This is a genomic window from Campylobacter concisus (assembly GCF_002913865.1).
Classification (GTDB): Bacteria; Campylobacterota; Campylobacteria; order Campylobacterales; family Campylobacteraceae; genus Campylobacter_A; species Campylobacter_A concisus_AM.
In genome coordinates this window covers 1-57,501 of record NZ_POYX01000051.1, presented here as the reverse complement: position 1 = coordinate 57,501, position 57,501 = coordinate 1, and the positions used below count along the sequence as shown (strand labels likewise).

Genomic DNA, 57,501 nt, shown 5'->3' with positions numbered 1-57,501 from the left:
AATTTACCTGAATTTACACAAAATTTTAAAGAGATAGCACTTGTGCCGATCGTCTCGAGTGCAAAAGCTCTAAAGATAATCTGTAAGCGCTGGCTTCAAAGATATGAGCGCTTGCCAGACGCTGTCGTGCTTGAAGGACCGCTAAGTGGCGGTCACCAGGGCTTTACATATGAGCAGTGCCTTGATCCTGAGTTTTCACTATTTAACCTTATCCCACAGGTAAAAGCTGAGATCAAAGAGTGGGGTGACTTTCCGCTCATCGCAGCTGGTGGAATTTGGGATAAAAACGACATCGAAAAGGCGATATCGCTAGGCGCAGACGGCGTTCAGATGGGCACACGCTTTATCGGCACTCACGAGTGTGACGCAGATATTGGCTTTAAAGAGGTTTTGCTAGCGGCTAAAGAGAAAGACATCGAGCTTATAAAGAGCCCAGTTGGCTACCCAGCTCGCGGGATAAGAACAAATTTGATAAATTTAGTCGATAAAAGAATGGGTCCAAAGATCCAGTGCATAAGCAACTGTGTGAGCCCTTGCCAAAGAGGCAAAGAGGCAAAGCAGGTGGGATACTGCATCGCAGATAGGCTATTTGACGCATATAGCGGCAAAAAAGAGAGCGGGCTATTTTTCACAGGGGCAAATGGCTACAAACTAAAAGAGCTAATAAGCGTAAAAGAGCTAATGCATAAGCTGGTACATGGTGAATGAAACGGGTTTTAATATCTCTTTTCCTAGCATTTAGTTTTCTTTTTGCGACGACAAATTCGGAGACTTTTGCCAAATTTGATAGAAATTTTATGGCTCTAAACAGAAGCGCGAAGATCAAGCTTCACAACGATATAAAAAATATCTATGTCGATGCGATCATTAAAAACGATAAAAACACGAAAAAACAAGCGCTATCAAGGCTAATAACAAGCTCAAAGGCGCTTGGTTTTGACTCAAGCGCATATATAAGAGATCTAAATTCGATAAATGGCGTAAAAGGTGCTAGTATGCCAGCAGCTTCGCCAGCTCTAACGCTACTAAGCGCGACAAAGGTAAATGACACCTTGGTGCTTAAATTTAACACAAAGCTAGATACCGCAAGGCTAAAAACATCATTTGCCAAACAGCAAAACGCCTACAAAAACATCATGGATATTGATGGCAGGCTAAATGGCAACCCACTAACTTATAAAAATTTCATCTCAGACTACATCCACATCTCGCAGTATGATAAAAACACCGTTAGGATCATTTTTTCTGACAAGGTGCAAAAGACGATAAAGGCAAATGCAACTGGGGACTTGCTAATAATAAGCGCTCAAAATTTCATCTCAAACGAAAACGTAAGAGCGCCACTTCATAAGCTTAAAAATAAAAATGAAAAGCCAGCACAAAGCGAGGTAGAGCCAAATTTAAAGTCTGAGCCAGCACAAAGCGAGCCAGTAGAAGAGCCTTTGCCTCCAGTTGCGGCGGGTAAATTTTCACGCAACAAAACGATCGTCATCGACCCAGGTCATGGTGGCACAGACCCAGGCGCGGTAGATGGCAAACTGCAAGAAAAAACAGCCGTTTTAGGTGTAGCCAAAAAGCTTGGTGAGATACTAAAATCTCGTGGTTACAAGGTCTATTTCACCAGATCAACTGACGTTTTTATAAATTTAAGATCAAGAACAAAATTTGCAAACGACAAGATGGCTGACCTCTTTGTCTCCATCCACGCAAACGCCGCTCCAAACGCTACAAAAGCAAAGAGTATGCACGGCATCGAGACATTTTTCTTATCGCCTGCAAGAAGCGAGCGCAGTAAAAACGCAGCCGCACTTGAAAATAAATCAGACATCGAAGAGATGAACTACTTTTCTCAGCAAACGTTTCTAAACGTGCTAAACCGCGAGAAGATCATCGCTTCAAACAAGCTTGGTATCGACATCCAAAAGGACATTTTAGCAAGCGCTAGAAAGGTCTATGCAGCCAGCGACGGCAGCGTGAGAGAGGCGCCATTTTGGGTACTCGTGGGTGCTCTTATGCCAGCGGTTCTTGTCGAGATCGGCTACATCACACATCCAGTCGAGGGCGAAAAACTCTTTAACGAGGCCTATCAAAAAGCCCTTGCAAACGGCATCGCAAACGGCATAGATGGATATTTCGCAAAAAATAGATGAAAAATGCAAATTTAAGTTTTAAAGGGCAAATTCCATTTAACGAAGAGTTTGGCGACATCTACTTTAATACCGAAAAACCCTGGCTTGAGAGCGAATTTGTCTTTGCGAGTGCACTTGATGAAATTTGGCAGAGCAAAGATAGTTTTATAGTCGCCGAGACTGGCTTTGGTGCTGGGCTAAATTTCTTCACACTTTGTAAGAAATTTAAAAATAGCCCCAAAAAACTTCACTTTGTTAGTATCGAAAAAAGTCCTATCAAAAAAGAAGATCTTTTAAAAATTTATGAAAATTTAGGCATTTTTAAAGCTTATGCTAAAAAGCTAGTTTCGCTCTATCCACCGCTAATCTCAGGCATACACCGCATAAATTTTGCTCCAAATATCACCTTTGATCTTTGCTACGGCGAGGCAGATCAAATTTTGCCTGAGCTTGAATTTAGCGCTGATATCTGGTTTTTAGACGGCTTTGCCCCAAGTAAAAATGGCTCGATCTGGAGCGAGGATGTCTTTAAGCAGATCGCAAGGCTAAGCAGGGTTGGTACTATAGTTAGAACTTATTCGTGCGCAAAAATGGTAAAAGAGGGGCTAAAAAATGCTGGCTTTTTGCTGAGCCTAAAAGAGGGTTATGCTAGAAAACGCCAGATGAGTAGTGCCGTGCTAGAGAAAAAGGATGAAAATTTAAAGGACGCTTGGTTTGCGAGGTGCGAGCCAGTCGCCAGCGTAAAAGGCAAAACAGCGCTTGTTATAGGAGCAGGAGTGGCTGGGCTTGCCACCGCTGGAGAGCTAGTCAAAAATGGCTTTAAAGTGGTGATCGCCGAGGCAAAGAGTGAAGTCGCGACAAATGGCTCAGGTAATCACTGCGGCGCCTTGATGCCACTAGTTACGAAGCCTGGGGTAAATTTAGGCCGCATGCACATAAATGCGTTTTTGCAAGCAGTGAGATTTTACAAGGCAAATTTGCCAAAAAGTCTCATCAAATTTAATGGCTGCATCGACTATGCATTTGATGATGAGCTTGTCAAGCGATACGCCTCGTGGCAGGATCAAAGCGCGGAGGATGTTTTTAAATTTGATGAGAGTTTAAAGCCGTATCCTGGGATATTTATAAAAGATGCGGCTTATGCTAGACCAAAAGAAATTTGCAAATTTCTCTCAAGCAAATTTGAAATTTTATTTAACCACGAATATGAGAGCAGGGCGCACCTGAAAAATGGCAAGATAAGCGTTAAATTTAAAAATAAAAAAAGCTTGGAGGCTGATATTTTGATCTTTTGCACAGGCAGCAAGAGCAGTGAAATTTTTAAAGGCTACGACATGCAAATAAGTAGCGTCCGCGGCCAAGTCACGCACCTAAAGCCAGTTTTAAAAAATACAATGCCGCTAAGTGCAAAAGGCTACATCTGCCCAGCTGTAAAAGGGATGCAAGTCATCGGTGCAACCTACGCTAGAAATGAAATTTGCGACACGCCAAAAGACGAAGATAATTCTAAAAATTTAAGCGACGTGAGCGAGTTTTTTGACGCCACAAAAGACACCATTATCGGCTCACGTGTGGGATATAGAAGTTATAGCGGAGATAGGTTTCCGATAATCGGCACCTTGCATGACGAGCAGTTTTACAAGCAAAACTATAAGGGGCTATTTTGGAGTAAAAATAAAGATAATAATCCAAAAGCAAGCTACGAAAAAAATGTCTTTGTAAATTTTGCTCACGGCTCGCGCGGCCTTGGTACAGCGATACTTGGAGCAAATTTGATAATGGATCTTGTGCTTGCTCGCCCACTTTGCATAGAAAGATCGCTATTTTTTGAGCTTCATCCTGCTAGATTTTTGATAAGAAAGTTAAAAAAAGGACTAAAATAGTCAAATTCCTTAACATATGTTAAGAACTATTATCAAAACTTGCATTATAATCCTTCGCAAAAGAGGATAAAAAATGAGTCAAATTTATAATCTCGATAAAGATACAAAGATAGTTGAAAAAAGCGTTGTTAGCAAAAGGCTCTTTCAAAACAAAAACGCAAGCGTCGATATATATGCATTTGACGAGGGCGAGGAGCTTGATCACGAGATGCTTTTTATAGACAGCCTTGCCTTCGTCATTGACGGCGAAGCGCAGCTTGAGTATGGCGAAAAGCAAATGAGGCTTGGACGCGACGAAGCCTGCCTTATCGAGGCAAAAACTTGGCGAAAGCTCAAATTTACAAAGAAAACAAAATATTTACTAATAGATTTTAAGGAGAATGTTATGATAGATCATTTAGACAAAGCGAGTGTTTTTAGCCTCGCAGATGCCGTTAGCTACGAGAGTGGCAAGATAGTTAGCAAGACGCTTGTCAAAAACGAAAATGGCTCGATGTCGCTGCTTAGTTTTGACAAAGACCAAGAGCTCTCGACCCACGCAGCACCAGGCGACGCACTACTTATCGCGCTTGATGGCGAGCTTGATTTAAAGATAGCTGATGAGAGCTTTCATCTAGTAAAGGGCGATAGCATCGTGCTTCCAGGCAAGATCCCACACGGCCTAAAAGTGAAAGACAAATTCAAAATGCTTCTAATCGTCACAAAAGACAAAATGTAAAATAAGCCCTATTTTAGGGCTTCTTATCATATCAAAAACTACAAATTTAACTTTAAATTTACCTTTAATAATCAAAAAAGCAAAGCCATAATATAATCGTTTTTTAAAAAAGAAGAGCGATGAGAAAAGAAAATTCCAAACTATTTTTACTGATATTTTTAGGCGTACTTTCAGCCTTTGGACCATTTGTCACAGACCTTTACTTGCCAGCACTTCCAGCCATAACCGAGTGGTTTAGCACAAGCGTTTCAGCCACGCAGCTAACTATAACTACTTCGATGGCAGGCCTTGCGATCGGTCAGCTAATAATTGGCCCAATCAGCGATAAATTTGGCCGAAAAACGCCACTTACCATCTCGCTCATCGTCTATACGGTAAGCACGATTTTTATATTTTTTGCGCAAAATATCCAGTTTTTTATCTTCATGCGCATCATCCAAGGGCTTGCAAGTGCTGGCAGTCTCGTCATCTCAAGAGCCGTTGTGAGCGACCTTTATAAGGGTCACGAGATGACAAAGTTTTTTAGCCTTATGATGGTTGTAAATGGCCTTGCTCCGATACTTTCGCCAATAGGTGGCAGTTTGCTACTTAAATTTACCGACTGGCGCGGCATCTTTATGGCACTAACTATCATTGGCATTGTGCTATTTATCGCAAATTTTTACTTCAAAGAGAGCCTAAACCAGAGAGATCGCCTAAAAGTGCCTTTGCTTCAGACTTACGGCGTCTTTGGCAAAATTTTAAGAAAAAAGAAATTTATGCTCTTTATCGCGATCCAGACATTTACTATGGGCGCGATGTTTGCCTATATCGCGGCATCTTCTTTTATATTTCAGGATTTTTACTCGCTAAGTCCATTAAGCTACGGCTTTTGCTTTGGGGCAAATGGTCTAGCCATCGTCATAGGTGCTAGGCTTGCAAGTCTAATAAATGAACGCAAAGCGCTAAAAACTGGGCTTTTTGGCACCTTGTTTGCTAGCATTTTTGTTGCGTTTATGCTTTGCTCTAAATTTGAAGTGATCGGCGTTATCATCGCATTTTTCTTGCTTTTGCTCTTTACTGGCTTTATCTTACCAACGGCCTCTTCTCTAGCGATGAACGAGGGCAGGGAGTACGCTGGCTCAGCCTCGGCAGTGCTTGGATTTTGCCCATTTTTCTTAGGCGGCGTCATCTCTCCACTAGTTGGTCTTGGTGACATTTTTTACTCGACATCAATAGCTATTTTAGCTTGCAGCGTGCTTGCTTTTATCTCATTTTTAGGACTAAAAAGAGTTGCGTAAAATTTATCTTGTCTCAAACACAAAAACGACTGATGAGAGCATTATAAATTTAAGCGTTAGTAAGATCGAGTTTTTGAAATTTGAGATAAATTTAAGCGAATATGACGCGCTTGTAGCAACCTCAAAAAATGCCTTTAAAGCTTTAAAATTTAATGGCATTTCATGTGTAAATTTACCAGTTTTTGCTATCGCAAATAGTTGTGCAGCAGCTGCAAGAGAGTTTGGCTTTAGTGAAATTTACACTGGGCAAAATGCTCATGGAGATGACTTTGCGAGAGAAATTTTGCCACTTTTAAAAGGCAAAAAGGTGCTTTATCTAAAGGGCAAAGATAGCGCTTCAAATTTCTTAGAAATTTTACAAGATAACGGCGTAAATATAAAAGCGGTCATTGCCTATGAAAATGTCTTAAACCATTGCAAAATGGAGCTAAAACCGCCAAAAGATAGCATTTTGATATTCGCATCTCCGATAAACGTGAGAAATTTTCTTACTAATTTTGGCTGGGACGAGAGCTATCAGACGATAAGTATCGGAAAGGTCACTGCAAAAGAGCTAAAATTTAGCACGCCAATAGTGAGCCAAAATCAAGATATAAACGCTTGTATCGCACTTGCCAAAACGTTACTTTAAGCAAAGAATTTATATAATTTTATTGCCTGAGTGAAGCGAGTCAGCATTTTACGGGGTCCAACACTTTTTTGTTAGCGAAAAGGTATGGGTGCCTTGCGATGTGGCTTCGTTTGAGCCTTAAACAGCGAGAAGTTGCAACCTTTTGGTATCCATCTATTTGCAAGATTGGCTTTGTTTATGGGCCACTCTTTTATGCGACGCCCACTTGGGTTTTTAAATTTACGGAGATAATATGAACATTCTCATAATAGGAAGTGGCGGCCGCGAATACGCCATCGCTCTTAAGCTAAAAAGTGAAAAAAACGATATAAATTTATACTTTGCGCCTGGAAATGGTGCGACCTCACGCCTTGGCGAGAATTTAAACATAAAAGACTTTCATGAACTAGCAGATTTTGCCAAAAAAAATAGTATCGAACTAACTATCGTGGGACCTGAAGCGCCTCTTAGCGAAGGCGTGGTGGATATCTTTAAAGAAGAGGGCTTGCTCATCTTTGGACCAAGCAAAGCAGCAGCCAGACTTGAAGCTAGCAAGGCCTATATGAAGGACTTTTTAGCTAGAAATAATATAAAAACTGCAAAATATTTAAATACAAACGATAAAGAAAAAGCATTTAAATTTATTGATACCCTAAGTGCTCCGATGGTCGTAAAGGCTGATGGACTTTGCGCTGGAAAAGGCGTGATCATCGCAAATTCTAAAGAGGAGGCCAAAGAGGCAGTTAGCGATATGCTAAGTGGGGCTAGCTTTGGTGATGCTGGTAAATTTGTGGTGGTTGAGGAGTTCTTAGACGGCTTTGAGCTTAGTTTTTTTGCCATTTGTGACGGCGAAAATTTCGTAAGCTTGCCAGTGGCGCAAGACCATAAACGCCTACTTGATAACGACGAGGGTCCAAATACTGGCGGTATGGGCGCTTATGCTCCAAGTCCGCTTGCTTCAAGTGAGCTAGTAAAAAGGGTCGAAGAAGAGGTGGTAAAACCTACGTTAAAAGGGATGAAAAACGAGGGCAGTCCGTTTTGTGGAGTGCTTTTTGTGGGGCTGATGATCGTGAAAAATGAGCCTTATGTGCTTGAGTTTAACGTGAGATTTGGCGATCCTGAGTGCGAGGTATTGATGCCTTTGATAGATGGAAATTTGAGTGAAATTTTACTAAATGCTGCAAAGGGCGAGCTAAAGCCTATTAGTTTAAAAGATGAATTTGCTGTTGGTGTCGTAATGTCTAGCAAAAACTATCCTTATAAAAGTAGCCCAAAGGCTAAAATTTCAGTTCTAAAAGATGTAAAAGATGCCCATATAGCTTACGCAGGCGTGAGCAAAGAGGGTGATGAAATTTACGCAGATGGAGGCAGAGTGCTAGTCTGCGTGGCGACTGCAAAGAGCATAAAAGAGGCACGTGATAAGGCCTATGAGCTTTGCGAAAATGTCAAATTTGACGGAGCGCACTTTAGAAAAGATATCGCGTGGCAGGCTCTAAAATGAGTATGCAGATAGAAGAGAAGCTTCAAAACGAAGAAATTTCACTTGCCCCTTTTGCTAAAAGGATCATGGCGTTTTCTATCGATGAGATCATAGTTGTATTTCTTTTTATGATCATCTACTGGGAGCCACTTTCTACTAGCACTAACTTTGACGATGCTAGAAATTTAGTATTAAATCTTTTTTGGCAGATCAACCTACTAAAAGTCATCTATCACACATTTTTTGTTTGGTATTACGGCGCAAGCCCCGGGCAGATGATAACAAAGACGATGTGTATAAATGTAGAAATTTTAGATAAGCCAAATTTAACTCAAAGTCTTGTTAGGGCGATCTTTAGGATAGTTAGTGAAGCTTGTTTTTATCTTGGCTTTGCGTGGGCACTTTCAAACCCTGCAAGGCAGACGTGGCAAGACAAAATAGCAAAAACAGTGGTGATAAATGCGTAAAATTTTATTTTTAATTCCGGTTTGTGTTTTTAGTTTAAGTGCAGCAGTGCAAGATGTGCAGCTATTAGCTGATGACGTGAAGCAAGATAAGGGCATCGTAACGGCAAACAAAAACGTCGTTGTATATTCGCAAGAGTATCTTGTGACGGCTGATTGTGCTGTCTATGATCAAAATAGCTCCGTCATCGAGCTCTTTGGCAATGTCAATATGATGAAGGGTAAAGATGAGGTCTCTCGCTCAAACTACGCCAAGCTAAATTTGAAAAACAACAACGCTGCCTTTGAGTCGCTCTTTATGATGAACAAAGACATGGAAGTGTGGATGAGAAGCGACGAGAGCAGCTCTGATAGCGAGTATTACAGAGTAAGAAAGGCTATGGTTTCAAGCTGTAATGTCCAAGATCCTGACTGGAGCATCACTTCAAGCTCAGCCATGCTAAACAAACAGAGTAAATTTTTGCACCTTTTTAACCCAGTCTTTCGCATAGCAAATGTGCCAGTCTTTTACTTGCCATACTTTGGCTTCTCAACTGATACCACAAGAAGGACAGGTCTTTTGCCACCAGAGCTTGGATACGGCAAGTCAGAGGGCTTTTACTACAAACAACCAGTCTATTTTGCGCCTTATAACCAGTGGGATCTAGAGTTTGATCCGCAGATAAGAACAAACAGAGGCGCTGGAATTTACGGTGCTTTTAGATTTACTGATTCGCCTGATTCAAGAGGTGAGATTAGCTTTGGTTCATTTACTGATAAAAATAGCTACCGAGCCAAGCAAAAAGGCGAGACTTCAAACAGAGCTGAGCTAAAAAACAAAACTCACAAAGGTGTCGGGCTAAAATATGAAAGAGATAAACTCATAAAATACCTTAGCGAGGCTGATCTGCAAGAGGGCATGTGGATAGATGCAACCAAGCTAAATGATATAGACTATCTAAATTTAAAGGGCAGGGACGACGACTACGACTCGCTTGTGACCTCTAAATTTAACTACTTTATCGCAAGTGACGATCACTACTTTGGCGCCTATGCGAAATACTACATAGACACCGAAAAGATCGGCTCAAAGAACGAAAACAAAGATACGCTTCAAGAGCTTCCATCGCTTCAGTATCATAAATTTACAGATGACATAGTCTTGCCAAATATCTTATATTCAATCGATCTTCAATCACACAGATATGATAGAAAGATAGGCGTTAGGGCAACTCAGTATGAATTTACACTCCCAGCTTCAGTGCATGTGCCACTGTTTGATGATAGCTTAACATTTTCATTTTACGAGTATCTTTACGCTTCAAGGATAAACTACGAAAACAAGATAAATTCATTTGATGACAAAAGAGAAGATAAACACGCAAATTTTGTAAATAACTACCATAAATTTGCCCTTCACACAGACCTTGCAAAGGCGTATGAGAGCTTTTATCACACTTTAAATTTTGGTGCTGAGTACTTGCTGCCAGGATATAGAAAAGGAAATTTAGACGACGAGTTTATTTACGATAAAGATCTAAATGAGTATGAAAATTTCTTAGCTCAAGATCAGAGCAAAGAAGAGGTTTCTGGCTATTTGACGCAGTATTTCTTTAACGGCAGCGGTAGAAAGGTTGTCAAACACAGCATCTCGCAAGGTTACTACACAAAAGATGATGAGTATTCAAATTTAAAAAATGCCATCTATCTATATCCGTTTGAGAATTTTAGCCTTTATAATAAGCTAGAGTATTCACACAAAGATAGAGAGCTTAAAAAGGTTCAAAATGGACTTTACTATACGCACGATCTATTTTGGATAAATATGCTCCATACGATGAAAAAGAGCGATAGCCTTGCTAAAAATAGTGCAACAAAAGATAGCTACTTTACAAGCAGTGCAGGCGTGAAGCTCCCTCATCAATATAGCCTAATTGGCGGCTGGCAATACGACGTTGAGAGAAGCTACACAAAGAGCTGGAGAGTTGGCGTGCTTCATCAAAGAAAATGCTGGAACTACGGGCTAATTTATCAACACGATGTCGAGCCGACAACAACGACAAATGGCTCAGCCTCAACTAAGAAAAGTGGCATCTACTTTACTATAAATTTCTATCCGATGGGCGGCTTGCACTATGACTTTTCACAAAGCAGCACCGCTTCATCAAGTAGCAAATAAGATGGCTAGATAATGGCAAGCGTTAAATTTAAAGATCAACTAGATGCAGCCAATAAGCTCATCGAGATCTTGCCAAAAAAAGAGCTAAATGACGCTAAGACGATAGTTCTTTGCATGTCGCTTGAGTCAGTTATCCTGACTGATGTGGTTTGCAGGGGGCTAAATTTAAGCTATGAGATGCTCTTTAGCGAGCCAATCCCTGCGCCAAACAACAGTGAATGTGACGTAGCGATAGTTAGCGAAACTGAGGATATCGTGCTAAACGATCCTCTCATAAAAGTTTTTAACATAAGCTATGACTACATCTACGGCGAGGCGCATAGAAAATATGAAGAGAAAATTTTAAAAAATGTCTATAAATATAGAAAAGGAAATTTGATAGGAGAGCTAAAGGGCAAGAATATTTTACTGATCGATGAGGGGTGTGAGACTGGCATGACGGCACTCATCTGCATAAAGACGCTGCTTGATGTGAAGGTAAAATCCATCTCATACGCGACGCCGATGATAGCAACTGATGTCTTTGCAAATTTAAATGATATGGTCGATGAAATTTACACGATAAACAAGATCGTTGATTTTATCGATGTGGATTCGTATTACGAGAAAAAGATCGAGGCTACGAGCGAGCGCATCATGTCGATATTAGAAGAGAGCCCTCACTATTTACCGTTACAAAAACAACAAGGAGATAAAAATAATGCAATATAGTATAGAAGTCAATAATCAGGTCGAAATTTTTGACCTTAATAAAGTAGCTAAACAAGCTAGCGGGGCAGTGCTTTTAAGAGTGAAAAACACCGTAGTTTTAGCAACTGTGGCAAGAGAAGATGTGCAAGTTGAAGAGGACTTTTTGCCTCTAACGGTGCAATACATCGAAAAAGCTTACGCTGCTGGTAAAATTCCAGGTGGTTACGTCAAGCGTGAGACCAAGCCAGGCGACTTTGAGACACTAACAGCTCGCATCATAGATAGATCACTTCGCCCACTTTTCCCAAAGGGCTACGCATATCCAACACAGATCGTTGTCATGGTGCTTTCGGCTGATCCTGAGGTTGATTTGCAAGTTGTGAGCCTAAATGCGGCTTCAGTTGCACTGTATCTTAGCGATATCCCAGTAAATCGCCCAGTTTGTGGCGTGAGAGTTGGATATATAGATGATAAATTTGTCATAAACCCAAGCAACTCTGAGCTAAAACAAAGTGCGATCGATCTTTATGTAGCTGGCACAAAAGATGAGCTTTTGATGATCGAGATGAGAAGCTTGCCTCAGCAAACTACGCAGCTCATACCGATGGTAGCGATAGAGCCGATGATAGATCCAAGCCTAAGCGATAGCATGGCGCAAAAGCAAGTGATGAATGAATTTAGCGAAGATAAGATGGTTGAGGCGATCGACTTTGCTGGCAAAGCCATACTAAGAGCTAGTAGCGCTTATGAAGAGGCGTTTAAAGAGCATAAAAAAGAGGACGCCGCGCTTGAACTAAAACCTGAGATAGAAAATGAAAATATCGCTATTTACATCGATAAATTTTATAAAGCAGAGGTTAAAAACGCGATCAACCAAATGGCAAAGAGCGAGCGTGCAAGCGAGCTTGGCAAGATCGCTAAGCAAATTTCAAGTGATGAGGTAGCTCAAAAAGAGGGCTGGGACGAGGCTGTTATCTCAAATGTCCTTGGTAAATATAAAAAGAAAATAGTAAGAGAGCAGATCATAAACGAGGGCGTTAGAGCCGATGGACGCGGACTTGAAGAGGTTAGGCCTATTAGCATCGAGACAAACGTGCTTCCGAACGCTCACGGCTCTTGTTTATTTACCAGAGGGCAAACTCAAGCGCTAGTTGTCGCTACACTTGGCACAGATAGCGACGCTCAAATGTATGACATCCTTACTGAAAAAGCTCCTTTGATTGAGAAATTTATGTTTAACTACAATTTCCCAGGCTTTAGCGTAGGCGAAGCAAGCCCACTTAAAGCTCCAGGCAGACGCGAGCTCGGACATGGAAATTTAGCCAAACGTGCCCTTGCACCAAGCATCGATCTAGCATCTCCATATACGATAAGGGTCGTTTCAGAAATTTTAGAGAGCAACGGCTCAAGCTCTATGGCTAGTGTTTGCGGTGGTTCGCTCGCACTTAGAGCTGCTGGGGTCAATACACAAAAACTAGTTGCAGGTGTTGCGATGGGTCTTATATTTGAAGGCGATAAGCACGCAGTTTTAACTGATATCATGGGACTTGAAGATCACGACGGCGATATGGACTTTAAGGTTGCTGGCACAAGTGATGGCATCACAGCGCTTCAGATGGACATCAAGCTTGGAGGCATCAGCTTAGAGGTGCTAAAAGAGGCACTTTATCAAGCAAAACGCGGCAGAGAGCATATCCTTGCTCTAATGACACAGGCTGATAAAAATATAGAGATAAACGAAGATGTGCTTCCAAAACTTGAGCTATTTAGCGTTGATCCAAGCAAGATAGTAGATATCATCGGTCAAGCTGGCAAGACCATAAAAGAGATCATCGAGAAATTTGAAGTTTCGATCGACCTTGATAGAGAAAAAGGCGAGGTTAAAATCGCAGGCGGCGCTAAGAAAAACGTCGATGCGGCAAAAGACTACATCATCTCGATCACTTCAAAAGAGAACTCTCGCTCATTTGGCAAAAAGCCATTTAAACACGACAAAGACCGCGTAAAACCGACATTTAATATCGGAGATGAGTTTGTTGGAAGCGTAAAAAGCGTGGTTGATTTTGGAGTATTTATCGAGCTAAAAGATGGAGTTGATGGTCTGCTTCATATCTCAAAGATAAAGAGCCCATTAAACGTAGGCGATCAGGTAAAAGTGTGTGTGAGCGAGCAAAAAGGAAATAAAATTTCGCTCTCTTTGGTTGAATAAATTTTTAAAGGATAGATGATGAAATACAAAAAGTTGCTTTTTCCAATAGGAGCAGGGGACGATATCGAGCCAAGAATTTACGGTGCTTTAAAGGTTGCACAATGGTTTAAAGCTCACATGGAGATCCTCACTTGCCAACTAGATCCAAGCGTGGTTTATAATATGAAAATGACGCTTCGTGGTGGAGTGCTTTTTGAGGAATTCTTAAAATCAGCCAAGTCAGAGCTTGCGGTTGAGCACGAAGAGAACGAAAAGCTTTTTAATAAAATTTGCGCAGAGTTAGGCATAAAGGTGAGCGACGAGGTCATCGAAGATGTCTGCACTGCAAATTTCACGATCCATAATGGAAAAAGAAGCGCCATAGTTGAGCAAGAGAGTAAATTTTGCGATCTAGTCGTAGCTGCAGTGCCACTTGATGGCAAGATCACTGGCACATTTGAGTCAGCTGTTTTAAAAAGCGGCAAAAATGCGATCGTTATCCCTAGAAAGATGCGTGATTTTAAAGCTGATAACATCCTTGTAAGCTGGACGGGAACAACCCAAAGCTCAAGAGCCCTAACTGGCGCGATCGATCTTTTAAAGAGCGCTAAAAAAGTTCAGTGCATCACTTCAAAAGCAAGCCTTGGCGATAATGCCGAGCTAAATCTTAAAAAACTTGAAGAGTACTTTAAGGTTCATAATATCAGTGCTAGTTTTGAAGTTATAGCAACTACAACGATACCTGGCGAGGCACTTTTAAAAGCTGCAAATGATAGAAACGCAGACCTTATCGTAGCTAGCAGATACGGCGAAAACGGACTAATGGAGATGGTCCTTGGCGGAACATCAAGATTTTTCTTAGAACATACAAATATCCCAGTTTATCTATAATGGATTGCGGCTTGGCCCGCGATCTAATATTGATTTTTAAATTTCTATTTTATCTCATACCTTTTTGAAACTACGTGGTAGTAAAAGGCTCCAATGAAAAAGAGGCTTCCCATAAAGGTTGCGATCATCTCCACGCTTAGTCCAAGCTCGTATAAAAAGCCGATCGCAAATGAGATAAGCGCGCTAAATCCAAGAAAAACCATATCATTATACGCGATCACTCTGCCGTAAAACTCTTTTTGGCAGTTTTGCTGAAGTAGCGTGTAAGTGTAGCTCCAAAGGCTTGACGTGCAAAATCCAGCAAAGATGATGCCAATTAGCGAGAGATAAAAATTTTGCAAAGAGAGCGCCCAAATGATGATGCCAACTCCTTGACCGATGTAGATGTAGATGAGCGTTTTTTTATTCATAAATTTACTAAGCAAGGCTGGCGCAAACATAAGCGAAATCGATCTTGAGGCGTTTAATAGCCCAATAACTAGCGAGGTTGAGAGTAAATTTGCGTATTTATAGTCGGCCAAAAGCGCGATCAGTGCGTCATAAGCTGTGATACCAACAAAGGCGTGCAAAAATATAAGATGCACGATGAGCCTATTTTCTTTTAGATATTTAAGCCCATTTTTTAGCATTTTTAGAGGTTTTTCTATAAATTCTGGCTTTAGCTCGTCTAGCTTTAAAAGATATAAAAAGCCAAAACTGCAAAGATAAAGAGCTCCATCAAGCAAAAAGGCGCTTTTGATGCCAAAAAAGTGTATATAAACGCCAGCAAGTCCCATGCCAGCGGTATATGAGACCGCCCAGATGATCGAGTGGATCTCATTTGCAAGCTTTAGGCTCTCTTTGCTTAAAATTTTTGGTAGCACGCTCATTTCTACTTGAAAATACATCCCGCCAACGCCGTTTCTAACAAAAATGATAAGCAAAAGTAGCCATAAAAAATCAAGTGAGTTTATAAAAAGCAGCATAAAAACGCTTATGGTTTCAACCGCCATCATGATAACAAGCATAGGTTTTGGGCTAAATTTATCCACCAAAATGCCACTAAATGGAGCGATGACAACACCTGGGATAAATGCCATCGCCGCACTTAGCGTGAGCGCCCACACAGGAGCGTCAAGCGAGATAAGTAGCGTAAAGATGCCAGTGTGCGAGAACCACACACCAAAGTAGCACATGAGCTGGACGGTGCTTAAAAGGCGGAAATTTCTCTCATCCCTTAAAAGCTTAAGATACTCTTTCAAACTACTGGTTCCACATCAGAGTTATCTGCTCTATTTGCGCCTCGTCTGGTATCTGACTTAAATTTGTTATCTCTTGTGCGAGCGGATTTTTAAGCTTTATAAGCATGTCGTGACTATCTATTTTTAGATAGATATTGTTTGCGTCGCTTTGAAATTTAGAGATAACAAGGGCGTTTTTTATATCTTTAAAATTTGACTTTAGGCTGATGTTTTCTGGAGTTTTAAACTCATTTGAGTAAATTTCTATGCTTGTAATGATGCCATTTAGCAAGGTGTATTCAAAAATTCTCTCGTTTTTACTCGTGACGATGTAGCTATTTTCTTTTTTAGTATTGTCTCTTTTTATGTTTTTTGCGCCATAAAATTTCATTACATCGGCATTTGCTGACTCGTTTGTAAGTTTTGCAAAAAAGCCCTTGCCAAAGAGGCTAGACCTGCCTTTTTCTCTTTTGTAGTGTCCGCTTATGTGAGCGTTTTTGCAAATTTTATCGTTTGCGATTACGAAGATGTCGTTAGCAGTTTTATGCACGCTTAAAGCCACGCCTTTTTCATCCAAAAGGTAAAAAATGCCCTTGTCGTAAAGCAGCTCTGAGTTAAATTTACAAAGTGGCGAGCCATCTTTTAGCGATGAGTAAAAACTTATCTTTGCGCCATTTTTGCTAGGCACAAGCACAAGCTCTAAAAAGCCATTTTTGTCTTTAAATTTAGAAAATCTAGCAAAAAAACTATCTTTATAAGCCTTATTTACTGGCTCGTAGTTATAAATTTGAGCTAGCACGCCAACTCTCTTATTTTTCTTATCATCAAGCTGAAGAAGTGAATTTTTGTTTGGCACAAAGTAGCTAAGTGCGCCACTTTCATCTTTTAGCACGATAGCGCTCTCATCGACATCGAAAGTGCCGCCTTTTTCTACCAAGGTGGCAGCCTTATCCATCGTAAGCATAGTTTTTGTGTAGGTTTTGTCTTTATTTAGAGTTAAGATAGTCTTTACACCCTCGCAGTTTGAGCATGGCAAGGTGGTGTAGTAGCTCGTGTAGATAGAGTTTGAAAGTATTAGTTTTTCTGGTTTTTTGGGTTTTTCGTCTCTAAGAAGTGGTTTTTCTTCTTTTGATTTTTGTGTTTGCTCTTGATTTTGTGGCTTTAAATTTTCATTTTTCGCGCAGCCGATGATGAAAAATGAGATAAGTATGGCAAAAAGATATTTCATTTGCAACTCCTTAAAAATTGCAAAATTATATCATTTTGCCTTTAAAATTTATTTTACGCGTTTGAAGATGTATTTGTCTTTTAGCTCGCCAGTGACCTCTTTTTGGTCCATATCAAGCATCTTTAGGCTCTCTCCCTCGATCTTATAAAAACTCTTCTCTTTATACTCATCAACGGTTGTGATAATGCCGTTTTTAACTGAGTATTTGCCTTTGCTAACGGCTTTGTAGTTGTCTTTTGACTTGTAGTTCATCACACTTTCAAATGTGCCGTCCTTTTTTAGTGTGAGGGTTGAGTCTATGCCCATGCAGCTAGCGCAAGGTAAAAACGCCTTGTAAGTGCCCTCGATGCTGCTTACTGGGGCCATGCAGCTACCTTTTACTTCACATTTGCCTTGTGGGACGCTCGCGCTTTGGTTTGACGTAGCGCAACCTGCTAAAAGTAGAGCCGCACTTAGTGCAAAGATAAAATTTTTCATGCTAATCCTTTTTAAAAGATAAAATTTAAAAATGTATTATAATACTTAAGAAAATAACAAATTATAAATTAAAGGAGAGAATATGCAAGTTGAGACATTTGGCGTCTTAGTCGTTGTTTTGGTTATTTTTGCATTTTTGTTTTTAAAAGCTGGCATTAAGATCGTTTCGCAAGCAGATAACTTGCTGATCGAGCGACTTGGTAAATTTCACAAGGTGCTTGACGGGGGATTTCACATCATCATCCCATTTGTCGATCAGATAAGAGCGATCATAACTATAAAAGAGCAGCTTGTTGATATCACAAAACAGCAAGTCATCACAAAAGATAATGTTAATATTAGTGTCGATGGCATCGTCTTTTTAAAGGTATTTGACGCAAAAATGGCGGTTTATAACGTAGATAACTACAAGCGCGCCATTGCAAATTTAGCCATGACAACGCTTCGTGGCGAGATAGGTGCGATGAACCTTGATGATACGCTAAGCTCACGTGACCGCCTAAATGCCGCACTTCAAGTGGCTCTTGGCGATGCTGCTGGCAACTGGGGTGTAAAGATCATGCGTGTGGAAATTTCTGAAATTTCTGTCCCACTTGGCATCGAAGAGGCGATGAATATGCAGATGAAAGCTGAGCGTGAAAAACGTGCGATCGAGCTAAAAGCCTTGGCTGAAAAAGAGGCACTAATCCGCAACGCAGAGGCGCTAAAACAAGAAAAAGTGCTTCAAGCAGAGGCGATCGAGCGTATGGCTGATGCGAAAAAATACGAGCAAATCGCCATTGCAACGGCTCAAAAAGAGGCTATGGATATGATAAATGATAGCATGAGCAAAAACGCAAATGCGGCTGAATTTTTGCTTGCGCGTGACAGGGTCGGGGCATTTAGCGAGCTAGCTAAAAACAGCTCAAAAGATAAAATTTTAGTCCCTTACGAGGCGACTGAGCTAATTGGCTCGCTTAGCGTTTTAAAAAATTTCTTAGCTAAGGATAAGGCGTGATAAGTCCATTTATAATGATAGCTATCGGCGCGCTCTTGTGCGTGGCTGAGCTTATGCTATTTTCATTTTATCTGCTCTTTTTTGGCGTCGCTTTTATCATCGTTGGAGCGGTAAATTTTGGCTTTGGTTTTGAGTGGAGCTTTCAAATTTTAGCTGTCTTAGCGCTTGCCTTTATCTTGCTTGCACTCTTAAAGGCGCCTTTAAAGAGTAAATTTATGGCTAAAAAAGAGAGCTTTAACGAGGAGTTTTTAGATGAGCCAGGAGTTGGCGAGATCAGAGAAAATATGGTCTATTTTAAAGGCACTCTTTGGAAGTATGACGGAGCGCTAAAAAACGGCGAGAAAGTGCAGGTTTTAGGCACTAAAGGCGACAAGGTTATATTAAAATAAAGTGCCATTTGGCACTTTATCTATTTTGCGTAGGCTGGGCAGTAGGCTGGCATTTGCTCATGCATCGCACCTTGCATGCCATGATGTGGGCAGCTTGGCATATTTTCTTGCATCATTTTTTGATGATGAGCACATCCACAACTTGCACCTTGAGGCCCAGCTGGCTTTGGCTCGTTTTTGGCACAACCAACTAAAAATAGACCGCAGATAACGGCAAATATCATCTTTTTCATAACTCGCTCCTTTAAAGAATTTCTCACATTTTAGCCTTTAAAAATTAATTTTTCATAACGCCTGATTTATCATATTTAAAAGCATTTTTGGCTAAACTCTCGCCCAAAAATAAGCAAAATAAAAGGTTAAATTTGAAAAGACTTAGTGTAAATGAAGCCATCGATCTTATAGAAAATGCACCGCTTCACGAGCTTGGCAAGATGGCGCTAGCTAGAAAAAAAGAGCTTCATCCAGAAGGCATTACGACCTTCATCGTAGATCGCAACATCAACTATACAAATGTCTGCTGGGTGGATTGTAAATTTTGCGCATTTTACCGCCACGCAAAAGAAGAGGACGCTTATGTGCTAAGTTTTGAGGAGATCGGCAAGAAGATCGAGGAGCTTATCGCCATTGGTGGCACGCAAATTTTATTTCAAGGTGGCGTTCATCCAAAGCTAAAGATCGAGTGGTACGAGGAGCTTGTCGGCTACATCAGCAAGCACTATCCAAGCATCACGATACATGGCTTTTCTGCCGTTGAGATCGACTACATCGCAAGAGTTTCAAAAATTTCTACAAAAGAGGTCTTAAGACGCCTAAACGAAAAGGGCTTATACTCGATGCCAGGGGCTGGAGCGGAGATATTAAGCGACCGCGTGCGTGACATCATCGCCCCTAAAAAATGCGACACTGCAGACTGGCTTCGCATACATAAAGAGGCGCACGAGCTTGGCATGAAGACGACTGCGACGATGATGTTTGGCACGGTTGAGAGCACTCGCGAGATCGTGGAGCACTGGGAGCACATCAGAAATTTACAAGATGAGACGGCTGGATTTAGAGCGTTTATACTTTGGAGCTTTCAAGGGCTAAATACAAAGCTCATGCAAGAGTTTCCAGAGATCAAAAAGCAAAGCTCAAACGTCTATCTAAGGCTTCTTGCAGTCTCAAGGCTCTTTTTGGATAACTTTAAAAATATCCAAAGCAGCTGGGTCACGCAGGGCAGCTACGTAGGCCAGCTAGCGCTTCTTTTTGGCGCAAATGACCTTGGTAGCACGATGATGGAAGAAAACGTCGTAAAGGCCGCAGGGGCTAGCTTTAGGATGAATCAAGACCAGATGATCGAGCTTATAAAAGATGTCGGAGAAATTCCAGCTAAGCGCAACACAAACTACGATATTTTGGAGAAATTTTAGATGAAAATTTTAGATATCAATGTAAAAAATATAAAAATTCCAGTCGTTTTTGAAAGCTCAAAAGCGATGCCAGTAGTGAGCCTAAAACTAGTTTTCAAAGCAGCTGGTAGCTCGCAAAATGGCAAGCTTGCAGGCCTAGCAAGGCTAAGTGCAAATTTACTAAACGAGGGCGATATGAAGCTAGGCTCGGCTAAATTTGCCAAAGAGCTTGAGGTGCGGGCGATTAGCCTAAATGCAAGCTGCGGCTTTGAGACATTTTGCATAGATATAAACTGCCTAAAAGAGCACTTTGCCTTTGCGTGCGTCAAGCTAAAAGAGCTACTACTCGCTCCAAATTTAACAGATGAGATCCTAAACAGGTGCAAGACCGTCACTCTTGGCGAGATCGCAGCAAATGAAAACGACTTTGACTACGTGGCAAGGCAGGGACTTTTTGAGCTTTTGTATCCAAAAAGCGTGCTTGCACAGCCTAGTATCGGCACGAAAAAGAGCGTAAAAGCGATCACGCTTGAAGATGTGAGGAAATTTTTAAATGAGCATTTAGACCTTTCAAACCTGCTCTGCGTGCTTGGTGGCGACATCGACGAGAAGCAGACAAAAGAGCTAGCTAGCGTTTTAGAAATTTTAAAACCTGGCAAGGTGCGAAAGCTAGAGCGCTTTAATCCAAGCAACAAGTGCGAAAGCAGCGAGATTATCAGGCAAAGCGAGCAAGCCTACATCTACTTTGGTGCGCCGTTTAATGTAAAACCTGAGGAGAAATACAAGGCCGCAGTGGCAACATTTATCTTAGGCGAGGGTGGCTTTGGCTCGAGGCTCATGGAGGAGATCCGCGTGAAAAGAGGCCTTGCATACAGCGCCTACGCTAGAAATTTGCTAAATCTCTCTTACAGCCAGCTTTACGGCTACATGCAGACAAAAAATGAGAAAAAAGACGAAGCGATCGCCGTTATAAAAGAGGAAATTTTAAAATTTAGTAAAAAAGGCGTTAGCAAGGCCGAGCTTGAGCAGGCGAAGAAATTTCTACTTGGTTCGTTGCCACTTAGGCTTGAGACGCTATTTAAGCGACTTGACATCGCGCAAGGCGAGTTTTATGAGCATGGCGAGCTTGGGGCATTTTTAAAGGACCTTGATAAAATTTCAGCTCTTTCGCTAAACGAGCTAAATAGCTTCATAAAAGCCCACGCAGAGATAAACGAGCTAAGTTTTTGCGTCCTAAAAAATGAAATTTGAAGCAAGCGACAGAGTAAAACTTCTAAAAATAGGCGTGCTTAGCCTGCTTGACCTTGCTCTAGTGTTGCCAAAGGGCTTTGAGGATACGACGATCGCTAAGAGCCCAAGAGAAGGGCAGGTCTGCATAAATGTAAAGATCACTTCGCTCGCCTCACGCCATGGTATGCTAACAGCACTTGCCTTTTGCGAGCAGTGGCAAAGTAGCGTAAAGATCGTCATTTTTAACGCAAAGTCTTGGCACTACGGCGCTTTTAAGACGGGCAAAGAGATGGCGATATATGGGCTTTGCTCCTACGCCTTTGGCTCGTGGCAGATAGTAAATCCAAAAATCACCACAAAAATAGGCCAGATCGTGCCTAAATTTAAGACCGAGCTAAAAGACGAAGAGCTAAAAAAACTCATCTTAAAATATCTAAATTTGCAAAATTTAATGTCCGAGGGCTTAAATGAAAAAGAGGCTAAATTTCTAGCTGATTTGCAGCGGCTAGATGAGCAAAGCGTGCAAATTTTATACCGCCTAAAAAATGGTGGTGAGGGAGTGGAAATCTTAAAATTTGTAGAAATTTTTAACTACATAAAAAAGCTAAGTGCGAAAAAAACCTACTTTAAAAGCCCTAAAATAAAGCTTTTTGATATAAGTTCTTGGCTTAAGGGTTTGCCATTTACACCGACAAATGATCAGCTAAACGCGGTAAATGACATCAGAGACGACCTTGCTGCCACGCAGGCAAAAAGGCGCGTCATAATGGGCGACGTGGGAAGCGGCAAGACGCTTGTTATCCTAGCAGCTGCTCTTAGCGTCTATCCGCAAAGTGCCATTTTGATGGCGCCAACAAGTATCTTAAGCGAGCAAATTTATAATGAAGCAAAGAGGCTACTGCCGCCTTTTATGAATGTGATGCTGGTGCGAAGCGGGGAGAAAAAGATAGACTTTAGCGGAACAAATTTGATCGTTGGAACGCATGCGCTGCTCTTTCACGAGCTGCCAAATTCGCCACTTGTCATGGTCGATGAGCAGCATCGCTTTGGCTCAAATCAGCGCAAAAAGATAGAAGAGCTTGCCTCAAACGAGGACGAGCGAGCAAATTTCGTGCAGTTTTCAGCTACGCCAATACCAAGGACGCTAAGTTTAATTCAGTCTGAGATCGTAAATTTTAGCTTTTTAAAGCAGATGCCGTTTAAGAAAAATATAATGAGCCAAATTTTAGGCGCTAGCGAGTTTGGCTACCTGCTCGCTCACATCAAAAAGCAGCTTGAGAGCGGCTTTCAAGTAGCTATCATCTACCCGCTCGTTGAGAGCAGCGAGAGCTCAAACTACCAAAGTCTAAGCGAGGCGCAGGGCTTTTGGCTAAAGAATTTCAAAAATGTTTTCGTCACGCACGGCAAAGATAAGGAAAAAGAGGAAATTTTAAGGCGGTTTAGAGAAGAGGGCGAAATTTTGCTCTCAACCACCGTTGTTGAGGTCGGTATCTCGCTGCCAAGGCTAAATACGATAGTGATCGTGGGTGTTGAGAGGCTGGGGCTTGCCACGCTTCATCAGCTGCGAGGCAGGGTGGGGCGAAACGGCGGCGATGGATACTGCTTTTTATTTACTAAACTAAAAGAGGCGCCAGCAAGACTAAAGGAATTTTGCGCAACAAATGACGGCTTTAAGGTGGCTGAGCTTGATCTGAAAAACCGCCAAAGCGGCGATATACTAAATGGCTTTTTTCAGCACGGAGCGACCTTTAACTTCTACGACTACGAGGATGATATAACGCAGGCTGCAAAGGCGAGAGTGGCTGAATTTAAAAATAACGTTTAGTGGCTATTTTAGTCTAAAATTTTGATTTTCTTCTGCTAACTCTTTTAACTCATTTAAATTTTTCTCACTTTGCTTTAAAAGTTCATCAAATTTAAAACCAAGCATGATCAGACGATAAAGCTCTGGCTTATTTTTTCTCCAATTATAAAGAGTTTTTGTATCAATTTTTAAAATTCCTGCAATATCTCTTTTTGATAGATTATTTCCCATTTTTTGCCTTTTTATGGGAATTCTTTTTAAAATGTACTTACTTATCAACTAAGTAATTATTACTTGTATTAACTATTATTTAAGAAATAATTACCTAAATTTAAATTTTATTAAGGTTTATTTATATAGTATTTTGAATTATCTTTAAAGGAGTAAAAATGGCTTACAAATTTGATTCAGATTTGGAGTTTTTAAGGCAGCTTGATAGCAACGAACTAAATGATCTCGTTGATATTATAAAAGGCAAGGAGGGTGATGAAAGGATTACGCAAGATCTTACAAGCAATGACTTGTATAAAAGATTTTATCCAAATCATAAAGAGTACATAGAACTTATTATGAGTGAGCTTCAATGCTTTGGTGGCAACAGCTTTGCAAATGTATTTAGAGGCGGTGGCGTACAATACAAAGAAATTTTATGTGATGTTTGCGATAAGCTTAAAGTTAATTACTCTAAGGCTCAAAACACACAAATGATAGAGCAAAATATGTTTATGAAAATTCTATCTGATAGCTTGGAGAAAATGAATGAAGAGGAGCTGAAACAAGTAGCAAATGAATTTGGCTTAAATACTACCGATTTTAAACCGCAGGCGATAACGGCTGCTATGCAGGCAAGCATTTTGGTGAGTGGCTTTGCTATGTATAAAATTGCTCTCATTATTGCAAATACTATTGCTAAAATGTTATTAGGCAGAGGTCTTAGTCTTGCAGTAAATGCGTCCCTTGTAAGAACAATAGGAGCTTTTGCTGGTCCAATAGGTTGGGTTATAACAGGTCTTTGGACGTTAGTTGATGTGGCAGGTCCTGCTTATAGGGTTACTATACCAGCAGTAATTCAAGTAGCTTTCTTGAGACAATACTTAATAAACAAACAAAATAATTCAGAAAATAACTAATCAAAAAGCTCTCAAAAGAATTTCCCTTTTGAGAGCTTAAATTTATAGTGGATAAGTGAGGCAGCAGTTTCTTTTTACTTCGTCGATGTAGCTCACGTTTAAATTTAGTCCGTAAAGCTGGCTTAAATTCTCGCTTCTAATTATCTCATCAACCGTGCCAAATCCAACCTCGCCATCACCTTTCACAAGAGCGACATATCCGCCAAGAAGCACGGCAAAGTCAGGGTTGTGAGTGGTTAGCACGACCGAGTAGCCAAGCTCTTTTAGCCATTTGACGGTGCGTAGGAATTTATACTGGTTGCCAAAGTCAAGCGCGCTCGTTGGCTCGTCAAATATGATCATCTTTGGCTGCGCAGCCATCGCACGAGCGATCATACACATCTGCTTTTGACCGCCACTCATCTGCGTGATGAAGCGATCTTCAAGATACTCGATCTCAAGCTTTTTGGTGTAAATTCTAGCGATCTCTTCGTCTTCTTGGCTAGGTCTTGCAAAGATACCAAGGTGCGCCGCACGACCCATCGTGATAAACTCAAGCCCTGTGTAGTCGTACTCGGTAACCTCGCTTTGCGCCACGTATGCCATGATCTTAGCGCGCTCTTTGTTGCTTAGGCTATCTACGTTTTTGCCATCAAGAAAGATCTCGCCTGAAACTGGCTTTAGCGAGCCGCTTATTAAGCCTAAAGTTGTTGATTTGCCAGCTCCGTTTCGACCAAGTATGGTTAAAATTTCCCCAGCGCCTATCTTTAAATTTACATTTTCTAGTTTGCCAGCCCCATTTGGGTAGCTAAAGTTTAAATTTCTAACTTCAAGCATCATGCAGCCTTTTTATTTCGCCATAAAACCCAGACGAAAAATACCGTGCCGATAAAGCCAGTAAGTACGCCAAGAGGCACTTCGCTCACGCTTATGCTGCGCGCCAAGGTATCAACAAAAAGCAAAAATATCGCACCCATAAATATGCTTGCAGGCATGCTTTTTATGTTATTTGCGCCAACTAGCATGCGAGCTAAGTGAGGCATGAGAAGTCCCACCCAAGCGACTATACCGCTTATGCAGACGCTGCACGCTGTAAGAAGCGTAGCGCAGATGATGATGACAGCGCGCTCAAAAGCCACATTTACGCCTAGTCTTGCCGCACTCTCGTCGCCAAGAGAGAGCAAATTTATACGCCAGCTCATGGCTATTAGCAAAATGGCGCAGATGATCATCACTGGGGCGATGTATATTAAGTTATCGCTATCAAGCTTTGCAAGGCTACCAAGCTGCCAATAAACGATGTCAGGTAGCTTTGTCTCAGGGTCTGCGACATATTTTAAAAAGCCGATTATTGAGCCCATAAGGCCACTTACGATGATACCAGAAAGAACCAGCATAAGCGTGCTCGTGCGCCCCATCATCTTAGGTATGGCTAGAGTGATAGCAACGGCTGCTAGGCCAAAGCCAAATGCAAAAATTTGTATCCAAATTAGTGATAGATCAAAGATAATGGCAGTGGCAGCTCCCACGCAAGCGCCTGCTGATACGCCTAGAAGGTCAGGGCTTACAAGCTGGTTTTTAAAGACGCCTTGATAGGCCGCACCACTCACGCTAAGAGCAGCTCCAACAAGGATGGCTGCGATGATACGTGGGATGCGTAAATTTTCTATCACGTTTGTGATGTTGCTAGCTGCGCCATCTCCAAAACCAAAGCTGTGAGCTAGCACGCTAAAGACATCGCTAAAAGGTATGTAAAACCTACCAACGCCAAGTGCGACAAAGGCGCAAACAAGCGTTAGTAGAGCTAAAAATATAGCAACTATTGAAAAATTTGCGTTTTTCATATCTTACTTGCTGCTACCGTCTGGATTTAGGCCTTTTAAGATATAGCCATACTCTTTGTCACTAAGATCGTGATTTAAAAACTCTTTATAAAACTCTTTTGTTTTTACTTTCATATCGACATCTTTAAATAGATCTGGTTGGATAGTTTTTGCTGCCCATAAAATTTGAAGTACGTTTTCAGCACCATATCTATCCCAGCTAAATACACCTTTTGGGTTGCCGTAAATTTTGCCGTTTTTAACAGCGTTTGAGCCAGAGAATGCAGGGTGCTCTTTTATCTTTTTGATCTGTGCGTCTGTGTCATTGCCGCCAACGATGATGATATCAGGATTTGCATTGATGATCTCTTCAGCGCTAACTTCGATCATTGAACCCTCAGTATTGATAGCATTTACACCGCCACCTAGCTTGATCCAAGTGTTTTGGATGGTGTTTGTACCATCAACTTTTAGCAAATTTGCACCACCAAGAAGGTGAAGTACTTTTGGGCGTTTAGCATCAGGGATGCTTTTTGTTCTTGCTGTTACAAACTCAGAGTTATCGTGGATTTTATTAGCAAGTTTTTCAGCTTTTTTTCTAGCGTCATCAGTGCCTATAACTTCAGCTGTTGCGTAGATACTTTTTTCCATATCTGGGTAGTCTCTAAAGATCAAATTTACCGCGCTAAAGCCGTTTTTGATAAGCTCGTCTTGGTAGTTTTTGTTAGAAACTATGATAACATCAGGGGCAAGCTTAACAAGCTCTTCGATTTGAAGGTCTTTGCCGTTTAGTGCAGCTGGTAAATTTTTAAGTTTTGGATAGATGTGCTCAAACCACTTGTTGGTTTTGATCAGATCAGTTGTGGCTACAACCTTATCCATACCGCCAAGTGCTAGGATGATCTCGTTGTTTGCATTCCACAGTGCTGCGATCTTCTCAACCTTTTCTGGGACGCTTACTTTTACGCCTTGCATATCGGTTATGCTTCTAGCAGAGTCAGCAGCGCTTAGACTAAGAGCTGTAAAAAGTGAAGCAACAAGGCCTATTTTAGCCACTTTGTGCATGAAATTCATTTGCATATTTTTTCCTTTTTTCGTGTGAAATAGTTTAGTTGATATATTACTGCTATTTACATTAATATTATGTAAAATTTGCATATACATTGTGAAAAATTGCATATTATTGTAAATTTCTATAAAACTAAAAGGATAAATATTCTCCTTTTATTGATATATGTCATTAGTCACTATTTTGAAATGAGATAAACTTTCTCCTAAATTTTAAAAAAGGAGAATCAATGCGTGAATACAAAAGATACTGGCTCGCACTTGTTGCTGTGCTGGTAGTTTGCTTTAGTATTTTAGGCTACTATGGCGTTGAGGTTTATAGAAATTCGCCTCCAGTTGTAAATTTCACTGACGAAAATGGCAAGGTCGTGATCGATAAAGAGAGTATCTATAAAGGTCAAGAAGCTTGGCAAAGCATAGGCGGTATGCAGGTTGGCTCTGTTTGGGGACACGGGGCATATCAAGCGCCTGATTGGAGTGCGGACTGGCTTCACAAAGAGCTAGTTGCCTTTTTAGAGATCAAAGCTGATGAAATTTATCATCTAAAATACGCTGATCTAAACGCCGAGCAAAAAGCAAATTTAAAGGTTTTGCTCAAAAAAGAGTATAGAGAAAATAGCGTAAAGGACGATAAATTTGTGCTAAGTGCTGATAGGCTAAAGGCTGTAAGTCAAGTAGCTAGCGAATATGCTGCGCTTTTTGGTAATGACCCTAAATTTAAGCCTTTAAGAGAAGCTTATGCAATGAAAGAAAACACGCTTCCAAATGCTAGCGACAGAGCTGATCTAAACAACTTCTTCTTCTGGTCAGCCTGGGCGACAGCCACAAACAGACCTGGTAGCGAGGCAACCTATACAAACAACTGGCCGCACGAACCACTAATCGATAACGTGCCAACAAGTGAGAATGTCTTTTGGTCGATTGCAAGCCTCGTGATACTTCTAGCTGGCGTTGGCTTGCTTGTTTGGTTTAGCTCATTTTATGGCAAAAAAGACGATGAAAAGCTTGAGCCTATCAGCGAAGATCCGCTTAAAAAGCTAAATTTAACACCATCACAAAAGGCGCTTAAAAAGTATCTTTTTGTCACGCTAGCGCTATTTGCGTTTCAAATTTTAATAGGCGGCTTTACGGCTCACTACACAGTCGAAGGACAAGAATTTTATGGCATAAATTTATCAGCCTACATTCCTTATTCGCTTGCTAGAACGTGGCATATACAAGCTAGTATCTTCTGGATAGCGACCGGATTTTTAGCAGCTGGATTATTTTTAGCCCCTATTATAAATGGCGGCAAGGATCCAAAATTTCAAAAGCTTGGTGTTGATCTGCTCTTTTACGCGCTACTTTTCCTTGTAGTTGGCAGTTTTGTGGGCGAATATTTAGCTATCGCAAACATCATGCCTATAAATTTAAGCTTCTGGCTTGGACATCAAGGATATGAATACATAGATCTTGGACGTGTTTGGCAGATCATTTTGTTTGTCGGTCTTGTCATCTGGATGTTGCTTTTACTTCGTGGATTTGCAGGCGGCTTTAAAAACAAAGGCGATAAAAATTTACTTGCTATCTTTGCTATGTCAGCGGTTGCGGTTGGCTTATTTTACGGAGCAGGACTATTTTATGGACAAAGAAGTCCATTACCAGTGATGGAGTATTGGCGCTGGTGGGTCGTGCATCTTTGGGTTGAGGGCTTTTTTGAGGTATTTGCGACAGCTTCGCTCGCCTTTGTCTTTGTCTCACTGGGTCTTGTCTCAAAAAGATTTGCAACATTTTCAACGCTTGCAAGTGCGTCACTCTTTATGATAGGCGGCATCCCAGGCACATTTCACCACTTATATTTTGCAGGCACCACAACACCTATAATGGCAGTTGGTGCAAGCTTTTCAGCGCTTGAGGTCGTGCCTTTAGTTTTACTTGGTGCTGAGGCGTATGAGCACTACAAACTTCAGTTTGCTCAAAGCTGGGCTAAAACGCTTAAATGGCCGCTTTACTGCTTCATCGCAGTTGCCTTTTGGAATATGCTAGGCGCTGGTGTATTTGGATTTTTGATAAATCCTCCAATTTCACTATTTTACATCCAAGGACTAAATACAACGCCAGTTCACGGACATGCAGCGCTATTTGGTGTTTATGGATTTTTGGCACTTGGCTTTGTCTGGCTCGTGGCTACTTATCTATTTAAAGGGCAAGAATTTGATGAAAATTTGATGAAAGTTGGCTTTTGGGGCTTAAATGCAGGACTTATGCTAATGATCGTGCTTTCACTTCTTCCAATAGGCATCTATCAAGCATTTGCAAGCCTAGATCAAGGTATGTGGTATGCTAGAAGTGCTGAGCTTTTACAGCAGTCACACTTGCAAAATTTAAGATGGCTAAGGATGCTTGGCGATACGATCTTGATAATCGGCGGCATCTGCTTCTTTGCTCAGCTTTTAAAATTTATGCTTAATAAAAAGGCTTAAATTTATGGGGGCGCTTTGCCCCTTTATTTAAGCTATCTTTTCATAAAATAGCGCAAATTTAAAGGATAGAAATGATGACATTTTTAAAGAGAATTTGCGTTACGTTTGTCGTGCTTTTGCACCTATTTTTGGCGTTTTTGGTTGATTTTTCATTTCCGCACTACGCAAGCGTGCAGATAACTGGCGGCGACGTAAAACGCATGGACAAAGATGGCATAATAGACGCCAAAAACCCAGCCGACGGCCCTGTAAGAGATGTCTATTTTATCTACACAAAAGATGCGAAAAACGCTGAAAAAGTTATGGCTTATAGAAACGAAGATACGGCGTGGGGCTTTCCATTTTATTTTAAATTTAACTCAGCCGACATCCAAGCCAAGGCTCAAGGCTTTACAAATAGTGATAAAAACGTCACTATCAAATACTATGGATATAGAATTTCTATGCTAAACGAGTTTAGAAACGCGATCTCGATAAAAGATAGCGGCACAAACACCAGCTGGCCTATCGCTAGCTACGTGCTTTACTTCATCTTATTTATCTCGCTTGTTATCTGGATAAGAAAGATAAACAAGGCTTTTGCGCCAAAAGTTGAAAATTTAGAGACAAAAAAAGAGGCTCTTTAATGTAGGGGCTTTATCAGCCCTTTTTGTTTATAAGATCAATGAGCCTAACGTCCTCGCTTCTTACGATTAGGCTCTTTGGCAAGTTAAATTTAGCTATCACTTCGCACTCTTTTTCTCTCATCTGCCCATCATCTTTTTCGTGATCGAAGCCCAAGATATGCAGCAAGCCATGTGTGAAAAGTAGCGCAGTTTCGGCATCTTCACTGTGATTTAGCTCGGCTGCTTTTTCTTTTACCATATCTTTGTTTATGACTATTGAACCAAGTGGGGCGTGGACGATGAGCTCAAGGGGAAAGCTTAAGACGTCGGTGGTTTTGTCTATACCACGCTCAGATCTGTTTAGCTCTCTCATCTCATCTTTATTGATAAAAACTAACTCAACTTCACCAGGCGTTAGATGTGAGCAAATTTGATCTAAAATTTCAGGATAACTCTCTTCGCAAAGTATCATTTTTGGCTTGTCCTTAGTAAATTTTTGTATAATTTTAGCAAATTTAAAGGGCAAAATATGAAAAAAGCAGTTTGTATAATGAGTGGCGGCATGGATAGCACGCTTTGCGCTGTGATGGCAAAAAGGGCTGGATATGATGTAGTCGCACTTCATTTTGACTATGGCCAAAGGACGATGAGGCGAGAAAAGCGCGCGTTTGATGAGATATGTGAGCGACTGGGTGTGGTTAAAAAAATAAACCTTGATGTTAGCTTCATCGCTCAAATAGGCGGAAATTCGCTAACCGATAAGAGCATGCAGATAAGAAAAGATGGCGTTAGTAAGGACGTGCCAAACACCTACGTGCCGTTTAGAAATGGCGTATTTATCTCTATCGCTGCTGCGCTTGCCGAAAAAGAGGGGGCGCAGGCGATCTACATAGGCGTGGTCGAGGAGGATAGCTCTGGGTATCCTGACTGCAAAGAGAGCTTTATAAAAAGCATAAATGAGGCGATAAATTTAGGCACATCGGCTGATTTTTCTTGCGAGATCATCACGCCACTTGTAAATTTAAGCAAGGCTGATATAGTAGCAAAGTCGCTTGAGCTTAATTCACCAATAGAGCTAACATGGAGCTGCTACGAGAGCGAGGATGAGGCGTGCGGGCTTTGTGATAGCTGTAGGCTAAGGCTAAATGGCTTTAAAAAAGCAAATGCTGTTGATAAAATTCCTTATAAAAAGTGAAATTTGCCTTGAAATTTAAAAGCTAGCCACTATAAATTTAGTAGCTAGCCTAAATTTCTACTCTAAATTTAGCTCGCTTATCTGTTTTGCAAGCTTCTCTTTGTACTCAGCCAAAGAGCTTTTGATGATATTTGCATAATCATTTTGATTTATTAAGAGATACTCCTCTTTGCGTTTTACGACCGTGCTTAGCTCTTTGTTATTTACGCTTAAAATGGTGCTTATATCAGCGTTTAGACCAACTTTTACCGCACCAAGCGTCATATAAGTCCAAAGTTTTTCTATCCTTGCATTGACGCTTATCGTATCCTTGTCTATCTCATTTTCATTTTTTATGACCTGGTAGCCGTTGCTTCTAAAGGCATCCTCTATGCGTGCCCTTACTATGCTAGTTGTTCTTTGTTTATTTTCTAAAATGACGTTCCACAGCCCTCTGCCATAGCTATTTCTCATTCTGCCGATGTATTTTTGCTTCTCCTTTGCGCTAACTTCATTTACATTGTGCTTATATAAAGATGGAGTGCTGGCTTGTTTTGGGTTGTTTTCAAAAGTCCTCACGTCCTTGACACTTTCGATGTAAATTTTGGTCTTTTTGCTAACATTTGAAGGTGCTTGTTCATCTGGCAAGGTCACAAATATCCCCTTTGGAGCGCAGCCACAAAGCATAAAAGCGGCAAATACCACTAGTAATAAATTTTTCATTTTCATTCCTTTAAATAAAATTTAAATGTAAATCGTTTTTTTGTAAAATTTATTAACTCTTTGTGCTAGATTTCAAATTTATATTTTGATATCCATAATCATAAAATCTTAAATTTAACAACTAAAATTTAAATTTAACTTTTCTTGACTGCTATCAACCAAAATGGCTAGCCACCTAGGATAAAATCCGCTTAAATTTTTGAAATTCACAAGGAGAGACGATGAAAGATATGAAGATGTTTTGCCATCAGTGCGAGATGAGTGCTGAGGATGGATGCGGTGCAAAGGGTCAGCCTATGGGCACCTGTGGCAAGAGTGACACGCTAGCACTTTTGCAAGATACGATGGTTTTTGGCTTAAAAGGCCTTAGCGCATACCGCCACCACGCACACGAGCTTGGCGCTGATACTAGCAACGTTGATCGCGTTATGGCTGATACGCTTTATTTCACGCTTACAAACTCAAATTTCAACTTCGATGAGCACATTAAGCAGCTTCTTGAAGTAGGCGGTGCTGGCGTTGAGGTGATGAACCTACTAAGCGAGGCTCACACGGCTAAATTTGGCATCCCAACACCAGTTAGAGTGAGCCAAAACAAGGTCGAGGGCAAGGCGATCTTAGTAAGCGGCCACAACTTGCACGCGCTAAAAGCGCTACTTGAGGCGACAAAAGATAAGGGCATCAACATCTACACTCACTCAGAGATGCTCCCAGCTCACGGATACCCAGAACTACGCAAGTACAGCCACCTAAAAGGCAACGTCGGCAAGGCGTGGTTTGACCAAACTAAGCTATTTAACGAATTTAAGGGCGCGATACTAATGACAACAAACTGCATCGTGCCACTACGCTCAAACTGCACATACGCTGACAGACTATTTGGCTACTCGATCGCAGGCACAAACGGCGTAAAACACATCGAAAACGACGACTTCACACCACTTATCGAGTGCGCACTAGCCTGTGGCGACGTTAGCGGCTTTGATAGCGACGAGAGCCTAGTAACTGGCGGCCACTACAAGACTATCCTAACTTTAGCCCCACAAATTTTAGATGCGATAAACACTGGCAAGATCCGCAGATTTTTCGTGATCGCTGGCTGTGATGCACCTGGCAAGGGACGTGAGTACTATAGAGAGCTAGCTGCTAGCCTTCCAAAAGACTGCGTCATACTTACTTCAAGCTGTGGTAAATTTAGATTTAACGACATCGACTTTGGCAACGTCCCAGGCACCGAGCTACCACGCTACATCGACCTTGGCCAGTGCAACGACAGCAACGGTGCAGTTAAGATCGCTCTTGCACTTAGCGAGGCAACAGGCATCGCAGTAAATGACCTGCCAGTTTCTATCGTGCTAATGTGGATGGAGCAAAAAGCGGTCATCATCTTGCTAGCGCTATTTAGCCTTGGTATCAAAAACATCAACGTAGGACCTAGCTTACCTAAATTTTTCAATGAAGAGATCATAAATTTCTTAGTGGATAAATTTAACGTTAGACCAATTAGCGGCGACGCTCAAGCTGATCTAAAATACTTCTTAGGTGAGTAAAAAAACTGCCAGGGCTTAGGCTCTGGCTCTAAATTTAAAAGAGTCCGCTTTGCTCTTTGCTTTGACTTAAGCTATCAAGCAGATCCTCTTTTTTGCAAAGCACAAGGGCATAGACGAAATTTTGCAGCTCTTTTATCTCGTCTAAATTTTCATAAAGAATGGCGTTTTCAACCTTTAGCGTACTATCTTTTGGCAGGCAAAATTTAAGCTCGCTTTCGCTGAAATTTCGCCTTAGAAATATGCTTTCAGTCAAAAACAGCTCTTCGTCATTTTCAGCTATCACCGCTCTAAAACTACTACCAAAGCCAACTGGCTTAAAGTCTTTGTCGATAAAGACTGGGTCAAAGTGCGATGAAATCCTGCTCTCTGTCACTTTAAAGCCGATATTATTTTTCTTAAGATAGCCAAGAAGTCCGCAAAACATCCCAGCAAAAACCCTTGGAATGCTTAAATTTTGATAGTATTTGTCATCGTAAATGAGCGTTGTAAAAAAGATCGAGCTTGGATTTAGCACGCTTATGTTTGTGTCAGTCCATGCTGTCTCGTAAAGCAGCGAGAGCCTTTGAAGTATCCTCGTATCGTCACTAAAAAATGTGTCAAACAAATTTGCATGGAAAATTTTATAAAAAAGCTCGGTTAAATTTTCAGGTATGACGTGGGCGTTTTTTTCAAGGTGTGACTTCTCTAAAAGCGCTTTTATGAAGGGATTGACCGCGCAAAATTTGATATTTTTGTGGATCGCTTCAAAGCGCATGAGCTTGATGATAGCCGTTTGCAAGCTTGCCACCTTGATGAAGGCTATCTCATCGTCGCTTGGCGTGATATCCTCTTCGCTAATGATGGCGTAGGCACCTTGCTTTATCGCAGGTGCGATCTGATCGATTTGCGTGGCGATGAGAGCGTAGCCTCGTTTTATATTTTTAGCCTCAAACGCGAAGCTAGTCACGCTTGAGATGCTTGGGTTGTTTAAAATTTGCCCATTTATTATGTGGGTTAAATTTTCTATCGTCATTTAGCCAACGATCGCGCCGTTTTTGACCTTGCTCTGCGTGCCAAGAAGCGTTAGCGAGCCGTCTGATGCGCTTAGGATCATGCCTTGTGAGACATATTTTTTCATCATCGTTCGCTCTTTTAAATTTGCTAAAACGCAAACTTGCTTGCCTACAAGTGAGCTAGGCTCGTAGTATTTGGCGATGCCAGATAAAATTTGACGTGGCTGCTCCTCGCCAAGATCTATCTTAAATTTAAGCAGTTTCTCGCTACCCTCAACCCTCTCGCACTCAAGCACTTCGCCTACTTTTATCACAATTTTGGCAAAGTCATCGATGCTAATGATCTCCTCTTTTGGCTCAGCTTTTACCTCTACTTTTGGCTCTTCTTTTAGGTCTCTTGCCTCGCCCATTAGCTCTTTTTCTATCCTTGGGAAAAGTGGCTCAGTAGCTTTTGCCATAAAATTTGAAATTTCATTTTTCAATACAAGGCTCTCATAAGAAGCCGTATCTATGCTAAAGCCAAGCGTGTCAGCTATCTTAGCGCAAGTTTTTGGCATAGCTGGGCTAAGCAAAATGGCAACTTTAGCAAGTAAATTTGCGCAAAGCGCCACAAGTGCGTTTGCCTCGTCACTTTTGCCAGCTTTTACAAGCGACCATGGCTCATACTTCGCAACGGCTGCGTTTGCCAGAGTTACAACCTTCCAAAGATCCTCTAAATAGCGGTTTGTAGCTAAATTTTCTAAATTTTTAATAGCCTCATCAAGATAGCCCTTCGCCTCATCAAGCTCGGCTTTGTGAAATTTGACCACGTCTTTTGAGTCAATTTTATAGTCGCTATACTTTGCGCTCATGCCTACTATGCGGCTTAACAGGTTGCCAAGTCCGTTACCAAGCTCTGAGTTTATGCGCTCGATCAAGGCTTTTTGGCTGTAGTCACCATCTTGTCCAAACGGTACCTCTCTAAGCAAAAAGTATCTGAAATTTTCAAGCCCATAAGCGTTTGCGACCTCTCTTGGGTTTATGACGTTGCCCTTGCTTTTACTCATCTTTTCGCCATCTATCGTCCACCAGCCGTGTGCTGCGACGTGTTTTGGCAGTGGCAAGCCAAGGCTCATCAAAAATGCCGGCCAATAAACTGCGTGAAAGCGCAAGATATCCTTGCCGACTATGTGCGTTGTATGTGGCCAAAAGTCCATTCTAGCGTTATCTCTTGAGTATCCTAGTGTTGTTAGGTAGTTTATAAGTGCGTCAAGCCAGACGTACATAACGTGCTTGTCGTCGTTTGCGCTCTTTGGTAGCTTTATGCCCCAGTCAAAGCTCGTTCTTGTGACTGAGAGGTCTTTTAGTCCGCCTTTTACAAAGCTTACGACCTCATTTTTCTTGCCCTTTGGGATAACGCAAAGCTCGTCGTTTTCATACCATTTTAAAAGTGCGTCTTCATATTTTGAAAGCTTGAAAAAGTAGCTCTCTTCTTTAACCAAAGATGTTACACGGCCGCAGTCTGGACAGCGGTTGTCCTCAAGCAGGTCTCTTTGGTTAAAAAATGTCTCGCAGCTAACGCAGTAAAAGCCCTCGTACTCGCCCTTATAGATATCGCCGTTTGCTTGCATCTTTTCAAAGACATTTTGCACGGTTTGCTTGTGCTCTTCGTCGGTTGTCCTTATGAAGTGGTCGTAGCTTATCTCAAATTCATCCCAAAGAGATCTAAATTTCGCACTGATCTCATCAGCGTATTCTTTTGGCGTCTTGCCCCTAGCGCGAGCTGCTTGCTCGATCTTTTGACCATGCTCGTCTGTGCCAGTCATAAAGTAGGTCTCTTTGCCTTGCAAGCGGTTAAATCTAGCAAGCGTATCAGCGATGATAGTCGTATAGGCGTGGCCGATGTGTGGCACGTCATTTACGTAATAAATCGGTGTAGTTATATAAGCTTTTTCTTTCATATTTTTCCTTTAAATTTAAAAATCAAATCCGCCGTCACTGCCGGTGTTGCCTTTTGACATCGAGTTGTAGCAGCTATTTACATACTCTATCCTAGTCTCGCAGTCAAAAAATGCCTCGCAGTTAAAACAGCTTTTGCGACCTTTTTGTTCTTGACACTCTTGCATGATTTTAGCCTTTTGTTTTAGGGCTAGCTCAAATGCGTCAAGTGGCTCTTTTGCTTGTGATTCTTGCATTATTTTTGCTCGTAAAATTTATGCAAAAGAGAAATTTCATCACGTGAGCCAAAAAAGCATGGCGTAGTTTGGTGAATTTTTTCTATTTTTATATCAAAAAGTGTTTGATTTTTGCCGTTTGTCGTTGCGCCTTTTGCGTTTTCATATATAAAGGCAAAAGGGAGCACCTCAAAGACAACCCTTAGCTTGCCATTTGGATGATCGCTCGTTGCTGGGTAGCTAAAAAGACCGCCGCCTTTTAGTAAAATTTGATGCAAGTCGCTCACCATCGCACCTGAGTATCTTAGTCTGTAACCCTCGTTAAATAGCTCGTTTATGAAATTTCTATGCGTTTGGCTCCAGCCTTTTTGCGTAGCTCCCGTGGCGTTTAGCTTGCCTTTTTCTTTTAGCTCAAGCTCTTTTACAAATTTAAACTCGCCATCTTTGCTAAGTCTATAAAATTTAGGTAAAGCACCTTTTTTCTCGGCAATTACTAGCTCAAGTCTTGGACCATAGATGCTGTAAGCTGCGGCTATTAAATTTTCTGGTTTTACCTCGTCTTCGTAGATGCCAAAGATCGAGCCAACGGCGAAATTTACATCAACTAAGCTTGAGCCATCTAGTGGATCGTAAGCGATGATAAATTTAGCATTTTTGTTTATCTCAAGCTCGTCCTCTTTCTCTTCGCTAATTAGCGCTTTTACGCATGAAAGCTGCTTAAATTTAGCCGTGATGATCTCGTCGCTTTTGACGTCAAGCTTTAACTGGGTGTCGCCAGTTGCGTTTTCGTGAGTTGTGTAGCCAAGATCGGCGTATTTTATGACCTCGCTTATCTCTTTTGCGATATCTTTTATGGTGTTAAAAATTTGGTTTAGTTCTTGCATTATACAGCCTTTGCATTTTTGATTATCCACGCACAAATGGCGTCTATATCGTCTAAATTTAGATTTGTGATCTCATAGGGGATCTGCTCTTTATAAGTGGCGATCGCATCTGAAAAGCTAAGATAAGTTTCATCGATCTCACCTCTAAAGACGCTTAGTCTTGGTAGTGGCAGTGTCTTTAGCCCCTCGACTAAGAGCATGTCAAACTCGCCGATCATCCTTATGACCTCGTCTATGCCTTGCGAGCTTTGTGAAAAATAAGTCGTTCTAGTCGGACTCATCACGACTACGTCAGCTCCTGCCTGAGAAAATTTAAAGCTATCCTTGCCTTCAACGTCAAATTTGGCCTTGTCGCCTGGGTCGTGCTTGACTACAACGACCTTTAGCCCATCATCTATAAATTTTTTTGCGACTTTTAAGATAAGCGTCGTTTTTCCGCTATTTGAAGGGCCAGAAAAAGCAATGGCAAGTCTTTTCATAAGAGCCTTTTTAGTTAAAATTTCTTGCGATTATAGCTCATATTGGCTTTAAAATTTATGAGTGAAATTTAAAAAATAAAATGATAAAATGCGAGAAAATTTAATATTTTAAGAGTTTTTTATGAGAAAATTTACACTATTTTTTATATTTATTTTGATGATATTTGGCTGCGCCGATCAAAAAGTGATCGTGCATGAGCCACTAAAAAATGAGCTTTTAGCCTACACAAGCAAGAGCGAGATCATCGATGGCACCGATAGAACGCTCATAATCGCAACCTATTTAAATCCTATATATAACTCAAATTTAGACGAGAGCAAAGAGCACTTTTTAGTAGCCATCAACCCAAAAGAGCATGCGCAAAATTTGAGCAACATAAAGGTAAATGGCGACTCAAATGCCACAAATGCAAGACTGCTTGATGAAAACGACGAGATGCTTAAATTTGCTGGATTTTCAATGCCTTGGGCGGTCTATTACGAAGTGACCGCACCAAGTAAGCAAAGTGACGATCTCGCGCTTAGTTTCGAAATTTATCAGTCAAAGCCGGTTTTGTTAAATTTTCGAAAAGTTGCGAAATCTTTATACTGGAACCATTAAGCGCCATATAGATCACGTAGTTTGCAAGCACTTTCTTGCCGTAGTTTCTAGTCTCAGCCACTGGGACTAGCTCGATCGATAAAAATGGCTCAAATTTACCCTCTTTAAACATATCATCTCTTGTGATGACCTTTTTGGTAAAGCCAATACCGCCGTTATACGCGTAGGCTGTAAATAGCGGATGGTAAAGAAATTTATCAAGGTAGTTTAGGTGGTGATTTGCAAATTTAAATGCGACATCAGTTTTAAAAAGATCGTCTTGGTCAAAATTTGGAATTTTTAGCTCTTTTTTGCCGATCGCATTTGCAAGAAATGGCATAAACTGCATCATACCAAGAGCGTAAGAGGTAGAAACGACGCTTGGGATAAAGAGGCTCTCTTGTCTAGCAAGTGCGTAGATCATCGACTTTCGCTCAGTGCTGATGCCTTCAAGCTCTGGTGAGTTTGGCATCAAAAAGTACTGCTTCTCCCAGCCATGCGCCTTTTGCATGAAGTATGCGTATGCGCCGATGCTCTCGTTTGTGTAAAATTTCATCGCAAATTCGCTTGCTTGCGTGGCGTTCATATCCTTTGCAAGGGACGTGGTTTTGTTCCATAAAAATGGATCGCTCACGTCAAAATTTTCGATATTTTGCTTGCTAGGTCTTGGCACGATCACTTCAAGTGGCTCGCCACCGACCAAATCTCTTGCGTAAAGTGAGTAGATATTTGCATCTTTGCTAGCACTTAGCTCTTTTAAAAAGCTCTCATCGCCGCTTAGTTCATACTGCCAAAAGGTCGCATTGTCCCTTTGCCAAGCCCTATCAAAGGTGCTTTTAGCTCTTGTAAAAAAACTAAATGCAACGTCATTTTGACCAAGCAAGATGGCGTTTAATCCAAGGGTAAATGCGTCGTTCTTCTCAGTGACTGCAGGATCTATGCTAAGTAAATTTCTTCTAAAGCTTTCATATTTTTTATTAAATACGATATCGTTTAATAAATTTGTAAAGCCCTTTTGTGAATAAAGCTTTGTCATGAAATTTGCGTCAAAGCTCTCGCTAAAAAGCGCGTTCTTACTTTGCGGACTTGAAACGTTAAAAAGCTCTAAAAAGCTCTTTGCATCGTTTGCATTTGCAAAGCTAAGAGCCGGGTTTGGCTCGTTTAAAGTGCGTAAAATTCTAGCTTTTTCTGGGTTTATGCTTGCAAGATTTGCCGCTAAAATTTCACGAGTTTTGCTATCAAGTTTTAGAGAAAAGCTCATCGTTGTTAGTAAATTTTGGCAAGCCAAGCTAGCACTTGTGATGTTGCTTGCGTTTATGCCAGGGCACTTGCTAGGGGCTGCTTTGGGAGGTAAAATTTTATTGATTGATTTTTGAACTAAGCCGCTTTTTCTAAAAACGTCGCGTGAAAGCTCTGCTATCTGCTCCTTTGTGTAGCTGCCTTCGTTTATAAGGCGGTTTATGTAGTAGTCTTTTGCAAGGCTTTTTGGCTCGTTTTTTAGCTCCTCGTAGGTGTAAATTTTAGCTAAAAGAGCAACGCAGGCTAAAGAGAGGATACTAAAGTGACGCAGCAAAAACAAATAAAAGCCTTATTAAAAATTGATCTATGAGTTGAAGTGCTAAAAGCACGATGAGTGGGGCAAAGTCGATGCCGTTAAATTCTGTTTTGATGTAGCGTCTGATGAAGCTATAAACAGGATCAGTCAGCCTATAAAGTAACTGCACGACTGGCGAGCTAGGATCAGGCTTGACCCAGCTAATGAGAGCCGCTGCGATGACGATCCACGTATATACCGTGATGATAAGATGCAAAATGTTTGCGATCGCTGAAAATAGGGTGGAAAGTATCATTTTTGCTCCTAGATTAAAATTTTGCCTAGATCATCTTTGATGAGTGGATAGAGCTCGCTAAGCTCAGGGCCGTGAAGGTCGTTTGTAAGAAGCGCACGTAGTGGCATGAAAAAGTTTTTGCCTTTTAAATTTGTAGCACTCATAAGCTCTTTTTTAAACTCATCAAAGCTCTCGCACGGTTTTAAATTTAGAGCCGCTTTTTTTATGATCTCAAATTCATTTTTATACTCATCTGGAGCTATTTTTGGTGAATATATAGCTTCTATTTTTGCCTTTATCTCAGGTACTAGAGAGCTTTCTTGTGTGTAAAATTTAACCAGCTCAACCTTGCTATCATCCACGCCAAAGATCTCTTTTATGCGCTCTTTTGAAGCAAGCTTGATGTGCTCTCTATTTATCTGCTCAAGTTTTTTCACGTCAAATCTAGCAGGTGAGCGCGAAATTTTGGTTATATCAAACCACTTCACCGCATCTTCGATCGTAAAAATTTCAGTTGGAGTTTTGTTGCCAAGAAGTATCAGATAGTTTGCGATCGCCTCTGGTAAAAATCCCTGCTCAAAGAGCCATTTTACGCTTGATTCGTTCTCGCGTTTGCTCATTTTTTTACCCTCTATATTTAAAAGGATAGGCAAATGCGCGTAGTTCATCTTGCCGGTGTAGCCAAGACCCTCGCGTATGAGGTCTTGCTTTGGTGTATTGCTCACGTGATCCTCGCCGCGTATGACAAAGGTCACGCCCTCAAGCATATCATCAACCGCGCAGGCGAAGTTATAAGTCGGAGTTTTGTCCGCTCTCATGATGACAAAGCTATCAACTGCGTCTGGCTCGAAGCTTAGCTCGCCCTTGATCGCATCTGTAAAGCTCATCGTGCGTGTTGGTTTTTTCATGCGGATGACAAATGGCTTTTCGCAGTTTAAAACTTCAGCATCGCTTAGCCTCTCGCAGGTGCCGTCATATCTATATGCCACGCCTTGCTCTTTTGCCTTTTGTTTTTTTGCTTCGAGCTCTTCTTCGGTGCAAAAGCAAGCAAAGGCCTTTTTATCGATGAGAAGCTTTGATGCAAGCTGTCTGTGGAATTTTAAATTTTCACTTTGGATGTAAATTTGCTCTGGTTTTATGCCAAATTTGCTCAAAATTTCTAAGATATCTTTCTCTTTTCCCTCGATATTTCGCTCTTTGTCGGTATCTTCTATGCGTAAAATAAAGCCACTTTTATCTTGCAAAGAACAAATATAGTTGAAAATAGCAGCACGTAAATTTCCTATGTGCATATCTCCTGTTGGAGAGGGTGCAAAACGATACATAAGCTCATTCCTTACGTTAAATTTGAAGTTTGGATTATAACACTCGCTTGATAAATTTAAAGTTATGTAATTTTAAATTTTTAGGCTAAGCAAAGCATATTTTTTATAAAATCCGCACGAAAATTTAACTATTTATAGGAGAAAGAATGAGTTTTATCAGCGAATTTAAAGAATTTGCGATGCGCGGAAATGTCATAGATATGGCAGTTGGTGTTGTCATCGGTGGGGCATTTGGAAAGATCGTCTCATCACTAGTTGGTGATATTATTATGCCAGTTGTTGGTGTTATAACAGGCGGTGTAAATTTCACTGATCTTAAGCTAACACTAAAAGAAGCAGCAGAAGGTGCGCCAGCTGTTACGATAAACTATGGCTCATTTATACAAACAATGGTTGATTTTTTAATCATTGCGTTTTGTATTTTTTGCGTCATCAAAGCTTTAAATACACTTAAAAATAAACTACCAAAAGAAGAAGAGGCAGCTCCTGCAGAGCCTGAAACCCCAGCTGATATAGCACTTCTAACTGAGATCAGAGATCTTCTTAAAAAATAAATTCTTAAATCAAAGGGAGAAAGCTCCCTTTGAAATCCGTTAAATTTTGTCCTATTTTTTATGCTAAAATGCCTTTTTATCTTAAAAGCGAGTGAAATATGATAGAACAAATCCCATTTTTTCAAGGCCTTAGCGCCGATGACCTAACCAAACTTGAAACAATAAGTGTTGTTAAAAAATACAAAAAAGGCGAGTTTTTATTTATAGAGGGCGAGGAGCCAAAGTGGCTTACATTTTTGATAACTGGCTCGGTTAAACTTTATAAAACTACGGCAAATGGCAAGGAAATTTTTATCCATCAGCTTGCGCCTATGAATTTTGTAGCTGAAGTTGTAAATTTTGAAAATATCCCTTATCCAGCAAGCGCCATTTTTACTATCTCTGGCGAGGTTTTAAAGATAAATTATGAAAAATTTGAAGCACAATTTTTAACAAAGCCAGAAATTTGCATGAAATTTCTAAAATCAATGGCTCAAAAGATAAGAATAACTACAAATTTACTCCACCAAGAACTAATACTTAGCTCCGAAGAGAAGGTGGCTAGGTTCATTTTAAATCACGAAGATCTATTTAATGAACTAAAACATACAAAAATTTCATCAATACTCAATATGACTCCAGAAACTTTTTCGAGAATTTTAAATAAATTTAAAACAAATGGTTTGGTTAAACTTGATGAGAAGAACCAAATTTTGGAAAAAGATGTAGGTGGGCTACAAGAAATTTATTCTTATTGAAAGTTAATATCAAATAAATATTTTCATTTACTTAAAGAAAAAATTTATATTTTTTTGGATAACATTCACCTAAAATTTTCGTAAAAATTTACGATATATTGATAAATTCAGGAGGAAAATTTGGCTGAAGTTAAGAAGAAATTTTTTGTTTGGTCATCTGTGATAATAGGCATCGTAATCGGCCTTATCGCTTCTATGGGCATAGCTGATGCACTTCATGCGACTGGTAGCGGATTTGTCTGTACCATGTGTCACACGATGGATCCTATGAATGCTGCATATCATGAAGATGTACACGGCGGCAATAACAAGCTTGGCATAAAAGCTGAATGTTCAGCCTGTCACCTAAATCATACAAGTGCCTATACCTATGTACTTACAAAACTTAAAGTATCGATAAATGATGGCTATAAGACATTTTTTACAGATACAGACAAGATCGACTGGCGTAAAAAACGCGAGCATGCATCTCACTTTGTCTATGATAGTGGATGTTTGACTTGTCACTCAAATTTAAAAAATGTTATTCAAGCTGGTAAATCATTCTTGCCACATAGAGATTATTTCGTTCTTGGAAATCCTAATAAGAAATCATGTGTTGACTGCCATGAGCATGTTGGTCACAAGAATTTAGGGCTACAAATCGATAAATTTGAAGCAATTAAAAAACAAGAAAACAATAAAACCAAGTAAGGAGGAGAGATGTTTAAAAAGTCGCTAATGTTATTAGCCTGTCTAATGTCTTTTGGCTTTGCCGCAAACATGGATGCAAATAAATCTGACGCTTTAAACCTTAATGTTGTAAAAAACATTAAAGTTGCTCACAAAATGTCAGACTTATCAAAAAGCTGTGTTGAGTGCCACGCTAAAGAGACACCCGGCATAGTTGCCGATTGGAAAAATAGTCGCCACGCTCACGTTGGCGTAAGTTGTATGGATTGTCACTCTGTAAATGCAGATAATCCTATGGCTTCAGTTAAGGTGCATCCAAAAGATTCTAACAACCATGTTTCAATGCTAGTTAGCCCAAAAACTTGTGCTAAGTGTCACGAAAATGAGGTTGAAGAATTTGTTAAGAGTGGTCACGCAAGAGGTGCTATGCAAATGTATGCTAACCCTGCGATGGTAAAACTAATGTATCACTATGAAGGTATGGATCATCCAGAATACAAAATGGCTCCAGACGCTACTGGTTGTACACAGTGCCACGGAACCGTCATCAAACTAGACGCTGATCACAAACCTACAAAAGAGACTTGGCCAAACTACGGTATAGGTAATGTTTATCCTGATGGTGGCGTAGGCGGATGTAAATCATGCCACAGCGCACACACATTTAGCATAGCTGAAGCTAGAAAACCAGCTGCTTGTGCATCTTGCCACCTTGGACCTGATCACCCAGATATTGAGATCTTTAACAACTCAATGCACGGACATATCTATAATAGCGAAGCTCACAAATGGAATTTTGATGCTGCTCCTGATACATGGGATGTACCAGACTTTAGAGCTCCAACTTGTGCAGCTTGCCACATGAGTGGTGTTGGTGAAACAACAACAACTCACAATGTTTCAAGAAGACTAAAATGGAACCTATGGGGCGTCAGCAGTAAGCTAAGAACAGCTGGTGATGAACAAGCTGCTGTTGTTTACGAAAAAACTGGCAAACTAACCATAGGAACGCCACTTGCAGGTCATCCAAATGGACCAGAAGCAGCAAGAGCTGAGATGAAGCTAGTTTGTAAAGCTTGCCATACATCAACTCATACAGATAACTTCTTCATTATGGGTGATAAGCAAGTAGAGCTTTATAACGTTTACAATGCTGAAGCAACTAAGATGCTTGAAGAGTTGAAAGCTAAAAACTTACTACTCGCAGACGCTTGGGAAGATGAATTCCAAGATGTTTACTATCATATGTGGCACCACGAAGGTCGCCGTATGAGACAAGGCGCTCTAATGGGTGGCCCTGACTATTCACACTGGCATGGTGTATTCGAAGTTAAAAATGATATAAGAAAACTTCGTGAGATCCACAAAAAAAGAATGGAATCTGGTAAAGTAGAGTAATGCTTTTTAAGGTGGGAGATTTTCCCACCTTTTTATTTTTAAATTCCAAATTTTATCTTTTAGTTATTATCCTAAAACAAACACCTTTTAACAACCGTTTCTGTAAATTTAAATTATAAAATCAATAAAATCTATAATGTAAATTTAAAAATATAAAATATAATCTTTGTTTTCAAGGAGATATTTTGGGACTTTTTCGGATCATTATCGGGGCATTTATCTTTAGTGTTCTTACAAATTTATACTCATACAAACGTTTTATCAAAAAGGTATCATTTTTTACACCGCATCTTAAAAAAATTCGCATATTTTTCTATGTTATTAGTGTGCTCGAGTTTGTATTTGTTCTTCAACTAAGATTTTCTTTTTTAAATATAGAACTCTATCTGATAGCAGGAACGCTCATTGGTTTTTCTCTATTTTTATTTGGCGTTAGTTTGTTTTATGATGTTGTTAGATCTATTTGCTCAAAAGCTCATTTTAATTCCACGAGACGAAAATTTATTAAATTTTGTTTTGATGTGACATTTGTCATTTTTGTAGTTGCTTGCTTTTTGAAAGGAATTTTTAACGCACTTACTCCGCCAAAGATCAGACAAGTTAGTATAAAAATAAAAAATTTACAAAATGATCTAAAAATAGCCATGATAACCGATGTGCACATTGGCGAGTTTTTGCAAAAGGACTTTGTTGCTGAGCTTGTGAAAGAGATAAATTTAGCTAGACCAGATCTAGTTGTGATAGTTGGCGACTTGGTCGATATGAGAGCTGAGCTTATCGGCGATTTTTTGGATCCATTAAAAAACCTTAAAAGTACCTATGGCACCTTTTATGTTCCTGGCAATCACGAATACTACCACGGAGTTGATGGGATACTAGAAAAAATTCGCGCTCTTGGCATTAGGATACTTGGTAATAAAAATGAAAAAATAGCTGGTATAAATTTAGCAGGGGTATATGATTTAGCTGGCATAAAGTTTAAAAATTTAGAGCCAAATTTAGATGAAGCGCTAGCAGGATGCGACCCAGATCTGCCGACTATCCTGCTCTCTCATCAGCCAAAATTTATAAAAACTATGCAAAAAGATGTCGATCTAGTCCTTTGTGGTCACACGCATGCTGGACAAATTTTCCCTTTTAGCCTCTTGGTTTTACTTGATCAAGGTTTTTTACATGGGCTTTATAAGATTAATGATAAAATGCAAGCTTATGTTAGTAGTGGTGCAGGATTTTGGGGGCCTCCAGTTAGGATCTTTGCTCCAAGTGAGATCGCTATTTTAAATTTAAGCAAGGAATAAAATGAACAAGGACAATCTCTTCTCTCAAATTTTTGGCAAGGTAGCAAAATTAAACTTTTTCAAACCGCTTCAAGAGCTTATCAACTCCTTTTATGTAAAGCTATTTAAGATCGACATGAGCGAGTTTAAGCTGGCAAATGAGTATAAAAATTTAAACGAACTTTTTACCAGAGAGCTCTTAAAGCCAAGAGAATTTGACGCAGCAAATGAGATATTTATAAGTCCTGTTGATGGCACCTGCCTTAGCTTTGGCACTACAAAAGAGCTAGAAGCTTTTAGCATAAAAGGTATGAATTACGGTCTAAAGGAGCTTTTAGGGCAGGGCGAGCTTGAAGGCGAGTTTGACTTTGCGAACATCTATCTTAGCCCAAAAGACTACCACCACTATCATGCACCTTGCGACATTACGATAAAAAAAGCGGTCTATATCCCTGGTAAGCTTTACAGTGTGGCAGTAAAATGGCTTGGCAAGGTGGATAGCCTTTATACTAAAAACGAGCGTGTGGCGCTACTTTGCGAGATGAAAAATGCCAAAAAACTTTGGCTAGTCTTTGTAGGTGCGCTAAACGTTGGCAAGATGAAATTTAGCTTTGATGAGCGCATTCAAACAAATGCTATGGCAAATTTTACGCAAATTTATGAGTATGAAAATTTACATATCAAAAAAGGCGAGCGTCTCGGAAATTTTGAGCTTGGTTCGACCATCGTCATACTTAGCGAAAAAGATGCGATCGAGTACAACCTTTTTGAAAACAAAGAGCTTAAATTTGCTGAAGCTATCGGTAGGATAAAAGAGTAAAATTGATCCAAAGCTAGCCTAATGCCAAATTTACAGGCTAGTTAAATTTCTATTTTTATCTATGCCGTTTTAAGAATAAATTTGATCTACTATCGGTTTAGATCAATTTAAAAACCTGCAAATCCTTAGCTAGAATTTGATTAAAATCGCTTTGCCAAAAACGCAAGCTACATTAAATCAAAGCGGCAAATTTACCAGCAAAAATTTAAATTTTATCTCACATAAATTTACTAAAGATGCCAGCCTAGAAATTTAGTTCAAATTTATAAGCTAGCCAAACACTCAACTCTTAAATTTTATAAACTTAAAGTTGTTCTTTAGTTCATTTTGGGTCGAATTTATCTCGCCAAGCTCTGATTTTACGAAGTTTGTAAGCTCTATCTTGCTCACACTTGGAGATAGGATTTTTATATACTCTTTTTGATTTTTAAGCTCCAAGTTGTTGCTAAAAAGTAGCACTCTAGCATCTAGCTTTAGCCCAGATCTAAGCTCAGATATCGTGGCTATTAGCTCTTTTATATCAAAACCCTCCGCTGCTTCATCCACAAGCGCTAGCGAGCAAGGTTTTGTCTTTATCTTTATCAAAAGCTCGCTAAAGCTATTTGCGATCTCAAGCGTGTTTTGAAACTCGCCAAGAGCGCCAGCAAATATCTTATTTTCAAGCTTCGTGCTCTTGTAAATTACTATATTTTCATTTTTACTAAAGTATCTATTTTCTTTGCTTGGCTTATAGTTTTTTATAAATTTAGGCAAAATTTGATTTAGCTCATCTTTGCTAAAAGGCTTTCTGATCTTCTCATCAAAAGCAGGTAGCAGCTCTCTTTCAGGGATATTTGAGGTGTTTGAGACCACAGCGACTAAATTTATCTTCTCTTCTTGAAGCGATCTTATCTCTTTTACAAAATTTGCCACGCCATTTTCAAAAAATGAAGCATCGATAAATACCGCGTTAAACCTATTTAAAAGCAGTGCTTGCTTAAGCTCTTTATGGCTGCTAACGCCTATAACTTCGCAGTCTAAGAAGCTAAAAGCACGCGAAAACATCTCAAGACTAAGCGGATTTTTATCGCATAGTAAAAAGAGCACTTTCTCTTCAGTCAAGCTCTCGCCCTTGTTCTTCTCCATATAGACAAGCCGCGCAACGCTAAGTGGCGTGAGCGGATCTTTTAGCAAGACCGCATTTTTTATATTTATATTTTTACTAGCACTCTGCCTTGCAAAGACGATATCGTAGTTTTTAGCTTGTGCTTGGTTGTTTGAGATGATATTTTGAAACCTAAGTCCCATATCTTCTAAAGTAGCTGCGAAAAATTCATTATATTTTGCATTTATATCAGGCAGATACGCGATCCTTAGCTCGTGATTTAGGCTGAAATTTTGCAGTTTTTGCACCTTTTTTAGACTAAGGATAAATTTAAACTCATTGCCAGCTCCGCCAAGCGTGCTTATATCAAGGCTTGAGTTAAAAAGCTTTAGATAAAAGCTAGCAAGTCTTAGATAAAACTCGCTCTCTTCGTCATTTGTCTCATTTTCATCTTCTGCGCTTAAAGCTTTTATCTGCTCTTCATTTATGAAAATTTGATTTGTCCTTATCTTTGTTTCGATTAGCAAAAGACCACTTTGACTAAGAGCGTCGCTGACATTTTTTATCTCTACTATCAAGTTGGCAAATTTATCGCATTTTGTCACGACAGCTTGCATGATAGAGCCAAAGACGACGCTTATCTTCTCGCTATCGCCCTCTAGCTCGTCGCTAATGTTTGCATCAAGGTAGGTTAAAAAATTTAGCTTTTTCTCTTGCGTAAAAGGTATCTGCGCTTCAAGGATATTTGAAAACAAAATTTGTGGGTTAAATGGCTTTAAATTTAGTCCAACTTCGCCATTTCTGCTATCAAGCAAGCCTTTTATATTGCTGTAATTTATCGCGATTATCTGGCTATTTTTTTCTAAATTTTCAAAAACAAGCTCATTTTTTACCACGTTTTCATCTTTTTTTAGCGTAGCGACCGAGCTTAAAATTTGCTCTTTTGAGAGGTAAAATTTCTTACTTAGCCTAACAAGCAGTCTATCTTTTATCGCAGCAAAGCTTCTTTCTTGCTCATACTTTTGAAGCAGCTCTTTATATAGGGTTATGAAGCTTTCTATTAAATTTTGTGGATTTCTATCACCTCTTTTTAAAATCTCATCTCTTATAAGCTTCATTTTTTGATTTAAATTCTCCAGATCTTTTAGCCAGATGTATGTTTTATAGCCAGCGTAAAAGAGCCAAAGCGATAGAAAAAACATCAAAAATATTAGACTAAGCACCTTTACTCTAAAGTTATCATTTAGTCTCTTTAGCTCGTCACTTAAGACATTTGCTATCTTGCTAAAGAGCTTGGCTCTATTGCTTTCAAAGGTATATATCTGCAAAATTTCATCACGTGTTAGCTCATTTTTTAGCTTTAGCTTAAAGCGGATCTCGTCATAACCTTGCGTGGTCTCTATGTTTTCAAGCCTATCTATATCTCTTATTATGTTGTCTTTTATATCGCCATTTGGGAGTAAATTTGCATTTATATCGTTGTATTTAAGGCTATCTAGAGATTGTTTTAGCGAACTTTCGGTAATTTTTTCTTTACCCATAAGCACAGCCAAGATATGCTCTTTTGTGGTATTTACGTTTTGAAGCAGCTCATAGGTTCTAAGTAAAGAGAGTATATGACGCTTGATATCAATGTCTAAAGCAACATCTCTAAATAAAATTTGCCCACTTTCAACAGCAGAATTTGCTAACTCAACAAAGCTAAGAAACGAGAGATTAGAGCTCTCCCAACTTGCATTTGCGTTTTTTAAAACTTCATTTAGCCTATCTCTTATCCTTTTATCATCTGGTGTGTTAGAAAGAGTATTTGATAAACTTTTTACAAACAAATTCTTAGCAGCATTTGCCTCTCTTAAAGCCGTCTCGTCTTGTGGCGACCTAGTTTTTTCATATCTTTCGTAAGCAATTCTTTCTGAAACGATCGCATCTAAGGTTTTTCTTATCAAACTTTCTCTTTTTACCTCGCTATTTATGCCATAAGAGATCCTAAATTTATCAAAGTAGAGTGCGCCATTATAAAAGCAAGCGAAAGCCGCCAAAAATATCGGCAAAAGAACTAAAAATTTACTAACCCTCATTGCCAAGCCTTTTTGAAAATTTATTGCAAAGCGTGCTTATTTCGCCTAGTCTTTCGTTTATCTGAGCGATCTTTTTAATTTTGTTTGGTCTAGTAAGTAGCGCATCGAAATTTGCCACAAGTGGAGTGATCTTTAAATTTAGCGCTGGCTCTTTTAAGATCTTTATGCTCTCTTCTAAAAATTTAGTATCTCGCGCTTGCACCGCACTTTGGATAAAGATCATCTTATCTTTGGCTTTGCTTAAAAATATACCAAGATAGGTCGCAAACTCGCTTTTGCTTAAATTTAAAAAGCTAGCTGTCTCGCTAAACCAGCTCTCGTTTAAGACCTCTTCTTCTTTATCTAAAAGCTCTTTTTCATCTACCCTTAAATTTGGCAAGCGAAGTTTGGTCTTTGCTTTTATCGCAGCTTGCTGGTTTTGGCTGTAAATTTCTGTTTGATCGAGGATTAAAAGCTCAAAATACTCTTCATTTTTTACTGAGCTGATCTTTGAAAATTTAAGCGTCGCATTTAAAATTTTGCCGTTTTTGGTCTTTAAATTTACTCTTAAATTTGGTCTTTTAGCTAGATAATCTATAAAAACTCCAGACTCTTTGTAGTCTAAAACTAGCTCGTCAATGTCTTTATGCTCGCTTAAAAACTCCCTTATATCTTTAAATTCAAGCAAACCAAGAGAGATATCTCCCATCGCTAAAATTTGACCGTTTTTGTCGTATATTATCACTTCAAATTTCCTTCTTTGAGCGTTAAAAGCTTTGCTGCTACGCTTTTGTTTGTTATTTTTGCCACTTCGTCTAAATTTGCTTCGCTGATTTTATCAAAACTTCCGTAAAAGCTGATTAATTTCGCGATACTGCCCTCAGAAACGCCAGCTTGTCTTAGCACTGATCTTTGCATATCGTTTTTCTGCCTTGTTTTTCTGTGAAAACTGATGACAAATCTATGGCTCTCATCGCGCATCTTTTGAAAAAACTGCAGCTTTTTATCGCTCGTGCTTAGGCTAAAGCTGCCATTTTTTGTGTAAATTTTATCTTTTGCCTCGCCTTTTGCGCGGTGAGCTTTGGCGTCTATTTTTTCTTTTGAGATAGCGATTACATCGACGTTTGCACCACTGCTTGCTAAAATTTCGCAAGCTAAATTTAAAAGCGCTTCGCCACCATCAATGACCCAAAGATCAGGCGGACTAAGCTTATCAAACCTAAGTGCTCTAGCAGTGAGGCTCTCTCTCATCTGATCGTAGTCGTTTTTGGAATTTAGATGCATGTGGCGGTAGTTTTGTTTCGCCCACTCGCCATGCTCATAGCGCACCATCGCTCCGACACTTGCCTCGCCAAAAAGGTGTGAGTTGTCGTAAGCTTCGACCACGTAAGGCGTGTGAGCTAGATTAAAATACTCTTTTATCTCGTTTAGTAGCTCGTTATCGTGCGTTTTTAGGTATTTTTCGATGCTAACTTCAGCGTTTTTTGTAGCGATCTCACAAATTTTACGCTTATCGCCTATTTTTGGGCAAGTGATGCTAAATTTACGCCCAAACCTCTCGTTTAAAATTTCCTCCACCAGCTCGCTATCTTCAAAGTTTTCATTGACGTAAATTTTGGTGCTGATTATTGGCTGACCAGCGATAAAGCTTTTTAAAATGGCCTGCTTATAAGCCTCGTTTATCTCGTCTTTTTGAGCGTTTTTAGCCTGCGTGATATCTGTTTTTACGCCTGTTATCTTGCCGCTTTGCACGCTAAATCTCACCGCGCAGATCATATCATGCACGCAAGCGACCGAATAGGCCTCAAAGTCCTCAAGCTTGGCAAGATCGACCTCGACCTTTGTTTGCATATTTTTAAGCGTTTGCACCTTATCTCTAGTCGCGGCTGCTTGCTCGTAGTCTTCGGCCTTGGCGTAGTTTAGCATGAGCTCTTCAAGGCGAGCGATTAGCAAATTTGGATTTTGCAAAGCGGCTGTGGCGTCAGCGACTATTTTGGCGTAGTCTTCTTTTGAAATTTTGCCCTCACATGGGGCGTAGCAGCGTTTTAGCTGATAAAATAGGCAGGCTTTTTTGCCTTTGATGCAGGACTTTTTCTGAACTAGGTTGAAATTTAGATAAAGCGCCTCAAGAAGCTCTCCTGCTCCACTAAAATATGGCCCAAAATAGCGTATATTTGAGCCTTTTACAACCTTTCTAGTGATCTCAAATCTAGGAAATTCATCGTTTAAATTTATAAAGATATAAGGGTAGGTCTTGTCGTCACGAAGCAAGATGTTGTATTTTGGCTTAAGCTGCTTGATAAATGAATTTTCAAGTATGAGCGCGTCTGCCTCGCTTGGTGTGACGATGTATTCAAGATGCACCGCCTCGCTTATCATCTTCGAAATTCTTGGGCTTAGCTTTTCAGCTGGTGCTAAGCTTGGGGTAAATTTAAAGTAGCTTTTGACCCTGTTTTTTAAAATTTTGGCCTTGCCTACATATAAAAGTCTGTTTTGAGCGTCAAAATATTGATATACGCCAGGCTCGCTTGGAAGCGTTCTTATCTCGTCTATTAGCATCTTGCCTGCTCGTTTTTCTTTAGCAAAATTTCTCTTAGCTCTTCAAATTTCTTATAAATTTGCTCATTTGTAGCTAAATTTTTAAACTCGCCCTTGCTTGCTGGAGTGATGAAATTTGACCTTTGCGTAGGTTGTGGCGTGAAAAATTTTAGATATTTGCTTACGATAAATCTTATATTTTCTTCTTTTTTGTTTTTTATATAGTTGATCTCGCTAAGAGGTTTTGGCTCGATGACGCTTGCAAAAATGCTATTTTTATTAAATTTGCAAAAGGTTTTTAATAACCCTTTTATATCATTTATACTACTATCACGTCTAAGCTCCAAAAGCCCTGAGGGATGAGTGAGAACGAAGGTTAAAATGCCTTCTCTAACATAGCAAAAAGCTATGTAAAATCGCTTTGCTTTACCCATGAGGCGAAGAAGCTCTTGGCACTCGTCTGCCATGCTTAATTTTTCTTTATACAAAGGATTTTCGTGAATAGTATCTATCATAAATTTGGCGTCTTTCATAAGGCAATCTTATCATCTTTTATTTTAATTTTCGCTCTTTTTGCACTTAGTGGTTGCGGCTACAAGGACGATCCATTTTATGGCGATGCACCTGTGAAAGAGAAAAAAACTGACAAGATCAATAAAATTTGATCTTAAATTTCGCGTAAGATAAAAATGTAATGCAAGCTTAATAAATTTAACTAACCTAAATTTTAGGCTCATTTAAGTAAAATACGCAAATTTTTATCTTACAAGGAGAGTATATGAGGTTATTTGGACTTCTAGGCTTGTTTTTTGCTATAGCCTTTGGTGCTGACGGAGAAGCTGCGGCTATTGACTTAACTACTACATGGGCGGGAATTTTATCGCTTATCATTTTTGTTGTTGGATACTTTTTCATAGCAGCAGAAGAGAATTTTCACATCGACAAGGCAAAACCTGCTATCTTTATCGGCACTTTTATGTTTTTGCTAATCGGCGTTTATATGCTTATAAACGGCATGGATGTGCATTCGCTAGAGCACGAGGTAAATCACCTGATCTTAGAGATAGCTCAGATCGTATTTTTCTTAATGGTAGCGATGACATTTATCGAAGCACTTGTTGAAAGAGATGTATTTAACGCACTTAAATACAACCTAGTTTCAAAAGGCTACACTTACAGAAAGCTATTTTGGCTAACTGGTATTTTGGCGTTTTTCATTAGCCCAGTGGCTGATAACCTAACAACAGCGCTTATCCTATCAACCGTTCTTTTAACGATAGATAGAAATAATACAAATTTTTTAGTCGCAGGTGCGATAAACATCGTCGTAGCAGCAAATGCAGGCGGAGCGTGGAGTCCATTTGGTGATATCACTACACTTATGGTTTGGGCGGCTGGCAAGTCACCATTTTTAGACTTTTTTGCACTTTTCCCAGCTTCATTTATCGGCTGGTTTGTGACAGCGTTTTTACTTTCACGCATCGTGCCAAATACTGCGCCTCATTTTGACGTGGCAAATGAGCCAAAAGTGGTTATGAAAAAGGGTGGTAAAGCGGTTATCTTTATAGGTGCATTTACTATCTTTTGTGCAGTTATGATGCACCAGTTATTTCACTTGCCAGCGATGTGGGGCATGATGTTTGGCTTCTCACTGCTTAGCCTTTACACATATTATTTCAAAAAAGCTCACAAAGACGAAGAGCCTATGAACGTCTTTCACTATATGTCAAAGATCGAGAACAACACGCTATTTTTCTTCTTTGGAATTTTAGCTGCAGTTGGCGCTCTTCACTTTGCTGGATTTTTAAATTACGCTGTGTCACTTTATGATAAATTTGGCTCAACACCTGTAAATATCGGTGTTGGCTTCCTCTCAGCAGTCGTTGATAACGTCCCTGTTATGTCAGCTGTCTTAAAAGCAAATCCAGCTATGGGAGCTGATGCGGGTGAGTCTATGAGCCAGTGGTTACTTGTGACACTTACAGCTGGTATCGGCGGTTCGATGATCAGCTTTGGCTCAGCAGCTGGCGTTGGAGTAATGGGTAAATTAAAAGGAATTTATACCTTTGGTGCGCATATGAAATATGCATGGATGGTAGTTTTAGGATACATCGTATCACTCATTGTTTGGTATGTGCAGTTTGAAATTTTTCACATCTACTTTTAAAAGGTTATAAATGAACAATACGATTATAGTTTTGGACTTTGGTTCGCAGTATACTCAGCTAATAGCTAGAAGGCTAAGAGAAGAAGGAGTTTATACTGAAATTTTGCCATTTAACGCAAAACTAAGCGATATAAAGGCGAAAGATCCAAAAGGTATCATTCTAAGTGGTGGTCCGGCTAGCGTTTATGCCAAAGATGCCTACTTTTGCGATAACGGCGTCTTTGAGCTAAATATCCCTATCCTTGGCGTTTGCTACGGCATGCAGCTACTTGCTCACACACATGGTGCTGAGGTTTTAGCAGCTGATCACAAAGAGTACGGCAAGGCTGAACTTAGCGTCGTAAAAGAGCACGATCTTTTTAAAGATACACCTTCAAAACAAATCGTATGGATGAGCCATAGCGACTATGTAAAAGACCTGCCAAAGGGCTTTGAGGCGATTGCGATCAGCGAAAATTCGCCTTATTGTGCTTTTGGTGATGATAAGCGTAAATTTTATGCGATCCAGTTTCACGCAGAGGTGCAACATAGCGAGTATGGCACGCAAATTTTAAAGAATTTTGCTAAATATATCTGCGGCTGCGAGAGCACTTGGAATATGGGAAGCTTCGCTAAGAACAAAATAGAAGAGATAAGAAAAACAGTGGGTACTCACAAGGTGCTTTGCGCGGTTAGTGGTGGCGTGGATAGCTCTGTGACTGCGGCACTTTTAGCAGCTGCTGTGCCTGAAAATTTGATCCTTGTTTTTGTCGATAACGGACTTCTTAGAACAAACGAAAAAGAGCAAGTTGAGGCTACATTTAGAACGAAACTTGGCGTTGAGCTAGTTAGCATAGATGCGAGCGAAACATTTTTAGGTCGCTTGGCTGGCGTCGTTGATCCTGAGAAAAAACGCAAGATCATAGGCGAGACATTTATAGAAATTTTTGAGCAAGAGGCTAAAAAGCATGGCGATGTGAAATTTCTAGCTCAAGGCACTCTTTATACTGACATCATAGAAAGCTCAGTCGTTGGCTCAAGCAAGACGATAAAGAGCCACCACAACGTTGGAGGTTTGCCTGATTGGATGACATTTGAGCTAATAGAACCGCTAAGAGAGATTTTTAAAGACGAGGTTAGAAAGCTAGGACTTGAGCTTGGACTAAGCCGCGAGCTAGTCTTCCGCCATCCTTTCCCTGGACCTGGTCTTGCGATCCGCATCATGGGCGAGGTAAATAAACCAAGCCTTGAGCTACTTCGCAAAGCTGATGTGATCTTGCGCGATGAATTAAAAAGTAGTGGCTGGTATAACAAAACTTGGCAGGCGTTTTGTGTGCTTTTAAATGTAAATTCTGTTGGCGTTATGGGCGATAACCGCACCTATGAAAACGCTGTTTGCGTGCGCGTCGTAGATGCAAGTGACGGCATGACTGCAAGCTTTTCAAGGCTTCCTTATGATCTGCTTGAAAATGTAAGCCGCCGTATCATAAACGAGGTAAATGGCATAAACCGCGTAGTTTATGACATCTCAAGCAAGCCACCTGCAACGATAGAGTGGGAATAAAATTTGGTCAGGCTTAAATTTTGAACTATCTAACAAATAAGTATGAGTATGAAAGCATTCAAACGTATTGCTTTCATATCGTTTTTGATATAAACGATGAAGGACAGGTTTATCAAAAAACAGATGAGTGGAATGAGGAAATTTTTAATGAAATTCCTTTCTTTGCACTCGGTAAAAAAAGAGCTTTAGAGATTTCATCGGAATCTGGTCCTAGAAAAGCTACTAGGGATGGCATGGAGTTACTTTATAAAGTTAAAGAGATTAAAGAAGCTAACGAATATTTCATATCGGCAGATGATGATGCAGAAGATAGATATTTAAAGCGTGGCGAATTTGGTGAGCTTATACTATATTATTTACTAGAAAGACAATTTAATAAACCACAACTTATATCCAAAATATATTTTAAAGATAGTCCAAGCGGAATGGTTCATGGTTTTGATGCAGTTCATTATGACAAAGAAATGAATGAACTCTGGATAGGTGAGAGTAAATTTTATAAAAGCTTATCAAAAGCATTGCAAAATTTGGCTAATGATTTATCAGAGCATTTTAATGTTAATTTTTTCGATTCCGAATTTGCAATTATCAACAACAGATTAAGTGATTATTATGACGATAAAGAAGTGGGTGATGAAATAAGAGAATTAATTAAATCTAGTACTTTTATA

At 40.1% G+C, this 57,501-nt stretch carries 55 protein-coding genes (1 of these 55 only partly in view); 33 read left to right on the top strand and 22 right to left on the bottom strand.

Annotated elements, in window-relative coordinates:
• The 12 genes from CYP77_RS03285 to CYP77_RS03230 all read left to right on the top strand — a co-directional run.
• Positions 1-708, top strand: the 3' portion of a protein-coding gene (locus CYP77_RS03285) for a nitronate monooxygenase (RefSeq protein ID WP_103567677.1). 384 nt of this gene lie to the left of the window's left edge; 708 of the gene's 1,092 nt are visible here — the last part of the coding sequence; its start codon lies beyond the left edge, outside the window; it ends in the stop codon at positions 706-708.
• Positions 705-2,150: an N-acetylmuramoyl-L-alanine amidase family protein gene (locus CYP77_RS03280; protein ID WP_103567676.1), complete on the top strand. Its 1,446-nt coding sequence runs from the start codon at positions 705-707 to the stop codon at positions 2,148-2,150. Before CYP77_RS03285 ends, CYP77_RS03280 begins: the two co-directional genes overlap by 4 nt.
• Positions 2,147-4,012, top strand: a complete 1,866-nt coding sequence (gene mnmC, locus CYP77_RS03275; RefSeq protein ID WP_103567675.1) for a bifunctional tRNA (5-methylaminomethyl-2-thiouridine)(34)-methyltransferase MnmD/FAD-dependent 5-carboxymethylaminomethyl-2-thiouridine(34) oxidoreductase MnmC — start codon at positions 2,147-2,149, stop codon at positions 4,010-4,012. The genes CYP77_RS03280 and mnmC overlap by 4 nt, the downstream gene beginning before the upstream one ends.
• Before the next feature lie 73 nt (positions 4,013-4,085).
• Positions 4,086-4,730, top strand: coding sequence for a cupin domain-containing protein (locus tag CYP77_RS03270; RefSeq protein WP_103567674.1), 645 nt, complete (start codon positions 4,086-4,088; stop codon positions 4,728-4,730).
• Positions 4,731-4,849: 119 nt separating this feature from the next.
• Positions 4,850-6,010 carry a multidrug effflux MFS transporter gene (locus CYP77_RS03265; RefSeq protein ID WP_103567673.1) on the top strand — a complete coding sequence of 387 codons (1,161 nt, stop codon included), beginning with the start codon at positions 4,850-4,852 and terminating at the stop codon, positions 6,008-6,010.
• Positions 6,003-6,641, top strand: coding sequence for a uroporphyrinogen-III synthase (locus CYP77_RS03260; RefSeq protein ID WP_103567672.1), 639 nt, complete (start codon positions 6,003-6,005; stop codon positions 6,639-6,641). The genes CYP77_RS03265 and CYP77_RS03260 overlap by 8 nt, the downstream gene beginning before the upstream one ends.
• A 232-nt stretch (positions 6,642-6,873) precedes the next feature.
• A complete protein-coding gene (gene purD / locus CYP77_RS03255; protein ID WP_103567671.1) occupies positions 6,874-8,121 on the top strand; it encodes a phosphoribosylamine--glycine ligase in 1,248 nt (415 codons plus the stop codon).
• The gene (locus tag CYP77_RS03250; RefSeq protein ID WP_103567670.1) at positions 8,118-8,567 is read left to right on the top strand and encodes an RDD family protein; all 450 of its coding nucleotides are present in this window, start codon (positions 8,118-8,120) and stop codon (positions 8,565-8,567) included. Before purD ends, CYP77_RS03250 begins: the two co-directional genes overlap by 4 nt.
• Positions 8,560-10,722: an LPS-assembly protein LptD gene (locus CYP77_RS03245; protein ID WP_103567669.1), complete on the top strand. Its 2,163-nt coding sequence runs from the start codon at positions 8,560-8,562 to the stop codon at positions 10,720-10,722. Before CYP77_RS03250 ends, CYP77_RS03245 begins: the two co-directional genes overlap by 8 nt.
• Positions 10,723-10,734: 12 nt before the next feature.
• Complete coding sequence (locus CYP77_RS03240; protein ID WP_103567668.1) at positions 10,735-11,433, top strand: sodium:proton antiporter; 699 nt, start codon at positions 10,735-10,737, stop codon at positions 11,431-11,433.
• Positions 11,423-13,621, top strand: a complete 2,199-nt coding sequence (locus CYP77_RS03235) for a polyribonucleotide nucleotidyltransferase (protein ID WP_021088603.1) — start codon at positions 11,423-11,425, stop codon at positions 13,619-13,621. Before CYP77_RS03240 ends, CYP77_RS03235 begins: the two co-directional genes overlap by 11 nt.
• A gap of 18 nt (positions 13,622-13,639) precedes the next feature.
• Positions 13,640-14,491: a universal stress protein gene (locus CYP77_RS03230; protein ID WP_087582804.1), complete on the top strand. Its 852-nt coding sequence runs from the start codon at positions 13,640-13,642 to the stop codon at positions 14,489-14,491.
• Between the two features lie 44 nt (positions 14,492-14,535).
• Here the strand turns inward: CYP77_RS03230 and CYP77_RS03225 are convergent, their stop codons facing one another.
• Genes CYP77_RS03225 through CYP77_RS03215 form a run of 3 tightly spaced genes read right to left on the bottom strand, consistent with a single transcriptional unit; the run spans position 14,536 to position 17,416 of the window.
• The gene (locus tag CYP77_RS03225; protein ID WP_103567667.1) at positions 14,536-15,732 is read right to left on the bottom strand and encodes an MFS transporter; all 1,197 of its coding nucleotides are present in this window, start codon (positions 15,730-15,732) and stop codon (positions 14,536-14,538) included.
• Position 15,733: 1 nt separating this feature from the next.
• Positions 15,734-16,939: a copper resistance protein NlpE gene (locus CYP77_RS03220; RefSeq protein WP_103567666.1), complete on the bottom strand. Its 1,206-nt coding sequence runs from the start codon at positions 16,937-16,939 to the stop codon at positions 15,734-15,736.
• 48 nt (positions 16,940-16,987) lie between these two features.
• A complete protein-coding gene (locus CYP77_RS03215; RefSeq protein WP_103567665.1) occupies positions 16,988-17,416 on the bottom strand; it encodes a copper resistance protein NlpE in 429 nt (142 codons plus the stop codon).
• 82 nt (positions 17,417-17,498) lie between these two features.
• Between CYP77_RS03215 and CYP77_RS03210 the strand changes: the two genes are divergently transcribed.
• Positions 17,499-18,413, top strand: a complete 915-nt coding sequence (locus tag CYP77_RS03210; RefSeq protein WP_009294606.1) for an SPFH domain-containing protein — start codon at positions 17,499-17,501, stop codon at positions 18,411-18,413.
• Entirely contained in the window at positions 18,410-18,802 is a 393-nt protein-coding gene (locus CYP77_RS03205) for an NfeD family protein (RefSeq protein WP_103567664.1), read from the top strand. The genes CYP77_RS03210 and CYP77_RS03205 overlap by 4 nt, the downstream gene beginning before the upstream one ends.
• Before the next feature lie 20 nt (positions 18,803-18,822).
• On the opposite strand, the gene CYP77_RS03200 is transcribed toward CYP77_RS03205, so the two are convergent.
• Positions 18,823-19,035: a hypothetical protein gene (locus CYP77_RS03200; RefSeq protein ID WP_103567663.1), complete on the bottom strand. Its 213-nt coding sequence runs from the start codon at positions 19,033-19,035 to the stop codon at positions 18,823-18,825.
• 132 nt (positions 19,036-19,167) lie between these two features.
• Between CYP77_RS03200 and CYP77_RS03195 the strand changes: the two genes are divergently transcribed.
• From CYP77_RS03195 to recG, 3 genes are read left to right on the top strand one after another with little or no spacing between them, the layout of a single operon-like run.
• On the top strand, positions 19,168-20,214 hold the full coding sequence (locus tag CYP77_RS03195; protein ID WP_087579812.1) for a dehypoxanthine futalosine cyclase: 1,047 nt from the start codon (positions 19,168-19,170) through the stop codon (positions 20,212-20,214).
• Positions 20,215-21,444, top strand: coding sequence for a M16 family metallopeptidase (locus CYP77_RS03190; protein WP_103567662.1), 1,230 nt, complete (start codon positions 20,215-20,217; stop codon positions 21,442-21,444).
• The gene (gene recG, locus CYP77_RS03185) at positions 21,434-23,248 is read left to right on the top strand and encodes an ATP-dependent DNA helicase RecG (RefSeq protein WP_103567661.1); all 1,815 of its coding nucleotides are present in this window, start codon (positions 21,434-21,436) and stop codon (positions 23,246-23,248) included. Before CYP77_RS03190 ends, recG begins: the two co-directional genes overlap by 11 nt.
• 3 nt (positions 23,249-23,251) lie before the next feature.
• Here the strand turns inward: recG and CYP77_RS03180 are convergent, their stop codons facing one another.
• Positions 23,252-23,458: a transcriptional regulator gene (locus CYP77_RS03180; RefSeq protein WP_103558592.1), complete on the bottom strand. Its 207-nt coding sequence runs from the start codon at positions 23,456-23,458 to the stop codon at positions 23,252-23,254.
• Positions 23,459-23,616: 158 nt separating this feature from the next.
• Here CYP77_RS03180 and CYP77_RS03175 point away from each other — a divergent pair, with 158 nt between their 5' ends.
• Positions 23,617-24,357 (top strand): DUF3944 domain-containing protein, encoded by a 741-nt coding sequence (locus CYP77_RS03175; RefSeq protein ID WP_103567660.1) that lies wholly within the window; start codon positions 23,617-23,619, stop codon positions 24,355-24,357.
• A 42-nt stretch (positions 24,358-24,399) separates the two neighbouring features.
• On the opposite strand, the gene CYP77_RS03170 is transcribed toward CYP77_RS03175, so the two are convergent.
• From CYP77_RS03170 to CYP77_RS03160, 3 genes are read right to left on the bottom strand one after another with little or no spacing between them, the layout of a single operon-like run.
• Positions 24,400-25,173, bottom strand: a complete 774-nt coding sequence (locus CYP77_RS03170; protein WP_002940094.1) for an ABC transporter ATP-binding protein — start codon at positions 25,171-25,173, stop codon at positions 24,400-24,402.
• The gene (locus CYP77_RS03165; protein ID WP_103599689.1) at positions 25,173-26,180 is read right to left on the bottom strand and encodes a FecCD family ABC transporter permease; all 1,008 of its coding nucleotides are present in this window, start codon (positions 26,178-26,180) and stop codon (positions 25,173-25,175) included. The genes CYP77_RS03170 and CYP77_RS03165 overlap by 1 nt, the downstream gene beginning before the upstream one ends.
• Before the next feature lie 3 nt (positions 26,181-26,183).
• Positions 26,184-27,239, bottom strand: a complete 1,056-nt coding sequence (locus CYP77_RS03160) for an ABC transporter substrate-binding protein (protein WP_103567658.1) — start codon at positions 27,237-27,239, stop codon at positions 26,184-26,186.
• 218 nt (positions 27,240-27,457) lie between these two features.
• On the opposite strand from CYP77_RS03160, the gene CYP77_RS03155 reads away from it, so the two are divergent.
• Positions 27,458-29,689: a nitric-oxide reductase large subunit gene (locus CYP77_RS03155; RefSeq protein WP_103567657.1), complete on the top strand. Its 2,232-nt coding sequence runs from the start codon at positions 27,458-27,460 to the stop codon at positions 29,687-29,689.
• Between the two features lie 71 nt (positions 29,690-29,760).
• The gene (locus CYP77_RS03150) at positions 29,761-30,315 is read left to right on the top strand and encodes a DUF1523 family protein (protein WP_103567656.1); all 555 of its coding nucleotides are present in this window, start codon (positions 29,761-29,763) and stop codon (positions 30,313-30,315) included.
• Between the two features lie 13 nt (positions 30,316-30,328).
• Here CYP77_RS03150 and ybeY read toward each other — a convergent pair whose 3' ends face one another.
• Positions 30,329-30,766 carry an rRNA maturation RNase YbeY gene (ybeY, locus tag CYP77_RS03145; RefSeq protein ID WP_103567655.1) on the bottom strand — a complete coding sequence of 146 codons (438 nt, stop codon included), beginning with the start codon at positions 30,764-30,766 and terminating at the stop codon, positions 30,329-30,331.
• 24 nt (positions 30,767-30,790) lie between these two features.
• Between ybeY and queC the strand changes: the two genes are divergently transcribed.
• Entirely contained in the window at positions 30,791-31,489 is a 699-nt protein-coding gene (gene queC, locus CYP77_RS03140) for a 7-cyano-7-deazaguanine synthase QueC (protein WP_141090583.1), read from the top strand.
• Positions 31,490-31,546: 57 nt separating this feature from the next.
• Here queC and CYP77_RS03135 read toward each other — a convergent pair whose 3' ends face one another.
• Positions 31,547-32,191 (bottom strand): flagellar biosynthesis protein, encoded by a 645-nt coding sequence (locus tag CYP77_RS03135; RefSeq protein ID WP_103567653.1) that lies wholly within the window; start codon positions 32,189-32,191, stop codon positions 31,547-31,549.
• Positions 32,192-32,412: 221 nt separating this feature from the next.
• Here CYP77_RS03135 and hcp point away from each other — a divergent pair, with 221 nt between their 5' ends.
• Entirely contained in the window at positions 32,413-33,741 is a 1,329-nt protein-coding gene (gene hcp / locus CYP77_RS03130; protein WP_021087657.1) for a hydroxylamine reductase, read from the top strand.
• A 34-nt stretch (positions 33,742-33,775) separates the two neighbouring features.
• Here hcp and CYP77_RS03125 read toward each other — a convergent pair whose 3' ends face one another.
• The 5 genes from CYP77_RS03125 to mobB are packed head-to-tail and all read right to left on the bottom strand — an operon-like array spanning position 33,776 to position 38,249.
• Complete coding sequence (locus CYP77_RS03125) at positions 33,776-34,753, bottom strand: ferrochelatase (protein WP_103567652.1); 978 nt, start codon at positions 34,751-34,753, stop codon at positions 33,776-33,778.
• Positions 34,754-36,673, bottom strand: coding sequence for a methionine--tRNA ligase (metG, locus tag CYP77_RS03120; protein ID WP_103567651.1), 1,920 nt, complete (start codon positions 36,671-36,673; stop codon positions 34,754-34,756).
• 15 nt (positions 36,674-36,688) lie between these two features.
• The gene (locus tag CYP77_RS03115) at positions 36,689-36,907 is read right to left on the bottom strand and encodes a hypothetical protein (RefSeq protein ID WP_103567650.1); all 219 of its coding nucleotides are present in this window, start codon (positions 36,905-36,907) and stop codon (positions 36,689-36,691) included.
• On the bottom strand, positions 36,907-37,770 hold the full coding sequence (locus CYP77_RS03110) for a class 1 fructose-bisphosphatase (protein ID WP_258032422.1): 864 nt from the start codon (positions 37,768-37,770) through the stop codon (positions 36,907-36,909). The genes CYP77_RS03115 and CYP77_RS03110 overlap by 1 nt, the downstream gene beginning before the upstream one ends.
• The gene (mobB, locus tag CYP77_RS03105) at positions 37,770-38,249 is read right to left on the bottom strand and encodes a molybdopterin-guanine dinucleotide biosynthesis protein B (RefSeq protein WP_103567648.1); all 480 of its coding nucleotides are present in this window, start codon (positions 38,247-38,249) and stop codon (positions 37,770-37,772) included. Before mobB ends, CYP77_RS03110 begins: the two co-directional genes overlap by 1 nt.
• Positions 38,250-38,370: 121 nt before the next feature.
• Between mobB and CYP77_RS03100 the strand changes: the two genes are divergently transcribed.
• The gene (locus CYP77_RS03100) at positions 38,371-38,850 is read left to right on the top strand and encodes a hypothetical protein (RefSeq protein ID WP_009294586.1); all 480 of its coding nucleotides are present in this window, start codon (positions 38,371-38,373) and stop codon (positions 38,848-38,850) included.
• On the opposite strand, the gene CYP77_RS03095 is transcribed toward CYP77_RS03100, so the two are convergent.
• From CYP77_RS03095 to gltX, 3 genes are read right to left on the bottom strand one after another with little or no spacing between them, the layout of a single operon-like run.
• The gene (locus CYP77_RS03095; protein ID WP_103567647.1) at positions 38,771-40,408 is read right to left on the bottom strand and encodes a lytic transglycosylase domain-containing protein; all 1,638 of its coding nucleotides are present in this window, start codon (positions 40,406-40,408) and stop codon (positions 38,771-38,773) included. The two genes, CYP77_RS03100 and CYP77_RS03095, sit on opposite strands and share 80 nt — an antisense overlap.
• Entirely contained in the window at positions 40,386-40,679 is a 294-nt protein-coding gene (locus CYP77_RS03090; RefSeq protein WP_021089641.1) for a YggT family protein, read from the bottom strand. Before CYP77_RS03090 ends, CYP77_RS03095 begins: the two co-directional genes overlap by 23 nt.
• Before the next feature lie 8 nt (positions 40,680-40,687).
• Positions 40,688-41,983 carry a glutamate--tRNA ligase gene (gene gltX, locus CYP77_RS03085; protein WP_103567646.1) on the bottom strand — a complete coding sequence of 432 codons (1,296 nt, stop codon included), beginning with the start codon at positions 41,981-41,983 and terminating at the stop codon, positions 40,688-40,690.
• Positions 41,984-42,129: 146 nt separating this feature from the next.
• Here gltX and mscL point away from each other — a divergent pair, with 146 nt between their 5' ends.
• The 6 genes from mscL (at position 42,130) to CYP77_RS03055 (ending at position 47,441) form a co-directional block, all read left to right on the top strand.
• Positions 42,130-42,537: a large-conductance mechanosensitive channel protein MscL gene (gene mscL / locus CYP77_RS03080; protein WP_009294582.1), complete on the top strand. Its 408-nt coding sequence runs from the start codon at positions 42,130-42,132 to the stop codon at positions 42,535-42,537.
• A gap of 98 nt (positions 42,538-42,635) precedes the next feature.
• Entirely contained in the window at positions 42,636-43,274 is a 639-nt protein-coding gene (locus CYP77_RS03075) for a Crp/Fnr family transcriptional regulator (protein ID WP_103599688.1), read from the top strand.
• 120 nt (positions 43,275-43,394) lie between these two features.
• A complete protein-coding gene (locus CYP77_RS03070) occupies positions 43,395-43,967 on the top strand; it encodes a cytochrome c3 family protein (RefSeq protein WP_021089703.1) in 573 nt (190 codons plus the stop codon).
• A 9-nt stretch (positions 43,968-43,976) separates the two neighbouring features.
• Entirely contained in the window at positions 43,977-45,344 is a 1,368-nt protein-coding gene (locus CYP77_RS03065) for a multiheme c-type cytochrome (RefSeq protein WP_103566399.1), read from the top strand.
• Positions 45,345-45,898: 554 nt separating this feature from the next.
• Positions 45,899-46,642, top strand: coding sequence for a metallophosphoesterase (locus CYP77_RS03060; protein ID WP_258033420.1), 744 nt, complete (start codon positions 45,899-45,901; stop codon positions 46,640-46,642).
• A gap of 1 nt (position 46,643) precedes the next feature.
• Positions 46,644-47,441: a phosphatidylserine decarboxylase gene (locus CYP77_RS03055; RefSeq protein WP_103566391.1), complete on the top strand. Its 798-nt coding sequence runs from the start codon at positions 46,644-46,646 to the stop codon at positions 47,439-47,441.
• Between the two features lie 282 nt (positions 47,442-47,723).
• On the opposite strand, the gene CYP77_RS03050 is transcribed toward CYP77_RS03055, so the two are convergent.
• The 4 genes from CYP77_RS03050 to CYP77_RS03035 are packed head-to-tail and all read right to left on the bottom strand — an operon-like array spanning position 47,724 to position 53,635.
• On the bottom strand, positions 47,724-50,603 hold the full coding sequence (locus tag CYP77_RS03050; protein ID WP_103566387.1) for a histidine kinase: 2,880 nt from the start codon (positions 50,601-50,603) through the stop codon (positions 47,724-47,726).
• Positions 50,593-51,327 carry a hypothetical protein gene (locus CYP77_RS03045; protein WP_103566384.1) on the bottom strand — a complete coding sequence of 245 codons (735 nt, stop codon included), beginning with the start codon at positions 51,325-51,327 and terminating at the stop codon, positions 50,593-50,595. Before CYP77_RS03045 ends, CYP77_RS03050 begins: the two co-directional genes overlap by 11 nt.
• Positions 51,324-53,141 carry an excinuclease ABC subunit UvrC gene (uvrC, locus tag CYP77_RS03040; protein WP_103566379.1) on the bottom strand — a complete coding sequence of 606 codons (1,818 nt, stop codon included), beginning with the start codon at positions 53,139-53,141 and terminating at the stop codon, positions 51,324-51,326. The genes CYP77_RS03045 and uvrC overlap by 4 nt, the downstream gene beginning before the upstream one ends.
• The gene (locus tag CYP77_RS03035; protein WP_181001946.1) at positions 53,135-53,635 is read right to left on the bottom strand and encodes a hypothetical protein; all 501 of its coding nucleotides are present in this window, start codon (positions 53,633-53,635) and stop codon (positions 53,135-53,137) included. Before CYP77_RS03035 ends, uvrC begins: the two co-directional genes overlap by 7 nt.
• Here CYP77_RS03035 and CYP77_RS09935 point away from each other — a divergent pair.
• From CYP77_RS09935 to CYP77_RS03020, 4 genes are all read left to right on the top strand, one after another.
• Positions 53,618-53,785, top strand: coding sequence for an LptM family lipoprotein (locus tag CYP77_RS09935; RefSeq protein ID WP_181001419.1), 168 nt, complete (start codon positions 53,618-53,620; stop codon positions 53,783-53,785). The genes CYP77_RS03035 and CYP77_RS09935 overlap by 18 nt on opposite strands.
• A 113-nt stretch (positions 53,786-53,898) precedes the next feature.
• A complete protein-coding gene (gene nhaD / locus CYP77_RS03030) occupies positions 53,899-55,287 on the top strand; it encodes a sodium:proton antiporter NhaD (protein WP_103566376.1) in 1,389 nt (462 codons plus the stop codon).
• 10 nt (positions 55,288-55,297) lie between these two features.
• Positions 55,298-56,830 (top strand): glutamine-hydrolyzing GMP synthase, encoded by a 1,533-nt coding sequence (gene guaA / locus CYP77_RS03025; RefSeq protein WP_103566374.1) that lies wholly within the window; start codon positions 55,298-55,300, stop codon positions 56,828-56,830.
• Between the two features lie 20 nt (positions 56,831-56,850).
• Positions 56,851-57,501 (top strand): HamA C-terminal domain-containing protein (locus tag CYP77_RS03020; protein ID WP_103599687.1); only part of this gene is annotated, 651 nt, incomplete at its 3' end.

What these genes read in the sequence shown, in the direction of transcription:
- CYP77_RS03280 (WP_103567676.1), top strand. Translation starts at nt 705, where the DNA reads ATGAAACGGGTTTTAATATCTCTTTTCCTAGCATTTAGTTTTCTTTTT.
- mnmC (WP_103567675.1), top strand. Translation starts at nt 2,147, where the DNA reads ATGAAAAATGCAAATTTAAGTTTTAAAGGGCAAATTCCATTTAACGAA.
- CYP77_RS03270 (WP_103567674.1), top strand. Translation starts at nt 4,086, where the DNA reads ATGAGTCAAATTTATAATCTCGATAAAGATACAAAGATAGTTGAAAAA.
- CYP77_RS03265 (WP_103567673.1), top strand. Translation starts at nt 4,850, where the DNA reads ATGAGAAAAGAAAATTCCAAACTATTTTTACTGATATTTTTAGGCGTA.
- purD (WP_103567671.1), top strand. Translation starts at nt 6,874, where the DNA reads ATGAACATTCTCATAATAGGAAGTGGCGGCCGCGAATACGCCATCGCT.
- CYP77_RS03250 (WP_103567670.1), top strand. Translation starts at nt 8,118, where the DNA reads ATGAGTATGCAGATAGAAGAGAAGCTTCAAAACGAAGAAATTTCACTT.
- CYP77_RS03245 (WP_103567669.1), top strand. Translation starts at nt 8,560, where the DNA reads ATGCGTAAAATTTTATTTTTAATTCCGGTTTGTGTTTTTAGTTTAAGT.
- CYP77_RS03240 (WP_103567668.1), top strand. Translation starts at nt 10,735, where the DNA reads ATGGCAAGCGTTAAATTTAAAGATCAACTAGATGCAGCCAATAAGCTC.
- CYP77_RS03235 (WP_021088603.1), top strand. Translation starts at nt 11,423, where the DNA reads ATGCAATATAGTATAGAAGTCAATAATCAGGTCGAAATTTTTGACCTT.
- CYP77_RS03230 (WP_087582804.1), top strand. Translation starts at nt 13,640, where the DNA reads ATGAAATACAAAAAGTTGCTTTTTCCAATAGGAGCAGGGGACGATATC.
- CYP77_RS03220 (WP_103567666.1), bottom strand. Translation starts at nt 16,939, where the DNA reads ATGAAATATCTTTTTGCCATACTTATCTCATTTTTCATCATCGGCTGC.
- CYP77_RS03215 (WP_103567665.1), bottom strand. Translation starts at nt 17,416, where the DNA reads ATGAAAAATTTTATCTTTGCACTAAGTGCGGCTCTACTTTTAGCAGGT.
- CYP77_RS03210 (WP_009294606.1), top strand. Translation starts at nt 17,499, where the DNA reads ATGCAAGTTGAGACATTTGGCGTCTTAGTCGTTGTTTTGGTTATTTTT.
- CYP77_RS03200 (WP_103567663.1), bottom strand. Translation starts at nt 19,035, where the DNA reads ATGAAAAAGATGATATTTGCCGTTATCTGCGGTCTATTTTTAGTTGGT.
- CYP77_RS03190 (WP_103567662.1), top strand. Translation starts at nt 20,215, where the DNA reads ATGAAAATTTTAGATATCAATGTAAAAAATATAAAAATTCCAGTCGTT.
- recG (WP_103567661.1), top strand. Translation starts at nt 21,434, where the DNA reads ATGAAATTTGAAGCAAGCGACAGAGTAAAACTTCTAAAAATAGGCGTG.
- CYP77_RS03180 (WP_103558592.1), bottom strand. Translation starts at nt 23,458, where the DNA reads ATGGGAAATAATCTATCAAAAAGAGATATTGCAGGAATTTTAAAAATT.
- CYP77_RS03175 (WP_103567660.1), top strand. Translation starts at nt 23,617, where the DNA reads ATGGCTTACAAATTTGATTCAGATTTGGAGTTTTTAAGGCAGCTTGAT.
- CYP77_RS03170 (WP_002940094.1), bottom strand. Translation starts at nt 25,173, where the DNA reads ATGCTTGAAGTTAGAAATTTAAACTTTAGCTACCCAAATGGGGCTGGC.
- CYP77_RS03165 (WP_103599689.1), bottom strand. Translation starts at nt 26,180, where the DNA reads ATGAAAAACGCAAATTTTTCAATAGTTGCTATATTTTTAGCTCTACTA.
- CYP77_RS03160 (WP_103567658.1), bottom strand. Translation starts at nt 27,239, where the DNA reads ATGCAAATGAATTTCATGCACAAAGTGGCTAAAATAGGCCTTGTTGCT.
- CYP77_RS03155 (WP_103567657.1), top strand. Translation starts at nt 27,458, where the DNA reads ATGCGTGAATACAAAAGATACTGGCTCGCACTTGTTGCTGTGCTGGTA.
- CYP77_RS03150 (WP_103567656.1), top strand. Translation starts at nt 29,761, where the DNA reads ATGATGACATTTTTAAAGAGAATTTGCGTTACGTTTGTCGTGCTTTTG.
- ybeY (WP_103567655.1), bottom strand. Translation starts at nt 30,766, where the DNA reads ATGATACTTTGCGAAGAGAGTTATCCTGAAATTTTAGATCAAATTTGC.
- CYP77_RS03135 (WP_103567653.1), bottom strand. Translation starts at nt 32,191, where the DNA reads ATGAAAAATTTATTACTAGTGGTATTTGCCGCTTTTATGCTTTGTGGC.
- hcp (WP_021087657.1), top strand. Translation starts at nt 32,413, where the DNA reads ATGAAAGATATGAAGATGTTTTGCCATCAGTGCGAGATGAGTGCTGAG.
- CYP77_RS03125 (WP_103567652.1), bottom strand. Translation starts at nt 34,753, where the DNA reads ATGACGATAGAAAATTTAACCCACATAATAAATGGGCAAATTTTAAAC.
- metG (WP_103567651.1), bottom strand. Translation starts at nt 36,673, where the DNA reads ATGAAAGAAAAAGCTTATATAACTACACCGATTTATTACGTAAATGAC.
- CYP77_RS03115 (WP_103567650.1), bottom strand. Translation starts at nt 36,907, where the DNA reads ATGCAAGAATCACAAGCAAAAGAGCCACTTGACGCATTTGAGCTAGCC.
- CYP77_RS03110 (WP_258032422.1), bottom strand. Translation starts at nt 37,770, where the DNA reads ATGCAAGAACTAAACCAAATTTTTAACACCATAAAAGATATCGCAAAA.
- mobB (WP_103567648.1), bottom strand. Translation starts at nt 38,249, where the DNA reads ATGAAAAGACTTGCCATTGCTTTTTCTGGCCCTTCAAATAGCGGAAAA.
- CYP77_RS03100 (WP_009294586.1), top strand. Translation starts at nt 38,371, where the DNA reads ATGAGAAAATTTACACTATTTTTTATATTTATTTTGATGATATTTGGC.
- CYP77_RS03090 (WP_021089641.1), bottom strand. Translation starts at nt 40,679, where the DNA reads ATGATACTTTCCACCCTATTTTCAGCGATCGCAAACATTTTGCATCTT.
- gltX (WP_103567646.1), bottom strand. Translation starts at nt 41,983, where the DNA reads ATGTATCGTTTTGCACCCTCTCCAACAGGAGATATGCACATAGGAAAT.
- mscL (WP_009294582.1), top strand. Translation starts at nt 42,130, where the DNA reads ATGAGTTTTATCAGCGAATTTAAAGAATTTGCGATGCGCGGAAATGTC.
- CYP77_RS03075 (WP_103599688.1), top strand. Translation starts at nt 42,636, where the DNA reads ATGATAGAACAAATCCCATTTTTTCAAGGCCTTAGCGCCGATGACCTA.
- CYP77_RS03065 (WP_103566399.1), top strand. Translation starts at nt 43,977, where the DNA reads ATGTTTAAAAAGTCGCTAATGTTATTAGCCTGTCTAATGTCTTTTGGC.
- CYP77_RS03055 (WP_103566391.1), top strand. Translation starts at nt 46,644, where the DNA reads ATGAACAAGGACAATCTCTTCTCTCAAATTTTTGGCAAGGTAGCAAAA.
- CYP77_RS03050 (WP_103566387.1), bottom strand. Translation starts at nt 50,603, where the DNA reads ATGAGGGTTAGTAAATTTTTAGTTCTTTTGCCGATATTTTTGGCGGCT.
- uvrC (WP_103566379.1), bottom strand. Translation starts at nt 53,141, where the DNA reads ATGCTAATAGACGAGATAAGAACGCTTCCAAGCGAGCCTGGCGTATAT.
- CYP77_RS03035 (WP_181001946.1), bottom strand. Translation starts at nt 53,635, where the DNA reads ATGATAGATACTATTCACGAAAATCCTTTGTATAAAGAAAAATTAAGC.
- nhaD (WP_103566376.1), top strand. Translation starts at nt 53,899, where the DNA reads ATGAGGTTATTTGGACTTCTAGGCTTGTTTTTTGCTATAGCCTTTGGT.
- guaA (WP_103566374.1), top strand. Translation starts at nt 55,298, where the DNA reads ATGAACAATACGATTATAGTTTTGGACTTTGGTTCGCAGTATACTCAG.